At 74.0% G+C, this 55,176-nt stretch carries 57 protein-coding genes and 2 tRNA genes (1 of these 59 running past the window's edge); 31 read left to right on the top strand and 28 right to left on the bottom strand.

Features of this window, described 5'->3' with window-relative positions; genetic code table 11:
- The 3 genes in view from ACYVG5_RS16185 to ACYVG5_RS16175 are tightly spaced (at most 50 nt apart) and all read right to left on the bottom strand, a layout consistent with a single transcriptional unit that may run on beyond the window.
- Positions 1-1,551 carry the 5' portion of an ABC-F family ATP-binding cassette domain-containing protein gene (locus tag ACYVG5_RS16185; protein ID WP_222049124.1) on the bottom strand. 87 nt of this gene lie to the left of the window's left edge, so the window shows 1,551 of its 1,638 coding nt (coding positions 1-1,551); its start codon is at positions 1,549-1,551; its stop codon lies beyond the left edge, outside the window.
- A gap of 30 nt (positions 1,552-1,581) precedes the next feature.
- The gene (locus ACYVG5_RS16180) at positions 1,582-2,694 is read right to left on the bottom strand and encodes an adenylate/guanylate cyclase domain-containing protein (RefSeq protein ID WP_222049123.1); all 1,113 of its coding nucleotides are present in this window, start codon (positions 2,692-2,694) and stop codon (positions 1,582-1,584) included.
- A 50-nt stretch (positions 2,695-2,744) separates the two neighbouring features.
- Positions 2,745-3,200, bottom strand: a complete 456-nt coding sequence (locus ACYVG5_RS16175; protein WP_460683343.1) for a universal stress protein — start codon at positions 3,198-3,200, stop codon at positions 2,745-2,747.
- Positions 3,201-3,356: 156 nt separating this feature from the next.
- Here ACYVG5_RS16175 and ACYVG5_RS16170 point away from each other — a divergent pair, with 156 nt between their 5' ends.
- The 7 genes from ACYVG5_RS16170 to ACYVG5_RS16140 all read left to right on the top strand — a co-directional run bounded on the left by ACYVG5_RS16170 (position 3,357) and on the right by ACYVG5_RS16140 (position 11,958).
- Positions 3,357-4,307 carry an ABC transporter ATP-binding protein gene (locus ACYVG5_RS16170; RefSeq protein ID WP_460683342.1) on the top strand — a complete coding sequence of 317 codons (951 nt, stop codon included), beginning with the start codon at positions 3,357-3,359 and terminating at the stop codon, positions 4,305-4,307.
- Positions 4,307-5,062, top strand: a complete 756-nt coding sequence (locus ACYVG5_RS16165; RefSeq protein WP_222049121.1) for an ABC transporter permease — start codon at positions 4,307-4,309, stop codon at positions 5,060-5,062. The genes ACYVG5_RS16170 and ACYVG5_RS16165 overlap by 1 nt, the downstream gene beginning before the upstream one ends.
- 52 nt (positions 5,063-5,114) lie before the next feature.
- Positions 5,115-5,927, top strand: coding sequence for an ankyrin repeat domain-containing protein (locus ACYVG5_RS16160; protein ID WP_222049120.1), 813 nt, complete (start codon positions 5,115-5,117; stop codon positions 5,925-5,927).
- 152 nt (positions 5,928-6,079) lie between these two features.
- Positions 6,080-9,949: a multifunctional oxoglutarate decarboxylase/oxoglutarate dehydrogenase thiamine pyrophosphate-binding subunit/dihydrolipoyllysine-residue succinyltransferase subunit gene (locus tag ACYVG5_RS16155; protein WP_222049119.1), complete on the top strand. Its 3,870-nt coding sequence runs from the start codon at positions 6,080-6,082 to the stop codon at positions 9,947-9,949.
- Between the two features lie 20 nt (positions 9,950-9,969).
- The gene (locus tag ACYVG5_RS16150; RefSeq protein WP_222049118.1) at positions 9,970-10,149 is read left to right on the top strand and encodes a DUF6104 family protein; all 180 of its coding nucleotides are present in this window, start codon (positions 9,970-9,972) and stop codon (positions 10,147-10,149) included.
- An 89-nt stretch (positions 10,150-10,238) separates the two neighbouring features.
- A complete protein-coding gene (locus ACYVG5_RS16145; RefSeq protein WP_222049117.1) occupies positions 10,239-10,952 on the top strand; it encodes a metal-dependent hydrolase in 714 nt (237 codons plus the stop codon).
- A gap of 25 nt (positions 10,953-10,977) precedes the next feature.
- Positions 10,978-11,958: a 2-hydroxyacid dehydrogenase gene (locus tag ACYVG5_RS16140; RefSeq protein WP_460683341.1), complete on the top strand. Its 981-nt coding sequence runs from the start codon at positions 10,978-10,980 to the stop codon at positions 11,956-11,958.
- Between the two features lie 19 nt (positions 11,959-11,977).
- Here ACYVG5_RS16140 and ACYVG5_RS16135 read toward each other — a convergent pair whose 3' ends face one another.
- A complete protein-coding gene (locus ACYVG5_RS16135) occupies positions 11,978-13,162 on the bottom strand; it encodes an NAD(P)-dependent malic enzyme (protein ID WP_222049116.1) in 1,185 nt (394 codons plus the stop codon).
- Between the two features lie 54 nt (positions 13,163-13,216).
- A complete protein-coding gene (locus ACYVG5_RS16130; RefSeq protein WP_460683340.1) occupies positions 13,217-13,597 on the bottom strand; it encodes a S26 family signal peptidase in 381 nt (126 codons plus the stop codon).
- A 50-nt stretch (positions 13,598-13,647) separates the two neighbouring features.
- Between ACYVG5_RS16130 and sodN the strand changes: the two genes are divergently transcribed.
- The 6 genes from sodN to ACYVG5_RS16100 all read left to right on the top strand — a co-directional run bounded on the left by sodN (position 13,648) and on the right by ACYVG5_RS16100 (position 17,751).
- On the top strand, positions 13,648-14,052 hold the full coding sequence (sodN, locus tag ACYVG5_RS16125; protein ID WP_222049114.1) for a superoxide dismutase, Ni: 405 nt from the start codon (positions 13,648-13,650) through the stop codon (positions 14,050-14,052).
- A 110-nt stretch (positions 14,053-14,162) separates the two neighbouring features.
- Positions 14,163-14,351 (top strand): hypothetical protein, encoded by a 189-nt coding sequence (locus ACYVG5_RS16120; protein WP_246630452.1) that lies wholly within the window; start codon positions 14,163-14,165, stop codon positions 14,349-14,351.
- A complete protein-coding gene (locus ACYVG5_RS16115; protein WP_460683339.1) occupies positions 14,321-15,283 on the top strand; it encodes a PP2C family protein-serine/threonine phosphatase in 963 nt (320 codons plus the stop codon). Before ACYVG5_RS16120 ends, ACYVG5_RS16115 begins: the two co-directional genes overlap by 31 nt.
- Positions 15,284-15,333: 50 nt before the next feature.
- Positions 15,334-15,999, top strand: coding sequence for a phosphatidylserine decarboxylase (locus ACYVG5_RS16110; RefSeq protein WP_222049113.1), 666 nt, complete (start codon positions 15,334-15,336; stop codon positions 15,997-15,999).
- 16 nt (positions 16,000-16,015) lie between these two features.
- Positions 16,016-16,816 (top strand): CDP-diacylglycerol--serine O-phosphatidyltransferase, encoded by an 801-nt coding sequence (gene pssA, locus ACYVG5_RS16105; RefSeq protein ID WP_222049112.1) that lies wholly within the window; start codon positions 16,016-16,018, stop codon positions 16,814-16,816.
- Between the two features lie 152 nt (positions 16,817-16,968).
- The gene (locus ACYVG5_RS16100; protein WP_460683338.1) at positions 16,969-17,751 is read left to right on the top strand and encodes an HAD-IIA family hydrolase; all 783 of its coding nucleotides are present in this window, start codon (positions 16,969-16,971) and stop codon (positions 17,749-17,751) included.
- Between the two features lie 29 nt (positions 17,752-17,780).
- Here ACYVG5_RS16100 and ACYVG5_RS16095 read toward each other — a convergent pair whose 3' ends face one another.
- Positions 17,781-18,266: a hypothetical protein gene (locus ACYVG5_RS16095; protein WP_460683337.1), complete on the bottom strand. Its 486-nt coding sequence runs from the start codon at positions 18,264-18,266 to the stop codon at positions 17,781-17,783.
- Between the two features lie 77 nt (positions 18,267-18,343).
- On the opposite strand from ACYVG5_RS16095, the gene ACYVG5_RS16090 reads away from it, so the two are divergent.
- Complete coding sequence (locus tag ACYVG5_RS16090; RefSeq protein WP_222049110.1) at positions 18,344-19,294, top strand: diacylglycerol/lipid kinase family protein; 951 nt, start codon at positions 18,344-18,346, stop codon at positions 19,292-19,294.
- Between the two features lie 287 nt (positions 19,295-19,581).
- Positions 19,582-19,833 carry a WhiB family transcriptional regulator gene (locus ACYVG5_RS16085; protein ID WP_222049109.1) on the top strand — a complete coding sequence of 84 codons (252 nt, stop codon included), beginning with the start codon at positions 19,582-19,584 and terminating at the stop codon, positions 19,831-19,833.
- Between the two features lie 97 nt (positions 19,834-19,930).
- Here ACYVG5_RS16085 and ACYVG5_RS16080 read toward each other — a convergent pair whose 3' ends face one another.
- From ACYVG5_RS16080 to ACYVG5_RS16070, 3 genes are all read right to left on the bottom strand, one after another.
- Positions 19,931-21,412 carry a sensor histidine kinase gene (locus ACYVG5_RS16080; protein ID WP_222049108.1) on the bottom strand — a complete coding sequence of 494 codons (1,482 nt, stop codon included), beginning with the start codon at positions 21,410-21,412 and terminating at the stop codon, positions 19,931-19,933.
- A gap of 85 nt (positions 21,413-21,497) precedes the next feature.
- Entirely contained in the window at positions 21,498-21,722 is a 225-nt protein-coding gene (locus ACYVG5_RS16075) for a biotin/lipoyl-binding carrier protein (RefSeq protein WP_222049107.1), read from the bottom strand.
- Between the two features lie 94 nt (positions 21,723-21,816).
- On the bottom strand, positions 21,817-22,857 hold the full coding sequence (locus tag ACYVG5_RS16070; protein ID WP_222049186.1) for a biotin carboxylase N-terminal domain-containing protein: 1,041 nt from the start codon (positions 22,855-22,857) through the stop codon (positions 21,817-21,819).
- Positions 22,858-23,080: 223 nt separating this feature from the next.
- Between ACYVG5_RS16070 and ACYVG5_RS16065 the strand changes: the two genes are divergently transcribed.
- Positions 23,081-23,155, top strand: coding sequence for a 50S ribosomal protein bL37 (locus ACYVG5_RS16065; RefSeq protein ID WP_014742531.1), 75 nt, complete (start codon positions 23,081-23,083; stop codon positions 23,153-23,155).
- 69 nt (positions 23,156-23,224) lie between these two features.
- On the opposite strand, the gene rsrA is transcribed toward ACYVG5_RS16065, so the two are convergent.
- Positions 23,225-23,596 carry a mycothiol system anti-sigma-R factor gene (gene rsrA, locus ACYVG5_RS16060; RefSeq protein ID WP_222049106.1) on the bottom strand — a complete coding sequence of 124 codons (372 nt, stop codon included), beginning with the start codon at positions 23,594-23,596 and terminating at the stop codon, positions 23,225-23,227.
- Positions 23,593-24,297 carry a sigma-70 family RNA polymerase sigma factor gene (locus ACYVG5_RS16055; protein ID WP_460683336.1) on the bottom strand — a complete coding sequence of 235 codons (705 nt, stop codon included), beginning with the start codon at positions 24,295-24,297 and terminating at the stop codon, positions 23,593-23,595. The genes rsrA and ACYVG5_RS16055 overlap by 4 nt, the downstream gene beginning before the upstream one ends.
- A 227-nt stretch (positions 24,298-24,524) precedes the next feature.
- Between ACYVG5_RS16055 and ybaK the strand changes: the two genes are divergently transcribed.
- The gene (gene ybaK, locus ACYVG5_RS16050) at positions 24,525-25,004 is read left to right on the top strand and encodes a Cys-tRNA(Pro) deacylase (protein ID WP_222049105.1); all 480 of its coding nucleotides are present in this window, start codon (positions 24,525-24,527) and stop codon (positions 25,002-25,004) included.
- A gap of 16 nt (positions 25,005-25,020) precedes the next feature.
- Here the strand turns inward: ybaK and ACYVG5_RS16045 are convergent, their stop codons facing one another.
- Positions 25,021-26,586: a fused MFS/spermidine synthase gene (locus ACYVG5_RS16045; RefSeq protein WP_460683335.1), complete on the bottom strand. Its 1,566-nt coding sequence runs from the start codon at positions 26,584-26,586 to the stop codon at positions 25,021-25,023.
- 18 nt (positions 26,587-26,604) lie between these two features.
- Positions 26,605-27,351 carry an SOS response-associated peptidase gene (locus ACYVG5_RS16040; RefSeq protein WP_222049104.1) on the bottom strand — a complete coding sequence of 249 codons (747 nt, stop codon included), beginning with the start codon at positions 27,349-27,351 and terminating at the stop codon, positions 26,605-26,607.
- A 139-nt stretch (positions 27,352-27,490) separates the two neighbouring features.
- Between ACYVG5_RS16040 and ACYVG5_RS16035 the strand changes: the two genes are divergently transcribed.
- From ACYVG5_RS16035 to rsgA, 4 genes are read left to right on the top strand one after another with little or no spacing between them, the layout of a single operon-like run.
- Positions 27,491-28,957: an NAD-dependent succinate-semialdehyde dehydrogenase gene (locus ACYVG5_RS16035; RefSeq protein ID WP_222049103.1), complete on the top strand. Its 1,467-nt coding sequence runs from the start codon at positions 27,491-27,493 to the stop codon at positions 28,955-28,957.
- A gap of 54 nt (positions 28,958-29,011) precedes the next feature.
- On the top strand, positions 29,012-29,452 hold the full coding sequence (locus ACYVG5_RS16030; protein ID WP_222049102.1) for a YdeI/OmpD-associated family protein: 441 nt from the start codon (positions 29,012-29,014) through the stop codon (positions 29,450-29,452).
- Between the two features lie 38 nt (positions 29,453-29,490).
- A complete protein-coding gene (gene aroA, locus ACYVG5_RS16025) occupies positions 29,491-30,780 on the top strand; it encodes a 3-phosphoshikimate 1-carboxyvinyltransferase (protein WP_222049183.1) in 1,290 nt (429 codons plus the stop codon).
- Between the two features lie 8 nt (positions 30,781-30,788).
- Positions 30,789-31,778: a ribosome small subunit-dependent GTPase A gene (gene rsgA / locus ACYVG5_RS16020; RefSeq protein WP_222049182.1), complete on the top strand. Its 990-nt coding sequence runs from the start codon at positions 30,789-30,791 to the stop codon at positions 31,776-31,778.
- Positions 31,779-31,854: 76 nt separating this feature from the next.
- On the opposite strand, the gene ACYVG5_RS16015 is transcribed toward rsgA, so the two are convergent.
- On the bottom strand, positions 31,855-32,418 hold the full coding sequence (locus tag ACYVG5_RS16015; RefSeq protein WP_460683334.1) for a DUF2087 domain-containing protein: 564 nt from the start codon (positions 32,416-32,418) through the stop codon (positions 31,855-31,857).
- Positions 32,419-32,471: 53 nt separating this feature from the next.
- Between ACYVG5_RS16015 and ACYVG5_RS16010 the strand changes: the two genes are divergently transcribed.
- Both ACYVG5_RS16010 and hisN read left to right on the top strand, forming a co-directional pair.
- The gene (locus ACYVG5_RS16010) at positions 32,472-32,654 is read left to right on the top strand and encodes a DUF2795 domain-containing protein (protein WP_222049101.1); all 183 of its coding nucleotides are present in this window, start codon (positions 32,472-32,474) and stop codon (positions 32,652-32,654) included.
- 94 nt (positions 32,655-32,748) lie between these two features.
- On the top strand, positions 32,749-33,564 hold the full coding sequence (hisN, locus tag ACYVG5_RS16005; protein ID WP_222049100.1) for a histidinol-phosphatase: 816 nt from the start codon (positions 32,749-32,751) through the stop codon (positions 33,562-33,564).
- A gap of 19 nt (positions 33,565-33,583) precedes the next feature.
- Here the strand turns inward: hisN and ACYVG5_RS16000 are convergent, their stop codons facing one another.
- The 4 genes from ACYVG5_RS16000 to ACYVG5_RS15985 all read right to left on the bottom strand — a co-directional run bounded on the left by ACYVG5_RS16000 (position 33,584) and on the right by ACYVG5_RS15985 (position 36,264).
- The gene (locus ACYVG5_RS16000) at positions 33,584-33,772 is read right to left on the bottom strand and encodes a hypothetical protein (protein WP_222049099.1); all 189 of its coding nucleotides are present in this window, start codon (positions 33,770-33,772) and stop codon (positions 33,584-33,586) included.
- Positions 33,773-33,949: 177 nt separating this feature from the next.
- Positions 33,950-34,486 carry an XdhC family protein gene (locus tag ACYVG5_RS15995; protein WP_222049098.1) on the bottom strand — a complete coding sequence of 179 codons (537 nt, stop codon included), beginning with the start codon at positions 34,484-34,486 and terminating at the stop codon, positions 33,950-33,952.
- Positions 34,483-35,520 (bottom strand): aldo/keto reductase, encoded by a 1,038-nt coding sequence (locus ACYVG5_RS15990; protein WP_222049097.1) that lies wholly within the window; start codon positions 35,518-35,520, stop codon positions 34,483-34,485. Before ACYVG5_RS15990 ends, ACYVG5_RS15995 begins: the two co-directional genes overlap by 4 nt.
- Positions 35,521-35,562: 42 nt before the next feature.
- Positions 35,563-36,264, bottom strand: a complete 702-nt coding sequence (locus tag ACYVG5_RS15985; RefSeq protein ID WP_222049096.1) for a GAF and ANTAR domain-containing protein — start codon at positions 36,262-36,264, stop codon at positions 35,563-35,565.
- 174 nt (positions 36,265-36,438) lie between these two features.
- Between ACYVG5_RS15985 and ACYVG5_RS15980 the strand changes: the two genes are divergently transcribed.
- Both ACYVG5_RS15980 and ACYVG5_RS15975 read left to right on the top strand, forming a co-directional pair.
- Positions 36,439-37,836 (top strand): cystathionine beta-synthase, encoded by a 1,398-nt coding sequence (locus ACYVG5_RS15980; RefSeq protein ID WP_222049095.1) that lies wholly within the window; start codon positions 36,439-36,441, stop codon positions 37,834-37,836.
- Positions 37,833-38,975 carry a cystathionine gamma-synthase gene (locus ACYVG5_RS15975; protein ID WP_222049094.1) on the top strand — a complete coding sequence of 381 codons (1,143 nt, stop codon included), beginning with the start codon at positions 37,833-37,835 and terminating at the stop codon, positions 38,973-38,975. Before ACYVG5_RS15980 ends, ACYVG5_RS15975 begins: the two co-directional genes overlap by 4 nt.
- 121 nt (positions 38,976-39,096) lie before the next feature.
- On the opposite strand, the gene map is transcribed toward ACYVG5_RS15975, so the two are convergent.
- Entirely contained in the window at positions 39,097-39,867 is a 771-nt protein-coding gene (gene map / locus ACYVG5_RS15970) for a type I methionyl aminopeptidase (RefSeq protein ID WP_222049093.1), read from the bottom strand.
- A 53-nt stretch (positions 39,868-39,920) separates the two neighbouring features.
- Here map and ACYVG5_RS15965 point away from each other — a divergent pair, with 53 nt between their 5' ends.
- Positions 39,921-40,190: a helix-turn-helix domain-containing protein gene (locus tag ACYVG5_RS15965; RefSeq protein WP_222049092.1), complete on the top strand. Its 270-nt coding sequence runs from the start codon at positions 39,921-39,923 to the stop codon at positions 40,188-40,190.
- 21 nt (positions 40,191-40,211) lie between these two features.
- Complete coding sequence (locus tag ACYVG5_RS15960; protein ID WP_460683333.1) at positions 40,212-41,087, top strand: glycosyltransferase family 2 protein; 876 nt, start codon at positions 40,212-40,214, stop codon at positions 41,085-41,087.
- Here the strand turns inward: ACYVG5_RS15960 and ACYVG5_RS15955 are convergent.
- Positions 41,065-41,934, bottom strand: coding sequence for a polysaccharide pyruvyl transferase family protein (locus tag ACYVG5_RS15955; protein ID WP_222049090.1), 870 nt, complete (start codon positions 41,932-41,934; stop codon positions 41,065-41,067). The two genes, ACYVG5_RS15960 and ACYVG5_RS15955, sit on opposite strands and share 23 nt — an antisense overlap.
- A 124-nt stretch (positions 41,935-42,058) precedes the next feature.
- Between ACYVG5_RS15955 and ACYVG5_RS15950 the strand changes: the two genes are divergently transcribed.
- On the top strand, positions 42,059-42,562 hold the full coding sequence (locus tag ACYVG5_RS15950; RefSeq protein ID WP_222049089.1) for a VOC family protein: 504 nt from the start codon (positions 42,059-42,061) through the stop codon (positions 42,560-42,562).
- A gap of 61 nt (positions 42,563-42,623) precedes the next feature.
- On the opposite strand, the gene ACYVG5_RS15945 is transcribed toward ACYVG5_RS15950, so the two are convergent.
- From ACYVG5_RS15945 to ACYVG5_RS15915, 7 genes are all read right to left on the bottom strand, one after another.
- Positions 42,624-42,899, bottom strand: a complete 276-nt coding sequence (locus ACYVG5_RS15945; RefSeq protein WP_460683332.1) for a GNAT family N-acetyltransferase — start codon at positions 42,897-42,899, stop codon at positions 42,624-42,626.
- A 67-nt stretch (positions 42,900-42,966) separates the two neighbouring features.
- Positions 42,967-44,157 carry a galactokinase gene (gene galK, locus ACYVG5_RS15940; RefSeq protein WP_222049087.1) on the bottom strand — a complete coding sequence of 397 codons (1,191 nt, stop codon included), beginning with the start codon at positions 44,155-44,157 and terminating at the stop codon, positions 42,967-42,969.
- Entirely contained in the window at positions 44,154-45,290 is a 1,137-nt protein-coding gene (galT, locus tag ACYVG5_RS15935; RefSeq protein ID WP_222049086.1) for a galactose-1-phosphate uridylyltransferase, read from the bottom strand. Before galT ends, galK begins: the two co-directional genes overlap by 4 nt.
- A gap of 98 nt (positions 45,291-45,388) precedes the next feature.
- Positions 45,389-45,462: transfer RNA gene (locus tag ACYVG5_RS15930), tRNA-Met, on the bottom strand.
- Positions 45,463-45,610: 148 nt separating this feature from the next.
- Positions 45,611-45,684: transfer RNA gene (locus tag ACYVG5_RS15925), tRNA-Met, on the bottom strand.
- Between the two features lie 97 nt (positions 45,685-45,781).
- Positions 45,782-48,742: a UPF0182 family membrane protein gene (locus ACYVG5_RS15920; RefSeq protein WP_246630467.1), complete on the bottom strand. Its 2,961-nt coding sequence runs from the start codon at positions 48,740-48,742 to the stop codon at positions 45,782-45,784.
- Between the two features lie 201 nt (positions 48,743-48,943).
- The gene (locus ACYVG5_RS15915; RefSeq protein ID WP_222049084.1) at positions 48,944-49,966 is read right to left on the bottom strand and encodes a YlbL family protein; all 1,023 of its coding nucleotides are present in this window, start codon (positions 49,964-49,966) and stop codon (positions 48,944-48,946) included.
- Between the two features lie 101 nt (positions 49,967-50,067).
- On the opposite strand from ACYVG5_RS15915, the gene ACYVG5_RS15910 reads away from it, so the two are divergent.
- Positions 50,068-51,462 (top strand): zinc-dependent metalloprotease, encoded by a 1,395-nt coding sequence (locus ACYVG5_RS15910; protein ID WP_222049083.1) that lies wholly within the window; start codon positions 50,068-50,070, stop codon positions 51,460-51,462.
- Positions 51,463-51,489: 27 nt separating this feature from the next.
- Here the strand turns inward: ACYVG5_RS15910 and ACYVG5_RS15905 are convergent, their stop codons facing one another.
- A complete protein-coding gene (locus tag ACYVG5_RS15905; RefSeq protein ID WP_460683331.1) occupies positions 51,490-52,122 on the bottom strand; it encodes a M48 metallopeptidase family protein in 633 nt (210 codons plus the stop codon).
- A gap of 396 nt (positions 52,123-52,518) precedes the next feature.
- Here ACYVG5_RS15905 and ACYVG5_RS15900 point away from each other — a divergent pair, with 396 nt between their 5' ends.
- Together ACYVG5_RS15900 and ACYVG5_RS15895 are read left to right on the top strand one after the other, a co-directional pair.
- Positions 52,519-53,595, top strand: coding sequence for a ThiF family adenylyltransferase (locus ACYVG5_RS15900; protein ID WP_222049081.1), 1,077 nt, complete (start codon positions 52,519-52,521; stop codon positions 53,593-53,595).
- Positions 53,596-53,599: 4 nt separating this feature from the next.
- Positions 53,600-54,922, top strand: a complete 1,323-nt coding sequence (locus ACYVG5_RS15895; protein ID WP_222049080.1) for an ABC1 kinase family protein — start codon at positions 53,600-53,602, stop codon at positions 54,920-54,922.
- The last annotated feature ends 254 nt before the right edge of the window (positions 54,923-55,176 follow it).

Raw genomic sequence — 55,176 nt, 5'->3', positions numbered from 1 at the left:
CAGCAGCGTGCCGGCGTAGTCGGCCAGCGCCTGCTCCAGCTGCTCGATCGCCGGCAGGTCCAGGTGGTTGGTCGGCTCGTCCAGGACGAGCACGTTCACCCGGCGGGCCTGCAGGAGCGCCAGCGCCGCCCGGGTCCGTTCTCCCGGCGACAGCGTGCCGGCCGGCCGCACCACGTGGTCGGCCCGCAGCCCGAACTTGGCCAGCAGGGTGCGCACGTCGGGGTCGGGCAGATCGGGCACCACGGCGCCGAACGCCTCGGCCAGTGGCTCGTCCCCCAGGAACAGCCCCCGCACCTGGTCGACCTCCCCCAGCCGGACGCCGGAGCCCAGCGCCGCCGAGCCCTCGGCGAGGGTCTCCCGGCCGAGCAGGGCCGCCAGCAGGGTCGTCTTGCCCGCACCGTTCGCGCCGGTGATCGCCAGCCGGTCACCCCAGTCCACCTGGAGGTCGACCGGCCCGAGCCGGAAGTCCCCGTGCCGCACGACCGCGCCGCGCAGGGTGGCCACCACCGCACCGGCCCGTGGCGCCGCCGCGATCTCCATCTGCAGCTGCCACTCCTTGCGGGGCTCCTCGACCACCTCGAGCCGCTCGATGCGCCGCTCGGTCTGCCTGGCCTTCGCGGCCTGCTTCTCCGAGGACGCCCGGTCGCGGGCCTTGACGTGCTTGTCACCGTCCTTGGACTTCTTGATCGAGTCGCGCACGCCCTTGGCCATCCAATTGCGCTGCATCCGCGCCCGGCCCTCCAGTCCGGCCCGGGTGTCGGCGTACTCCTCGTAGTCCTCGCGGGCGTGCCGGCGGGTCACCTCGCGCTCGACGAGGTAGGCCTCGTAACCACCGTCGTGCACCCGGACCAACTGCTGGGCCAGGTCCAGCTCGACCACCCGGGTGACCGTGCGGGCCAGGAACTCGCGGTCGTGGCTGACCAGCACCACTCCGGTCCGCAGCCCGGTGACGAAGCGCTCCAGCTGCTCGAGACCCGCCAGGTCCAGGTCGTTGGTGGGTTCGTCGAGCAGCAGCACGTCGTAGCGGCTCAGCAGCAGCGAGGCCAGCCCGACCCGGGCCGCCTGCCCGCCGGACAGGCCGGTCATCGGCGCGGTCGGCGCCACGCCGGCAGCCACCGACGCCAGCACCTCCTCCGCGCGCTCGGCCAGGTCGGCGCCCCCCAGTGCCAGCCACCGTTCCAGCGCGTCGCCGTAGGCGTCGTCGGAGCCGGGCGCACCCGCGGTCAGCGCCTCGGTCGCGTCGTCGAGGGCCCGCTGGGCATCGGCGACGCCGGTGCGCCGGGCCAGCGCGTCGACCACCGTCTCGCCGGGCCGCCGTTCGGCCTCCTGGGGCAGGTAGCCGACGGTGGCCGTCGGCGGGCTCAGTGACACCGCACCGGACTCCGGCGGCAGCAGCCCGGCGAGGGTTCGCAGCAGGGTCGACTTCCCGGCGCCGTTGACCCCGACGAGGCCGACCACGTCACCGGGGGCGACGACGAGGTCGAGGTCGGAGAAGAGGGCTCGGACGCCGTGGCCGGCGGCCAGCCCACGGGCGAGGAGGGTCGCGGACACCCGCTCATCGTGCCGACCGCCACCGGCCGGTCAGGACGCGGGTGGCGGGCCCTCCGACGCCGGCGCCTCGGTGGGGTCGAGCACCTCGTCGGCGATCTCGTCGAGCAGGTCCTCCAGGGCGTGCATGCCCGCGCCCTCCTCGTCGGCCGGTGTGGCGCGGCGCACCAGCCAGGGTTGCAGCTGGTCGTAGCCGCGCACCGAGACCCGGCTCAGCGGCCGCACCCGGTAGGCGCGCACTCCCCGCAGGTGACGGGCCAGCGCCTCGTCGACCAGCACCGTCGAGGGCCGGGCGACCGCGGTCAGCCGGCTGGCCAGGTTCACCACGGGTGAGTAGACATCGCCCAGCCGGGTCAGCACCCGCCCGTACGCGGCGCCCACCCGCAGCGGCGGGCGGTCGGCGGCGGCCCAGCGCTCGGGCAGCTGCAGGGCGATCTCGACCGCGTCCACGGGGACGGCGCAGGTGAACAGCACACCGTCCCCGACGGTCTTGACCACCCGGCCGCGGTGCCGGGCGATCACGTCGGCGGCCAGGCCCTCGAAGTCCTCGACCATGGCACCGAGCTCGCGGCCCCCCATGCCTCGACTGCGGGTGGTGTAGCCCACCAGGTCGGCGAAGCCGACGGCGAGGTCGCGGCGGTCGACCTGCTGACGGTGGCTGGGCAGCAGCCGCCCGGCGTTGGCCGCCAGGTGCCGCCGCCAGACGTAGTGCTGCAGGTCACGCATCACCGGCAGCAGCCGTTCGGTGGCGTCGACCACGCGGCCCACGCCGGCGGCGTCCGTCTGCGGATCGCCCGCCGGGTCGGCCGACCCGGCCAGCGCGGCGGCGAGCATGTCGGTCTGCCAGTCGGCCAGCCGGGACAGCGACTGGCCGATCGCGCGGGCGATGGAGGCCTCGGTGGTGGCGTCGACGAAGCCGGAGTCGATCAGCTCCCGCAGCCGGCCCAGCGCGGCGACATCGGCGTCGGTGAAGACGACGGCCTCGTCGGGGACGTCGGCGAAGCCCAGGGCGCGCCACAGCCGCTGCGTGCGCTCGGCCGGCAGCCCGGCGAGCCGGGCCACGTCCAGCCGGGTGTAGCGGCGTCGGCCACCCAGGAGGAGCTCCTCCAGCAGCTCCTCCGGCTCCTCCGCATCTCCGCCGGTCATGTGCTCGTCTGCACGGCGCAGCCATTCGGCTCCCGCACCGGAGGGGTCGGTCAGCCCGTGGTGTGCACGACGAGGACGTCGATCTCCGACCGGCGGGTGACCTCGGAGGGCACCGAGCCCAGCAGCCGGCCCTTGAGGGTGTTGAGCCCGCGGTTCCCGACGACGATGAGGTCGGCCTGCTCCCGGTCGGCCAGGTCCATCAGCGCCTCCGCCGGTGGGCCGGCCACCGGGACGGGCTGGACGTCGACCGCACCGGCCTCCCGGGCATGGGCCAGGGCGCCGCGCAGGACGTCCTCGGCGTGCGAGGCGACGTCGAGCCGGGCCGCGTCCGGGCCGAGCGCCTCCTGGGCCCGCCGGACGTCGCGGGCCTCCTCGGCCGGCTCGTAGGCGCAGGCGAGGACCAGTCGGGCGCCGCATGCGCCGGCGAGCGCTCCGGCCCGGGCGACCGCGCGCAGGGACGAGGGCGAGCCGTCGGTACCGACGACGACCGTGCGATAGGCGCTCACGGTGCGGGAACCTACCAACCACCGGCCAGGGGTGTGCCCATGGTCACGCACCCCTCCCCGCCGAGCCCGCTGGTGCGCTTGGATGGTCCGACCGCCCGGGCGACCGGGTGAGGGAGGAGGCATCCGATCAACAGCGTCGGCACCACCCGCGATCCCGTGCAGGTCGAGGTCCGCGGGCTCAGCAAGACCTTCGGCCCGGTGCGGGCGGTCGACGACCTGAGCTTCACCGTCGCCCCCGGGCAGGTGACCGGCTTCCTCGGGCCCAACGGCGCGGGCAAGACCACCACCCTGCGGATGGCGCTGGGCCTGGTCACACCGGACGCCGGGACCACCACCTTCAACGGCATCCGGTACGCCGACCTGCCCGATCCGCTCCGCCGGGTCGGGGCGGTACTGGAGACGGCGTTCCACCCGGCCCGCAGCGGCCGCAACCACCTCCGCGTCTACTGCCGGGCCGCCGGGCTCCCCCTCCGCCGCGCCGACGAGGTCCTCGACCAGGTCGGCCTCGGCCCGGCCGGCGGCCGGAAGGCCGGCGGCTACTCCCTGGGCATGCGCCAGCGGCTGGGGCTGGCGACGGCGCTGCTGGGCGACCCGGCGGTGCTCGTTCTCGACGAGCCCGCCAACGGGCTGGACCCCGAGGGCATCCAGTGGCTGCGCGGGTTCCTCCGCCACCTCGCCCACGCCGAGGGGCGCACCGTCCTGGTCAGCAGCCACCTGCTCGCGGAGGTCGACCAGACCGCCGACCGGGTGGTCATCGTCGGGGCGGGCAAGCTGGTGCGCGAGGGCTCGCTCACCCAGCTGCGCGCCGGTGCGGACGCCGACGGGGCGGGCACGGTGCTGGTCCGCAGCCCGGAGGCCGGCCGGCTCGCGCAGGAGCTGACCGCCGCCGGCGTCCCGGTCGAGGCGACCGGGACCGAGGCCCTCACCGTCACCGGGCTGACCGCGGCCGAGGTGGGCTCCCGGGCGTTCGCCTCGGGGATCGAGCTGCACGAGCTGCGGGCGCACAGCACCGGCCTGGAGGAGCTGTACTTCCGGCTCACCGCCGGCCAGGAGCAGTTCGCGGCCGCCGGCAGCGCGGACGCCACCGACCGGCAGGCGGCCTCCTGATGGGCCGGCTGGTGCGGTCGGAGTGGACCAAGCTGCTCACCACCCGGGTCTGGCTGGGGCTCCTGCTGGCCTCCTGCCTGCTCTCGGTCGGGTTCGCGGTGCTGCTCACCGCCTTCGCCGGCAACCCGCAGAGCGGCATCCCGCCGGTCGGCAGCAGCCAGTACGAACAGCTGGCGTTCGCCGTCCCGGCCAACGTCACCGTGCTGACCCTGATCCTCGGGATCATCGGGACGACCCAGGAGTACCGGCACCGCACGGCGACCCCCACCTTCCTGGCCACCCCCCGGCGGGGCCACGTGGTGATCGCCAAGCTGCTCGCCTACGCCGTGGCCGCGGCCCCGTTCGCGCTCGCCGTCGTCGCGGTGACCACGCTCACCGTGGTGCTGCACGCCGGTGCCCGCGGCGCCGCCCCGGCATGGGATGCCGACGATCTCGGCGTGCTGGCCCGCTCGGGGCTGGCACTGGTCGTCTACGCGGTCATCGGCGTCGGCCTCGGCGCGCTGTTCCGCAACCAGGTCGGTGCGATCGTCGGCTCGCTGGTCTACCTCTTCGTCGTCGAGCCGATCATCCGGTCGATCCCGGCGACGGCCGGGGTCTACAAGTGGCTGCCCGGCGGGGCGCTGGAGGCGATGACCGCCACGTTCGCAGGCCCCGATCTGCTCACCGCCTGGCAGGGCGGGCTGCTACTGCTCGGCTACGGTCTGCTGGCCGCCGTGCTCGGCACCCTCCTGGCCGTCCGGCGCGACGTCGTCTGACCACGGCGACCGGCACCGACATCCACCCCACAGACCGATGAGGGACGTACCGATGACCACGCGCATGACCGCGCAGCGCCTGAGCCGGCTGATCGCGCAGGGCGATGTCCCGGCCGTCCGCGACGCGCTGGACGCCCAACCCCGGCTGGTGTCCACGCCGGTGGAACGGAACGGGCAGGGCGGCTGGACACCCCTGCACCTGGCGGTGGCCGCCGGTCACGCCCCGGTGGTGTCCCAGCTGGTCGCCGCCGGGGCGGACGTGAGCGCCCGCACCGAGGGTGGGCGCACGCCGCTGCACGTGGCCCTGCAGCACGCCCCCGATCTGGTGGACCTGCTGCGTTCCCTGGGCGCACCCGTCGACGCCGCGACCGCCGCGTTCCTCGGCGACACCGATCGGCTCGCCGGTGAGCTGGACGGCGGTGCCCGGCTGACGGACCTGACGGCCGACGTCGACCTGCTCACCTGGGCGGCGTACGGCGGTTCTCCGCCCGCCGTACGGCTGCTGCTCGACCGCGGCGCCGACCCGGACTCCGGTGCGCTGCACGCCGCGGCCTGGGCCTGCCGGCCGGAGGTCGTGACGATCCTGCTGGCCGCCGGTGCCCAGGTCGACCGGCGGGACACCGACACCGGACGGACCCCGCTGCACGCGGCGGTCGCGGCCGGACCCGAGCGTGGCGACGCCGTCGCCGTCGTCCGGCTGCTGCTGGCGGCCGGCGCGGACGTGAATGCGACCACCAGCGACGGGGCCAGCCCGCTCGACATCAGCCGGGTCTCCGCCGCCCGGCGGCGCGCCGAGGCGACCGGGCAGACGACCGGGCACGACGAGCTCACCGAACTGCTCGTCACCGCCGGCGCCACCAACTGACCGGTCGTCCGCACCACCGCACGCAGCACCGGCGACGCGGTGACCCCGCACACGCGCGGCACCCCACGCCGGACCGACCGACGGGAACGGCGAGTGTCTAGACTCGGTTCCTGGTCCAACGACGTCCACCGACGAAGAAGGCACTCGACCCCGTGTCAAGCGTGAGCCCGTCCCAGCAGTCCGCCTCCTCCTCCTCATCGGTGGCGGGTTTCGGTACCAACGAGTGGCTGGTCGAGGAGATGTACCAGCAGTTCCTCGCCGATCCGGAGAGCGTCGACCAGGCGTGGCACGAGTTCTTCGCCGACTACCGCCCCGGCAGTCCGATGACCGACAGCGCCGACCGCGCCGACGGCGGGGCCGGCGCGGAGAGCTCGCCGGAGCCCGCCGCCCCCGCGGCCACCACCGACGACTCCCCGACGCCTACGGACGAGGTGAGCTCCGACGTGACCGAGACCAGCTCCACCCCGCCGGCCCGCCCCGCCACCCCGCCGCCCGCCTCGCGGGCCACCGCGGTGGATGCCCGGTCCGAGGACACCGTCGCGGCCAGGCCCGCCGATCGCGCGGCGCAGGCCCGACCGGCCGCGAAGGCCGAGCCGGCCGCCAAGCCCGCCCCGAAGCCCGCCGCCAAGGCCGCCGCCACCGCCCCGGCCGACGACAGCGCGGGACCCAGACGGACGCCCCTGCGCGGTGCGGCGGCCAGCGTGGTGAAGAACATGAACGCCTCGCTGACGGTGCCGACCGCCACCAGCGTGCGCGCCGTCCCGGCGAAGCTGCTGGTCGACAACCGCGTGGTGATCAACAACCACCTCGCGCGCAGCCGCGGCGGGAAGGTCTCGTTCACCCACCTGATCGGCTACGCGCTGGTCCGGGCGCTGGACGACTTCCCGAACATGAACAGCGCCTTCGCCGAGGTCGACGGCAAGCCCACGCTGGTGCAGCCCGAGCACGTCAACTTCGGCCTGGCCATCGACCTACCCAAGTCCGACGGGTCCCGCTCGCTGGTCGTGGCGAACATCAAGAAGGCCGGCGCGATGGACTTCGCCGCCTTCTGGGGCGGCTACGAGGACGTCATCCGGCGGGCCCGCGCGGGCAAGCTCACGATGGACGACTTCTCCGGCACGACGATCAGCCTGACCAACCCGGGCACGATCGGCACCAACCACTCGGTGCCCCGGCTGACCACGGGGCAGGGCACGATCGTCGGCGTCGGGGCGATGGACTACCCGGCCGAGTTCTCGGGGATGAGCCCCGAGGCGCTCGCCGAGATGGCCGTCTCGAAGATCATCACGCTGACCTCCACCTACGACCACCGGGTCATCCAGGGTGCCGAGTCCGGCGACTTCCTGCGCCGCATGCACCAGTTGCTGCTGGGCCAGGACGGCTTCTACGACGACGTCTTCCGCTCGCTCCGGATCCCCTACGAGCCGGTCCGCTGGGTGGCCGACCGGCGGACCAGCCGCGAGGGGCAGATCGACAAGGAAGCCCGGGTCATCGAGGTCATCGAGGCCTACCGGCGCAACGGCCACCTGATGGCCGACACCGACCCGCTCGAGTTCAAGGTCCGCACCCACCCCGACCTCGACATCGTCGAGCACGGCCTGACGCTCTGGGACCTGGACCGGCCCTTCCCGGTCGGCGGCTTCGCCGGCGAGCGGACGATGGCCCTGCGCGACATCCTCGGCGTGCTGCGCAACTCCTACTGCCGCACCGTCGGCGTGGAGTACATGCACATCACCGACCCCGAAGAGCGCCAGTGGCTGCAGAAGCGCATCGAGGTCAAGCACGACGTCCCCGACCGCGCCAAGCAGAAGCGCGTCCTGGGCCGGCTCAACGCCGCCGAGGCGTTCGAGACCTTCCTGCAGACCAAGTACGTCGGCCAGAAGCGGTTCAGCCTCGAGGGTGGCGAGTCGGTCATCCCGCTGCTCGACGAGGTGCTGGTCTCCTCCGCCGAGTACGGCCTCGAGGAGGTCGCCATCGGCATGGCGCACCGTGGCCGGCTCAACGTGCTCGCCAACGTGCTCGGCAAGAGCTACGCCAAGATCTTCGGCGAGTTCGAGGGGAACATCGACCCGGGCACCGTGCAGGGCTCCGGTGACGTGAAGTACCACCTGGGCGCCGAGGGCACCTTCGAGCACCCCGAGGGCACGGGCACCATCGCGGTGTCGCTGGCCAGCAACCCCAGCCACCTGGAGACCGTCAACCCGGTGCTCGAGGGCATCGTGCGGGCCAAGCAGGACATGATCGACAAGGGCGAGGGCGGCTTCACCGTGCTGCCGGTCCTGCTGCACGGCGACTCCGCGTTCGCCGGTCAGGGCGTGGTCCAGGAGACCCTGAACCTCTCCCAGCTGCGCGGCTACCGCACCGGCGGCACCGTGCACGTCGTCATCAACAACCAGGTGGGCTTCACCACCAGCCCGGCCGCGGCCCGGTCGAGCCTGTACTCGACCGACGTCGCCCGGATGATCGGCGCCCCGGTCTTCCACGTGAACGGCGACGACCCCGAGGCGTGCGTGCGGGTGGCCCGGCTGGCCGTCGACTACCGCCAGGAGTTCAAGAAGGACGTCGTCATCGATCTCGTCTGCTACCGCCGGCGGGGGCACAACGAGGGCGACGACCCGTCGATGACCCAGCCGCTGATGTACGACATCATCGACCGCAAGCGCTCGGTCCGGAAGCTGTACACCGAGGCGCTGGTCGGTCGCGGCGACATCACGCTCGCCGAGGCCGAGGAGGCGCTCAAGGACTACCGCGGGCAGCTCGAGCGGGCGTTCGCCGAGACCCACGACGCCCGGGACTCCTCGACCCCCGAGCCGGTCATGGACCCCCGCTCGCCCCAGGAGGCGACGGTGGAGACGGCGATCACCCCCGAGGTCCTCAAGGCCATCGGCGACGCGCACGTCTCGCTGCCCACCGACTTCACCGTGCACCCCAAGCTGCAGCGGATGCTGGAGCGGCGGGCCGCGATGGCCAGCGAGGGCGGCGTCGACTGGGCCATGGGCGAGCTGCTGGCCTTCGGGTCGCTGCTCATGCAGGGCGTGACCGTCCGGCTGGCCGGACAGGACTCCCGGCGCGGCACCTTCGTGCAGCGCCATTCGGTGCTCATCGACCGGGAGACGGCCGAGGAGTACACGCCGCTAGCACACCTGACCGACGAGCAGGCGAAGTTCTTCGTCTACGACTCGCTGCTGTCGGAGTACGCCGCCGTCGGTTTCGAGTACGGCTACTCGGTGGCCAACGACAAGGCACTGGTCCTCTGGGAGGCCCAGTTCGGTGACTTCGTCGATGGCGCGCAGATGGTCATCGACGAGTTCATCAGCAGCGGCGAGGCCAAGTGGGGGCAGCGCTCCGGCGTCGTCCTGCTGCTGCCGCACGGCCTCGAGGGCCAGGGCCCCGACCACTCCAGCGGCCGGATCGAGCGCTTCCTGCAGCTGTCGGCCGAGAACAACATGACGGTCGCCAACTGCTCCACCCCGGCGAACTACTTCCACCTGCTCCGCCGCCAGGCGCTCTCCGACGTGCACCGGCCGTTGGTCGTCTTCACGCCCAAGTCCCTGCTGCGGGCCAAGGCTGCGGTCAGCCCGGTCGCGGACTTCACCGAGGAGCGGTTCCGCCCGGTACTCCCCGACCCGGGGGTCGGCGGCGAGCCGCTCGACGACGCCGCCGTCCACCGGGTGCTGCTGTGCAGCGGGAAGATCAGCTACGAGCTGCTCGCCCAGCGGGAGGCATCGGGCACCGCCGACACCGCGGTGCTGCGGGTCGAGCAGCTCTACCCGCTGCCCGCCGAGGAGATCGTCGCGGCGCTCGAGCGCTACCCGAACGCGACGGACGTCGTGTGGGTGCAGGAGGAGCCGGCCAACATGGGGGCCTGGCAGTTCATGGCCTGCAACCTGCCCGAGCACCTCACCGGCGACCGGACGCTGCGGCGGGTCTCCCGCAAGGCATCGGCCAGCCCGGCGGTCGGCTCGGCGAAGGTGCACGAGGTCGAACAGCGTCAGCTCGTCGCCCAGGCCTTCGCCGACTGACCCACCTGGACGAGGCCACCGTGTACTTCACCGATCGCGGCATCGAGGAGCTGGCCGGCCGGCGGGGCGAGGAGGAGGTCTCCCTCGCCTGGCTGGCCGACCAGCTCCAGGCCTTCGTCGACGAGCACCCCGACTTCGAGGTGCCGGTCGAGCGGCTGGCCACTTGGCTGGCGCGAGGAGGCACGGACGATGAGGATTGAGGCTGTGCTGTGACATCGCGATCCGCCAGGATCGCCATGTCACCGCGCGCCTACCTGCTCAGGGCCTGACGTCCCAGCACCCTGGGTGGGTGCTCGGTCACTCTCACGCACTGTCCGGTCTGGCCGCCGGTGCGGCGACCCTCCCCTGGGCTCCGGTGGACGGCGCCGTCGCCCAGGCAGCGTGGGTGGCCGCCGCCGGCGGGTTCGCGATGCTGCCCGATCTCGACCAGCAGGGATCGACCATCTCCCGGATGTGGGGGCCCCTCACCGACGTGCCGTCCGGGGTCGTCGGCACCATCGCCCGCGGCCACCGCTGGGGCACCCACGATGCCGTGCTCGGGCCGGTCGTCTTCGCGTTCCTCGCCTGGGCCGCATCCGGCGCGTACTGGTCCAGCCTGCTGGTGCTCGCCCTGGCCATCGGGCTGGCGCTGCGGGCGCTGCACTTCGTCATCCCCGGCCGGGCGGAGAACACCGTCATCGGCAACCTGGCCCTCTCCTGGGGCGGCGCCTGGCTGGTCCTGGGCCACAGCCCCGGCCCGGTCTGGCTGCCCGGCGCGGTCGCCGTCGGCGTGCTGGCGCACATCGCCGGGGACTTCCTGACCAAGGAGGGCGTGCCGGTCCCGCTGTTCTGGCTGATCCGGCGCAGCCGGCTGGCGCCGGTCCACCTGCGCACCGGCGCAACTGTGGAGAAGGTGGTGCTCGTCCCGCTGTTCGGCGTGCTGACGCTGGCCTTCCTCTACCTCAACACCGGCGCCCGTGGCGCCCTGGACCCGATCGTGGGGCTGCTCGCCCAACGCGGCTGAGCCGGTCCCGCTACCGTCCTGCGGTGTGACCGCCGCCGCTGCTCCTGCCGGGCACGTCTACGTCGCCCGGCTGCTGACCGACGACGCGATGGCAGCGGTCGAGGCCCTCGGCCGACCGCTCGTCGTCGGCCGGGAGGAGCCACCGACCCGCGAGGAGATGCTCCGGGACGTCGCCGGGGCGGTCGCGGTGGTGAGCACGCTCACCGAGCGGATCGACGACGCCGTGCTCGACGCCGCGGGCCCCGACCTGCAGGTGGTGGCCAACGTCGCCGTCGGTTACGACAACGTCGACGTGGCCGCCGCCCGGGAGCGCGGCGTCCTGGTCACCAACACCCCGGGGGTGCTCGATGGCGCCACCGCCGATCTCACGATGGGCCTGGTTCTCGCCGCGACCCGCCGGATCGCCGAGGGTGACCGGTTCCTGCGGCGCGGCACACCCTGGATCTGGGGGCCCCGGATGATGACCGGTCTCGATCTCTCGGCCGGCGCGACGCTGGGCATCGTGGGCTACGGCCGGATCGGCCGGGCGGTGGCCCGGCGGGCCCGGGCGTTCGACCTGCGCGTGCTGGCCACACCCACCCGGAGCGAGCTGACCGATGCCGAGCGGGCCGCCGTCGAGTTCCGGGAGCTGCCCGACCTGCTCGCCGAGAGCGACGTCGTCACGCTGCACTGCCCGCTCACGCCGGAGACCCACCACCTCGTCGACGACGCGGCGCTGGCCCGGATGCGCCCGGCGGCGCTGCTGGTGAACACCGCCCGGGGCGGCGTCGTGGACACCGACGCACTGATCCGGGCGCTGACCGAGGGGCGGCTGGGTGGCGCCGCCCTCGACGTGTTCGAGGACGAGCCGCACGTCGACCCGCGGCTGCTGGCCCTGGAGCAGGTGGTGCTGACCCCGCACCTGGCCAGCGCCGGCGCCGCGACCCGCAGCGTGATGTGCCGGCTGGCCGTGCGCAACGTGGCCGCCGCCCTGGCCGGCCGCCCGCCCGTCACCCCCGTCGGGTGAACGACCACCGGCCCCCGCCTCAGTCGGTCACGCCCTCCTGGCGGGCGCAGGCCGCCACGGCCTCGGCGACCGCAGTGGCCACCCGGCGGTCCAGCGGGCTGGGCACCACGTAGTCGGGGCGGATGTCGTCGCCGACCACGTCGGCGATCGCGGTGGCCGCGGCCAGCTTCATCGCCTCGGTGATCGCGGTGGCACCGGCGTCGATCGCCCCGCGGAACACCCCCGGGAAGGCCAGCACGTTGTTGATCTGGTTCGGCAGATCGCTGCGGCCGGTGGCGACGACGGCGGCGTACCGCGACGCCATCTGGGGGTCGACCTCGGGCGTGGGGTTGGCCAGCGAGAAGACGATGCACCGCTCCGCCATCGAGGCGATCGCCGACTCGGGGACGCTGCCGCCGGACAGCCCGATGTAGACGTCGGCGCCGTCCAGCGCCCCGACCATGCTGCCGGCCAGCCCGGCCCGGTTGGTGTGCTCGGCGATCCATCGCTTGACCTCGGTGAGGTCGTCCCGACCGGTGTGCAGGACGCCGCGGGAGTCGGCCACGGCCAGGTCGCCGACTCCGGCCTCCAGCAGCATCTTCGCGGCGGCGACCCCGGCCGCTCCGGCCCCGGCGATGACAACCCGCAGGTCACCCAGCGTCCGGCCGGTGACCCGGGCGGCGTTGCGGAGCGCCGCGAGCACGACGATCGCCGTCCCGTGCTGGTCGTCGTGCATGACCGGGATGTCCAGCCGCTCGCGCAGCCGGGCCTCGATGTCGAAGCAGCGCGGGGCGCTGATGTCCTCGAGGTTGATGCCCCCGAAGGACGGCGCCAGGGCGGCCACGATCTCGACGATCAGGTCGGGGTCCTTCGTGTCCAGCACGATCGGGACGGCGTCGAGGCCGGCGAACTCGCTGAACAGGCAGGCCTTGCCCTCCATGACCGGGAGGGAGGCGGCCGGCCCGATGTCGCCGAGGCCGAGCACCGCCGTCCCGTCGGACACGACGGCGATCACGCGCGGCGCCCAGGTGAAGCGCTTGGCCAGCGCCGGCTCGGCGGCGATGGCGCTGGACACCCGGGCGACGCCGGGGGTGTAGGTCAGCGAGAGGTCCTCGATCGAGGCGATCGGCCTCGTGCCGCGCACGCTGAGCTTGCCCCCCTCGTGCACCGCGAAGGCGGGGTCGTCGGCGAAACGATCGGGGGTGTCACTCGGCCCGGATTCCATGGGTGCGCAGGATAGAGCAGCCGCTGACCGGCTGCGGGGCTGGGACCGTTCGGATCAGTCGAGCCGCGGGCCCGCCGGCAGTCGGCCGGGCCGTGGCCACAGCCGCCCGACCACGCGCCCCACGACGATCGCCGCACCGAAGGCCCGGCTGTCGTCGGCGACCAGCGCGTTGTCACCCTGCACCCAGTGCCCGCCGGACGTGGCGCGCTGCACCCGCTTGACCACCAGCAGGTCGGGCCGGCCCGGGAAGCGGGCGAGCACCACGTCGCCGGAGATCACCGGGTCGGCGGGCCCCAGGCGCCGCACCAGCAGCCGGTCGCCGTGCCGCACGGTGGGTGACATCGACGGACCGGAGACCCGGGCCAGCACCCAGCGGGTCGGCAGCCCGGGCAGGTCGCCCGGGCCGCGGCTGCTCGACGTGTTCTCGCTGATCACCGCGGGTAGGGTCCCAGAAGATCCATCCCCACGAACCCGGAGGCACACCCATGCGTCTGTTCCGCATGTTCTCCGCCGTGGAGGCCACCGCACACTGCGACCTCCCCTGCGGCGTCTACGACCCGGCTCAGGCCCGCATCGAGGCCGAGAGCGTCAAGGGCATCCAGGAGAAGTACCAGGCCAACGACGACCCGGTCTTCCGGACCCGCGCCATCCTGATCAAGGAGCAGCGGGCCGACCTGGTCAAGCACCACCTGTGGGTGCTGTGGACCGACTACTTCAAGCCCCCGCACTTCGAGAAGTACCCGCAGCTGCACGAGTTGTTCAACAAGGCGACCAAGCAGGCCGGCGCCGCCGGCGGCAAGGGCAGCATGGACCCGGCCGAGGGTCAGAAGCTGCTCGACTACATCGCCGAGATCGACAAGATCTTCTGGGAGACGAAGGCCGCCGCCTGAGCTCCCGCGTTCCACCGGCGCTGCCGGGCCGTCCCTCGGGGCGGCCCGGCAGCGCCGTCGTTTGTCGTCCCGGTCCTCGGCGCGATCGCGTGGCGCCTAGGGTCCGTCCCATGCGCGGCTCGGAGGATCACGTGATCGACGTCGGCGCACTGCTGGAGAAGGTGGAGACGGCGGCACCGATCGACGCCGTGGAGGCCGTGGCGGCCGCACTGGGCGAGATGGTGGACGCGCGGGCGGTGACCCTGCTCGTCGCACCCAGCAGCCGGACGTGCAGGCCCTCGACGACGGAGCCCGGATGATCGTCCCGGTCACCGACCGGGGCGACGCCATCGGGGTGATCGAGCTCCTGCTCCCCCGCTTCCCCTCCGACAAGGAGGTCGCCGACGTCCGTAGCGCCGCGCACGCGCTGGCGTACGTCGTCATCGCCGCCCGCCGGCACACCGACGTGTTCGAGTGGGGCCAGCGCTCCACGCCCTTCGCGCTGGCGGCGGAGATCCAACGCCGGCTGCTGCCCGCGTCCTACACGTGCGAGGCGGGCCAGTTCACCCTCGCCGGCTGGCTGGAACCGGCCAGCTCCGTCGGCGGGGACACCTTCGACTACACCCTCGACCGGGATTCGCTCCAGCTGTCGATCACCGACGCCGTCGGCCACCAGGTGCCGGCGGCCCTCCTCGCCACCCTGCTCGTGGGCAGCCTGCGCAACGGTCGCCGGAAAGGCCTGGACCTCGCCGAGCAGGCCCGGTACGCCAACGACTCCCTGGCCGAGAACTCCGCTCCGGGCCAGTTCGTCACCGGTCAGCTCATGCGGGTCGACCTGCACACCGGCATCGCGCAGATCGTCAACGCCGGGCACGTCCTGCCGCTCCGGCTGCGCGCCGGCCGGGTGGAGGAGATCGACCTCCGTGTCGAGGCGCCGTTCGGTGTCCTTCCCGGCAAGTCCTTCGACGTACAGCCCTTCCCACTGGAACCGGGCGACCGGATCGTCTTCCTCACCGACGGCATGCAGGAGCGCAACGCGGTCGACCTCGACGTCGCCACGGCGCTGGCTGACTCCGCGGACCTGCACCCGCGAGAGGTCGTCCACGCCCTCGGCGCCGCCGTGCTGCACGAGACGGGAGGCGACCTCCGCGACGATGCCACGATGATCTGCCTCGACTGGTACGGCGGGCCGCCGCGCGGGCGCACCACCGAGCAGGGGGCCGATCCGGACCTCGCCTCGGCGCCCGCCTGAGCCGGACGACCGGACGGCATCGGGACAGCGGCCGGTACCCTCGGCACGCGATGCACATCGACCGGGCCGGGTGGCCCTTCCTCGTCGTCCCCTTGGGCTCGGCCGCCGCGTTCGCCGGCCTCGGCCGGGCAACCGGCCGGCGCTGGATACGCGCGATCGCCTGGCCGTGGCTGGCGCTGTCGGCCTACATGGCCGTCTTCTTCCGCGACCCCGACCGTCGTTGCGACCGGGAGCCACCCCCGGCCCAGGACGTCGTGGCGCCCGCCGACGGGGTGGTGATGGTGGCCGGGGAGCCCCAGCCCGGCGTCGCGCCCGAGGGCGACTGGCAGCAGGTGAGCATCTTCCTGTCGGTGGTCGACGTGCACGTCAACCGTTCCCCGTACCGGGGGCGCGTCACCGCGACCAGCTACCGGCCGGGCAGCTTCCTGGCCGCGTACCGCAAGGAGAGCGCGCACCGCAACGAGCGCAGCGAGATCTGGTTGCAGGACGGCGACCGCACCGTGGTGTTCCGGCAGATCGTCGGAGTGCTGGCACGACGGATCGTGACCCGGGTGCACCCCGGTGACCAGCTGGCGACAGGACAGCGGATGGGCCTGATGAAGTTCGGCTCGCGGATGGACGTCTTCGTCCCGCGTAGTTGTACCGTTCCGGTCGCCGTGGGGCAGCGGGTGCGGGGCGGCGAGACCGTGATCGCCCGCTGGTCCGGTCCCAGCTGAGGAGGGCAGCCCGCTGATGCGGCCGACGCGGCGCACGACCACCGTGGAGTTCGTCCGGGGATCGGTGCGGGGTGGCCGGCGGCGCGCGCGCTCGTGGCTGCCCAGCCTGTTCACGCTGGCGAACATGATGTGCGGTTTCGGCGCGATCCTGGTCGCCTTCCGTGGCTCGTACGGCCTGGCGTGTGTCCTGATCGGCCTGTCGGTCATCTTCGACATCGCCGACGGCGCGGTGGCCCGGCTGGTGGGCGCGGTGTCGCCCTTCGGGCTGCAGTTCGACTCCCTCGCCGACCTGGTGTCCTTCGGGCTGGCCCCGGCGTTGCTGGCCTTCGCCCTGTTCTCCGACGGCCGCGACGAGCTGGACGCGCTGGGGTGGATCACCTGCTTCGTGTGGGTGGCGTGCGCGGCGATCCGGCTGGCCCGGTTCAACACAACCATCGACCCGACGGCGGACAAGCGGTACTTCACCGGGCTGCCCAGTCCCGGCGCGGCGGGCGTGGTGCTGGCCAGCGTGTTCGCCTTCGCCGACCAGATGGAGGGCCGCGACCGGCTCTGGGTGCTGCTGGTGGTCGTCGTCCCCGGGGTGCTGATGGTCACCAACGTGCGCTACCGGTCGTTCCGGTCGCTGGTGAGTCCGAAGAGCGGCAAGCCCTACGGCCTCGTCGCCGCCGCGGTGCTGGTCGCCGTCGGGCTGGCAACCGTGCCGGTCGTGACCGCGTGCGTGCTGGCCTACGGCTACCTGCTGTCGCCGGTGCTGGTGCCCGTGCTGTCGCCGCTGGCGCGCCTGGTGCCGCCCCGGGTCCGGGAGGTCCTCTCGTGACCGTCCGGCCCGTCCGCCCCGACGACGTCCCGGCGGTGGTGGACATGGTCCGGGAGCTGGCCGTCCACGAGCTCACCGACGACGCCCTCCCCCGCTTCGCTGCCGACCGGCGATGATCCCGACCGGCGATGATCCCGACCGACAGGAGACGCGTGACCACCGAGCGCGGCGAGTCCGAGTGCTGGCTGACCGACATGGACGGCGTCCTGGTGCACGAGGGGCTGGCCCTGCCGGGGGCCGCGGAGTTCCTGCAGCGACTGGTCGACCGGCAGCGCCGGTTCCTGGTGCTGACCAACAACTCGATCTTCACCCCGCGGGACCTGTCCGCCCGGCTGTCGCGCAGCGGCCTGCAGGTGCCGGAGGAGTTCATCTGGACCTCGGCGATGGCGACGGCCGACTTCCTGGCCTCCCAGCTGCCGGGGGGCTCGGCGCACGTCGTCGGGGAGGCCGGGCTCACCACCGCCCTGCACGAGGTCGGGTACACCCTCACCGACACCGATCCGGACTACGTGGTGCTGGGTGAGACCCGGACGTACAGCTTCGAGAGCATCACCCGGGCGATCCGGCTGGTGGACCGCGGCGCCCGGTTCATCGCGACGAACCCCGACGTCACCGGCCCCTCTCCCGAAGGACCGTTGCCGGCGACCGGCGCGGTGGCGGCGATGATCACCAAGGCGACCGGAGCCGAGCCGTACTTCGTGGGCAAGCCCAACCCGATGATGTTCCGCAGCGCCCTCAACCGGATCGACGGCCACTCCGAGTCCACGACCATGGTGGGCGATCGGATGGACACCGACATCGTCGCCGGCATCGAGGCCGGCCTGGACACGGTGCTGGTGCTCACCGGCTCCACGAAGGCCTCCGACGTGACGCGTTTCCCCTTCCGCCCGGGCCGCATCTGCGACTCGATCGCGGACGTCATCGACTCCGTCTGAACGGCCCCGTCGCGGGGAGGACGGGGCCGTCAGCGGTTGAAGAACGCCAGCCGCGCCTCGGGCGTGAGCAGCAGGTAGATCTCGGCGGCCACCAGGGCCAGCACCGGGACGCCGATCAGCGGCAGGCCGGCCTGGAAGGCCAGCGTGTACCCGAGCAGGCCCAGCAGGATCTGCAGCGCCACCACCGGGGCCCGCGCCCAGGCCGACAGCCGCCACAGGCCCACGGCAGCGGCGCCGAGCAGCCCGGCGCCGAGGCTGACGTAGACGACCTCGGCCAGCGCGCGCCCGACGCTGTCCGGATCGCTGGTCACGGTGAGCCAGAGCAGCAGCAGGGCGACGCCGGCGAGCGCGGCGGCCTCCACGGCGACGACCAGCGCGGCCCGGCGCACCGCGCCCGGCACCTCGGCCCGCGGCCGCTGCGGGCGCGGGCCGGCGACCGCGGCACCGCCGAGCAGGCCCTCGGCCCGCAGACGTGTCCGGCGCTCCCGGGGTGCCCCGTCCTCCTGCCCTGTCACGGCGCCGAGGTTACGCCGCGCCCGTGCGGCCGGGCCGTCGCGCGAGGCGCCCGACGGCGCTGGCTATGTTGGGCGCCATGCGTGCGCTGCTGGTGGCGAACCCCGCGGCGACCACCACCACCCGCAAGGTCCGCGACGTCCTCGTCCGCGCGCTGGCCAGCGAGCTCGAGGTCGACGTCGCGGAGACCCAGCACCGGGGGCACGCGCGTGAACTCGCCGCGCAGGCAACCGTCGAGGGCATCGACGTCGTCGTCACCCTGGGTGGCGACGGCACCGTGAACGAGGCCGCCAACGGGCTGCTCAGCGGCGGCCCCGGCGCACAGGTACCGACGCTCGCCGTCGTCCCCGGCGGCTCCACCAACGTCTTCGCCCGCGCCCTGGGCCGCTCCCGCGACCCGGTCGAGGCCACCGGCGAGATCCTCGACTCGCTGCGCGCCGGTCGCACGCGTCTGGTCTCGCTGGGCACGGCGTCCGCCGAGACCGACGGGAGCTGGACCGAGCCCCGGTGGTTCGTCTTCGCCGCCGGCTTCGGCTTCGACGCCGACGTCATCTCCCGGGTGGAGACGCAACGCGCCCGCGGACGGCGGTCGACCGGTGCGCTGTACGTCCGGGCGGGGGTGGACGCCTTCGTCCTCGGCCGCGACCGTCGCCGTCCGCCGCTGACGCTGACCGTGCCCGGGGAGCCCCCCGTCGACGGGCTCTTCCTCGCGCTCGTCTCCAACGTCAGCCCGTGGAGCTACCTGGGCGCGCGGCCGATCAACCCGAACCCCGATGCGTCGTTCGACGGCGGGCTGGACCTGTTCGCGATGGGCCGGGTCGGGGTGGTGCGGATGCTCCACCACGTGCGCCAGACGATGGCGGCCCGGCCCGACGCGCGTGGGCGTGGGGTGCACCGCTGGCACGACCTGCCGGAGCTGGAACTGACCGCGTCCCGGGCCCAGGGATGGCAACTGGACGGCGACCACCTGGGCACCGCGGCCGGGCTGCGGGTGCGGTCCGTGCCAGACGCGCTGCGCGTCGTGGTGTGAGTTCTCACAGGACGCGATCCCGCTGGGTGATGGCCGGACGGCGCGCCCGCGGGTAGACGACGAGTGGCGGCCCCCCTGCACCCGTGGTGAGCTTGCTCTCACGAGGGCTGACGAAGCTGCTGATCTGCTTGACAGTGCGTCGTCTCGTGAAAGCATCACAAGCAAGCAACCTGCCGGTAACAAGGCGGGCGGTCGCCGTTCACGGCGCTGGACTTCCAGTGGCTGGCCTGCGCGAACGGTCTCGACCGGCGACCGACCATGTAGACGACACCAAGGAGCACACGGCCATGGACTGGCGCCACCGCGCCCTCTGCCGCGACGAGGACCCCGAGCTCTTCTTCCCGATCGGGACGACGGGCCCCGCGGTCGTGCAGATCGAGCAGGCCAAGGCCGTGTGCCGGCGCTGCCCGGTCATGCAGTCGTGCCTCGAGTGGGCCCTGACCTCCGGCCAGGACTCCGGCGTCTGGGGTGGGCTCTCCGAGGACGAGCGCCGCGCCCTCAAGCGCCGGACCGCACGCACCCGCGTCCGCACCGCGTAAGCCACCACAGCCCGAGGTAGGGACCTCCGCCCCCCGGCCCCCTCCGCAGGGGCCCGCCGCGAGCTCGCGAGCGGTGGGGGGCGGAGGGGTCCTTCCCTCACCGACGCGGGCGGCCGGCGCCGGGCAGCACGAGCACCGCCTCGGTTCCCGGCCCCCCGCCCTGCGGTGGGCCCATGACCAGGGACCCGTGCAGTTCACTGGTGACCAGGGTCCGCACGATCTGCAGGCCCAGCCCGGTGCTCGCCGCCGGATCGAAGTCCGCCGGCAGTCCCCTCCCGTCGTCCCGCACCCGGACGACGAGGTCGTCGCCGTTCCGTTCGGCGGCCAGCTCGATCGTGCCCGGTTCACCGCCCTCGAAGGCGTGGCCGGCGGCGTTCTGCAGCAGCTCGGTCACCGCCATCACCAGCGGCGTCGCCGCGGCGGCCGGCAGTTCCCCGAACCTGCCGAGCCGGCGGATCCGTGCCGCGGGCCCCACCGAGGCGACGTCGCCCAGCATCGGCACCACCTGGTCCAGCACGTCGTCGACGGCGACCACGTCCTCCCGGCTGCCGGCCAGCGTCTCGTGCACCACCGCGATCGATGCCACCCGGCGCACCGATTCCTCCAGCGCGGCCCGTGCGGCCGGCTCGGTCATCCGGCGGGCCTGCAGGCGCAGGAGGGCCGCGACCGTCTGCAGGTTGTTCTTCACCCGGTGGTGGATCTCCCGGATGGTGGCGTCCTTGGTCATCAGCGCCCGGTCCCGGCGGCGGACGTCGGTCACGTCGCGCACCAGCACCAGCGCGCCCGCCTCCCCGCCCGGCGCCTGCAGCGGCAGGGCCCGCACCAGCATGGTCGCGGCATCGTTCTCGACGTCCATCGGCTCGGGGAACCGGCCGGACACCGCCGCGCCGATGCTGGCCGCCACGGCCTCACCGGCCACCCGGTCCGCCGATGCCCGACGGGTCACCGCGGCGAGGTCGGCCCCCACCACGTCGCCGGTGAGTCCCATCCGGCGGTAGGCCGACAGCGCGTTGGGGCTGGCGTAGGTGGCCTGGCCGCGGGCGTCCAGCCGGACCAGGCCGTCACCCACCCGGGGGCTCATCTCGGCGTCCTCCAGCATGCGGGGCGGGAAGGTACCGGCGGCGACCATCAGCGAGAGGTCCGCAGCGATGTCGAGGTAGGTCAGCTCCAGCGTGGACGGGGAGCGGGTGGCAGCCAGGTTGGTGTCCTTGGCCAGCACGGCGACCACCACCCCGTCGTGCCGCACCGGGAGGACCTCGCGACGGCGTGGGCTGGGGCCCGCCCCGCCCGGGTCGCCGTCGACAACCGGCCGCTCCTCGCTGTGCGCCCGCACCAGCGGTTCGGCCGCCGCACCGGTGGCCTCCGAGCCGACCAAGTCCTCCGGCTGGCTGGTCGGCGCGGTCAGCGGCCGCACCTGCGCCACGCACCACCAGGCGCCCGACTGCAGCGGCACCCACAGCGTCAGGTCGGCGAAGGACAGGTCGGCGAGCAGCTGCCAGTCGGCGACCAGCCGGCGGGCGTGGTCGACCTGCGAGGGGCTCGCCGACCCGCGGGTGAGACGTTCGGAGAGGCTGCTCATCGTGCGGCCGAGCCTAGTTGAAGGACCTCGCTGCCCCCGCCCCTCGCACGCTCGGGGCGGGACCCTGCAGCGAGGCCGAAGGACGCTAGGACGGGACGACGGTGGCGATGAGGTCGCCTTCCTGGAGAACCTCGCCCTCCACCACGTGCAGCTCGCCGATGGTGCCGGCACGCTCGGTCAGCACCGGGATCTCCATCTTCATCGACTCGAGGATGACCAGCGTGTCCCCGGCCGCCACCTCGGTCCCCGGCGTCACCAGGACCTTCCACACGCTGGAGACCATCTCGGCGTGGATCTCCTCGACCGCCACCGGCGCGCCTCCCTGACCCGTTCCCCGACGACCGCCGGGTGCGACGGTCCGGGCACATGTAAGCACGCGCGGCGGGGCGGCGGGACGCGACGGCTCAGGTGTGGTCGGGACCGCCGGGGACCAGCGCGCCGGCGATCCGGTGCAGGGTCGCGCAGATCTCGGGGCCGTCGTGCGGCACGCCCGTCTCGGGCAGGCCGGTCAGCACGTCGGCCGCCGCCCGCGCTGCCGTGGCGGCATCCGGCCCGGCGGCGCTGACGGTGGCCAGCAGCGCGTCGTACCAGCCGTCCAGCCGGTCACCCGGGTCGTACCCGCGCACCGCGACGAGCGGGGCCGTCGGGCGGCCCGGAACGTCGGGCAGCTCGCCGGTCACCCGGCCGGCGGTGCCGGCCGGCAACGTGGACCGCAGCTGGACGGCGACCGCGGACCAGGGCCCGGCGGCCGGGGTGCTGCGCGGATGGCGCCCGGTGGCGCTGGCCAGCGCCAGCTCCACGGCGTCCACGCCGTGGGCCCGCTCGAGCACCGCCATGTCCAGCGAGAAGCCGGCCGCCACCTCGGCCAGTTCGCCGTCCGGGTCGATGCCCACGGTCACCAGGCCCCGCCAGCCGAGGTCGGGCAGTCGCTGGGCGGCCGGCGGCAGCGGGCCCAGCCCGGTCGTCGGCGTCCAGGAGACCTGCGTCGTGCCGCCGGCGCGGTCGCGCAGCACGGGGGTGACATGGTGCAGCCCGTCGTCGTCGACCCAGGCGAGGAAGCCGCGCTCGCTGGCGGGCTCGACGCCATCACCGCCGAGCCGTTCGAGCACCTCGGCGTCCGGGCCGATCCAGGTGAGGCCGGCAGCCATGACGGCATCGGCCAGGGCGGCGTAGCCGGCCAGGGCCGGGGGCACGGGCAGGACCGCGTCGACCCGGGAGCGGCGCGCCGCCTCGACCAGCCGGTTGACGGCGAGGTACGACTCGGCCGCCGGGGCGGGCCCCAGCAGCACGGACTCGTCGGCCAGCCGCATGTGCCGGGCACCGCGCTCGACCTCGGAGAAGACCGCGACGGTCTTGACACCCAGCCGGCGGCAGGCCTGGACGACCGCACAGGCCATCGGGCCCCGCCCGGCCACCAGCACGCTCTCGACCGTCGCCTGCACCACCGCGTCTCCCCCAGTGTCCCGCCGGCGCCCCGCTGCGCCGCCCGCCAGCGTCCCCAGGCCCCGGCGGGCCGCACCGACGCGGTTCACCGTCCCGGGCCGTGAGACCCTGTCGAGGTCAGCTTGACCGGTCCGCGGGCGTCCTGCACCACCGGGTCACCCGACCGGGTCGGCGACGGTCAGCCGGCCCCGCGGCCGGGAGGAACACGACGAGAGGAGGGCAGCGATGTCCAAGCGTGGACGCAAGCGGCGCGCCCGCAAGAAGAGCGGCGCGAACCACGGCAAGCGCCCGAACGCTTAGCCAGGTGCCCCCGGCCCCCCGCAGGGCCCCGCCGCGAGCTTGCGAGCGGGTGGGGGGCAGGGGGTCCTGCTAGGGGCGCTCGCCCTGATCGGTCGTGATCGTCTCGACGGTGGTCCGCTCGACCCACACCTGGGTGCCGTCCTCCTCGAAGGAGACGCTGGTCAGCTGCAGCTTGATCCGGTCGCGCAGCCCCACCGGGGTGGGGTCGCCGCCGCACCGCCGGCGCACCAGCGCCTTGAACTCCTGCTCGATCCCGAACTGCCGCAGGCACGGCGAGCAGTCCTCGAGGTGCTCGGCGATCACCGCGCGGCGGGCGTCGTCGGTCTCCCGGTCGAGGAACTCGAACACGTGCGAGAGGACGTCGTCGCACGAGGCGATCTCGACGCCGTGGTCGCCGGACGCCTCGCTGCTGCCGGAACCGGCGTGCTGGTCGGTGCTCACGACCGGGTCGCCTCCTCCGCAGCTCCGGCGCGGACGAAACCGCGCTCGCGGGCATAGTCGGCCAGCAGCTTCTGCAGGCCCCGTCGGCCGCGGTGCAGCCGGGACATCACCGTGCCGATGGGCGTGCCCATGATCTCGGCGATCTCCTTGTAGGCGAAGCCCTCGACGTCGGCGAGGTAGACCGCCAGCCGGAAGTCCTCCGGCAGCTGCTGCAGGGCGTCCTTGATGTCGGAGTCCGGCAGGTGGTCCAGCGCCTCGATCTCCGCCGAGCGCAGCCCGCTGGAGGTGTGCTGCTCGGCGGCGAACAACTGCCAGTCCTGCACCTGGTCGGTGGGGTACTGCTGCGGCTGCCGCTGCTTCTTGCGGTAGCTGTTGATGTAGGTGTTCGTCAGGATCCGGTACAGCCAGGCCTTGAGGTTGGTGCCCTCGGCGAACTGGTGGAACGCGGAGTAGGCCTTGACGAAGGTCTCCTGGACCAGGTCCTCGGCGTCGGCGGGGTTGCGGGTCATCCGCAGCGCCGCCGGGTACAGCTGGTCGAGGTAGGGCAGCGCGTCGCGTTCGAAGCGGGCATCCCGCTCGGCCCGGGTCTCGGCCACCTCCGAGCGGCTGCCGTCCGCGCGGGCTTCGGGGGTCTCCTCGGGCGACGGCGTCGCTGCAGCGGCCGTCTCCTCGGCGGGATCGACCGCAGGCTGCTCGGGCACCGACCGTCCTCTCTGCGGCACCCGGGACCGGGCGACCACGTCGGTCGATCCTAGCGGGGTGCGGTCAGGTCGGCCGGGGGGACGGCGGGACGGGGCGGAGCCGCGCGCGGTACGCGTCGGTGCACCCTGGGCTGTGCTGCTCACGGACGGTCCAACCAGGGCGGGGCGGAGTGGATTCCCCGGTTCGTCCCACTGTCGTGCGGAACGCCTGGTTAGGCTGCGGCGTCGTGGCGGCGACCCCGGCGGTGCGGACCCTGGAGCGGGCCGGAGTCGCCTTCTCGCTGCACCAGTACGACCCGGCCGCGGTCGGGTCCGGCGCGCACGGTCACGGCGAGGTGGCGGTCCTCGCGCTCGGTGCAGACGCCGCGCGGGTGTTCAAGACGCTGGTCGCCCGGGTCGACGGGACGCTGACCGTCGCGATCGTGCCGGTGAGCGGCCGGCTCGACCTCAAGGCACTCGCCGCCGCGGCCGGCGGGCGGAAGGCGGCCATGGCCGAGCCCGAGGACGCGGAACGGGCCACCGGTTACGTGCGCGGGGGGATCAGCCCGCTGGGGCAGCGCACGGCACTGCCGACCGTCGTCGACGACAGCGCGCTGGGGTTCGGCACGGTCCTGGTCAGCGCCGGACGGCGGGGGCTGCAGGTGGAGCTGGACCCGGCCGACCTGGTCCGGCTGACCCGCGCCCGCACCGCGGCGATCACCCGTTGAGACCCGCGCCGGATTCTCAGCCCGCCGTGCCGGCGTAGGGCGTGAGCAACTGGTCGACCGGAGCGAAGTCGTCGGTGAGCACCGCGGCGTCGCCGACGAACGCATCGAGCTCGGCGCCTCCGGCCACCTGCCAGGCCAACCCCCGGTCGGCCATCGCCGCGGCGATCCCCTCGACGGGGAGCGGCTGCTGGGAGGCGACGGCGACGACGTTCCCGCCGTCCTCCCCTGCCAGCACCGGCGCCCGGGCGAGCAGCAGCACGTGGTCGAAGACCTCCCGCATCGTGGCGAGCTCCGCCCGGACGAAGCCCAGCGGCGGGTGGTCGATCAGGTTCACGGCGTAGATCCCGTCGGCGGCCAGGGCGTCGTCGACCAGGGTGAGCGCCTCCACGGTGGTCAGCTGCCACGGCACCGAGAGCCCGCCGAATGCATCGCCCACCACCAGGTCCCGTTCCCCCGCCGGCTCGTCGGACAACCCGACCCGCGCGTCGCCCACCTGGACGGTCAGGTCGGGGGACGTCTCCAGGCCCAGCTGTTCCTCGTCGATCGCGACCACGCCCGGGTCGACCTCGAGGACGCGGCTGGTGGTGCCGGGCCTGACCTCGGCCAGGTAGCGCGGCAGGGTGAGGCCACCGCCGCCGATGTGCAGGGCGGACAGCGACTCCCCCGCCGGGGCCATCGCGTCGGCGACCGAGGCGATCGCCTGGACGTAGGAGAACTCGAGGTGCCGGGGGTCGGCGAGGTCGACGTAGGAGTGCCGCAGCGTGTCGAGCACCAGCACCCGGCCCGTGGCCCGGTCCGGGTCGACCTCCACCCGGGCGCAGTGGTAGGCGGTCTCCTGCTCGCAGGGGGTAGGGGCGACCGCAGCGCCCACCGGGGCGATCAGGGCCAGCAGCAGCAGCCCGGCCGGCACCCGGCCGGCCGCACCCGGCGCCCGACGGCGCAGCAGCACGGCCAGGACCAGCCCGGCCAGCACGACGAGCAGCCCGGTGCCGACCAGGATCACGCTGCTGGGCAGGATGGCGACCAGCAGGAAGCCCGTGGCGAACGTCGCCACGATGCCTCCGATCGTGCCGATGCCCGACAGTCGGCCGACGACCGAACCGGTCCGGGCCAGGCTGCCCAGCTGCAGCGCCACGACCATCGGCGGGACGGCGGAGAGCAACGCGGCCGGGACGACGACGGCGACCGCGGCCAGCAGCAGCACGTTCCCGGCGGCGGCGCCGGTGAGCAGCTCCCCGGCGAACCGGACCAGCGGCAGCACCGCCACCACCAGGGCCCCGCCGGCGACCAGCAGCGGTGCGATCAGCCGCCGCGGGTCGGTGCGGTCGGCGGCGGCGCCCCCGGCCCAGGCGCCGATCGCGATCGCGGCCAGCGCGAACCCGATGATCGCGGTGCTGGTCTGCAGCGTGACGCCGACGTAGGGGGCGATCAGCCGCAGGCCGACGACCTCCATCACGAGCACCGCCCCGGACGACAGGAAGGTCACGCCCGCGGCGATCCAGTCGGGCAGCGCCCGGGCAGAGACCTGGATGTGCTCCGGGTCGGTCGACGCGGTGGTCGGGTGCGGGTCCAGCGGGCTCACCTCGGGGATCGGGGGCGGTCAGAACAGGGCGGGCTGGTCGGCGGGCGCGCTGACCGACTCGGCGCGCGCGGTGAGCTGCGGCCCGTTGTTCGCCACGTTGCCCACCGCCGACCCGACGGGCCGGATCTCCAGCCGCTCCACGTACTCCGGCGGGGTCGGCCCGGCCACCGCGGCGACGTCGTCCAGGGCCGGGTCCAGCCAGTCGGCCCACCGGTCCGGCGGCAGCACCAGCGGCATCCGCGGGTGCACCTCGGCCAGCGCCCCCACGGCGGGTGCGGTGACCACGGTGCAGGTGTAGAGCCGCTCCTCGCCCCGCCCCCACACCTCCCACAGGCCGGCGAGCGCCAGGCCGGCGCCGTCCTCCGGGGTGACGAAGTACGGCTGCTTCCCCGGGCCGTCGTGCCGCGGCGCCCACTCGTACCAGCCATCGGCCGGGACCAGGCAGCGCCGGCCGGCCGCCGCCGTCCGGAACGCCGGTTTCTCGGCCAGGGACTCGACCCTGGCGTTGAGCATCCGGTTGCCGACCGAGGGGTCCTTGGCCCAGGAGGGCACCAGACCCCACCGGACGACCCGTAGCTCCCGGTGCCCGCCGCCGGTCGGTCGGCCCTCCGCGTCGCGTTCCCGGGCGTGCCGGACGACGTAGACGTCCTTCGTCGGGGCGACGTTGTGGTCGGCGGGCAGCGGCGGCTGCCCTTCGGCGGGCACCGCCTCGAACTCGACCGCCAGGTCCTCCGGCCGGCGGCTGGCCGCGTAGCGCCCGCACATGGTGTCTCCTCCCGGGTGGGCTCTGCGGCGAGCGTAGGTGCGACCACCGACAGCCGTCCGCCCCCCGTGGGGCGTGCTGTCAGCGGCAGGGGGTAGGACCGGACGACAGACTGTTCCGCGCGACGGAGGACACGACGACGTGACGACCACCCAGGCCCCCGCACCCGACCACCCCAAGACCGCCAGCGACGCCGGAGACCGGCCGTACGCGACGGTCAACCCCTACACCGGGAAGACCGAGCAGGAGTTCCCGTTCCTGGCCGGCGACGAGATCGACGGCGTCATCGAAACGGCGCACGCGGCATTCCTCGACTGGCGGCGACGCACCCCGACCGAACGCGCGGCCGTGGTGAAGAAGGCAGCAGCGCTCATGCGCGAGCGGCAGGGCGACCTGGCCGCGCTGATCACCCGCGAGATGGGCAAGCGGATCCAGGAGGCCGCCGGCGAGGTCCAGCTGGCGGCCAGCATCCTCGACTACTACGCCGACAACGGCCCGCGGTTCCTCGAGACCAGGCCGATCGACGTGCTGAAGGGCGAGGCCGTCGTCGTGAACGAGCCGACCGGCGTGCTGCTGGCCATCGAGCCGTGGAACTACCCGCTCTACCAGGTGGTCCGGGTGGCCGGCCCGAACCTGGTGCTGGGCAACACCATCCTGCTCAAGCACGCCGAGCTGAACCCGCAGTGCGCCCTGGCGCTGGAGCAGCTGTTCCGGGACGCCGGCGCCCCCGAGGGCGTCTACACCAACGTGTTCCTGCGGATCGCCGACGTCGAGCAGGTGATCGCGCACCGGCACGTCGAGGGCGTGACCCTGACCGGCAGCGAGCGGGCCGGCCGCAGCGTGGCCCAGCTGGCGGGCAAGCACCTGAAGAAGTCGGTGCTGGAGCTCGGCGGCAGCGACCCGTTCATCGTGCTGGACGCCCCCGACCTGGGCCGGACGGTCAAGGCCGCGACCATGGCGCGGATGGCCAACACCGGCCAGGCCTGCATCGCCGCCAAGCGGATCATCGTGCTGGACGAGGTCTACGACGAGGTCGTCGCCGGGCTGCAGCAGGCGTTCTCCTCGTTCACCCCCGGTGACCCGGCCGACCCCGCGACCACGCTCGGTCCGGTCTCCTCCGAGCGCGCCGCGCAGGACCTCGCCGACCAGGTCCAGGACGCCGTCGACAAGGGCGCCACCGTGCTCGCCGGCGGCGGTCGCCCTGACCACGAGGGCGCCTTCGTCCACGCCACGCTGCTCGCCGACGTCACCCCGGAGATGCGCGCCTACCGCGAGGAGCTGTTCGGCCCCGCGGCGGTCGTCTACCGGGTCGCGGACGCCGACGAGGCGGTGGCGCTCGCCAACGACAGCGATTTCGGCCTGTCCGCCGCGGTCTACGGCAGCGACCCCGGGCGCACCCGGGCGGTGGCCGACCGGCTGGAGTCCGGGATGGTCTGGATCAACCAGCCCTCGGGCTCCTCGGCCGAGCTGCCCTTCGGCGGTGTGAAGCGGTCCGGCTACGGCCGCGAGCTCTCGGAGCTGGGCATGTTCGAGTTCGCGAACCGGCGGCTGGTGCGCACGATGCCGGCCACGAGACAGGCTGCGCCCGCCCAGCACGTCGGCGGCTGACCCGGTGCTCCGGTCGCTGCCCCGCGGCGCTCCGAGCTGCCATCCTCTGCGGCCATGAGGTTCTCCACGACGGTCGAACTGGGCGGGAAGACCGCCACCGGCATGGCGGTGCCCGCCGACGTCGTCACCTCGCTGGGCGCCGGCAGGAAGCCCGCCGTGCGGGTCACCGTGAACGGGCACACCTACCGCAGCTCCATCGCGACCATGGGCGGCCGCTTCCTGATCCCGCTGAGCGCCGAGCACCGGACCGCCGCCGGGGTCGCCGCGGGTGACACCGTCGAGGTCGACGTGGAGCTGGACACCGAGCCGCGCTCGGTGGAGGTGCCCGCCGACCTGGCCGAGGCCCTGCGCGCCGACCCGGAGGCACGGCGCCGCTTCGACGCCCTGTCCTACAGCCTGCAGCGGCGGCACGTGCTCGCCGTCGAGGGCGCCAGGACGGACGCGACCCGGCAGCGCCGGGTCGCCGGCGTCGTCGCCGCGCTGACCGACAGGTGAGCGAGCTCGTGGATGAGCACCGCAGCCGCTCGGGCAGGATGTCGGCTGTGACCGAGGTGTGGACGACGCCGTACGCCACCGCGCCGGTGGACGCGGTCGTCCCCCTGCCCGGGTCCAAGTCGATCACCGCCCGGGCGCTGGTGCTCGCCGCGCTGGCCGCCGGGCCGAGCCGGCTGGTCCGGCCGCTGCGGGCCCGGGACACCGAGCTGATGGCCGCCGGGCTGCGGGCGCTCGGCGTCGGGATCGCCGAGGACGGCGACGACTGGCTGGTCACCCCCGGGGAGCTGCGCGGACCGGCCGTCATCGACGCCGGCCTGGCCGGCACGGTGCTGCGTTTCCTGCCACCGGTCGCCGCGCTGGCCACCGGGGAGGTACGCCTCGACGGCGACGCGCGCCTGTACGAGCGCCCCAACGCCGGGCTGATCGACGGCCTGCGCGGGCTCGGCGCGACGATCGAGGACGGTGGCCGCGGCCGGGCGCCGTTCACCGTGCACGGCACCGGGGCGGTCCGCGGCGGCCCGGTGACCGTGGACGCCAGCGAGTCCAGCCAGGTGGTGTCGGGGCTGCTGCTGGCCGCGGCCCGCTTCGATGCCGGCATCGACCTGGCGGTGGTCGGCAGCGTGCCGTCGCTGCCGCACGTGGAGATGACGGTCCGGGCGCTCGCCGAGCACGGCGTCCTGGTCGTCCGGACCGACCGCGGGTGGCGGGTCTCCCCCGGCACGATCGACGCGCTGGACCGGGTCGTGGAGCCCGACCTCTCCAACGCCGCCCCCTTCCTCGCCGCCGCCCTGGTCACCGGCGGCCGGGTCACGGTGCCCGACTGGCCGGCCGACACGACCCAGCCCGGCGCCCGGCTCGACCGGTTCCTGGGTGCCATGGGCGCCGACGTCGTCCACACCTCCGACGGGCTGCAGGTGACCGGCTCCGGAACGATCGCGCCGCTGGTAGCCGATCTCGGCGACGTTGGCGAGCTCACCCCGGTGCTGGCCGCGCTGTGCGCATTCGCCGACGGGGAGTCCCGGCTGACCGGCATCGCGCACCTGCGCGGGCACGAGACCGACCGGCTGCAGGCCCTCGACGAGGTGCTCGGCGCCGTCGGCGCCGGCGTGCAGCAGCTGCCCGACGGCCTGGTCATCACCCCCGGGCCGCGCCGGGCTGCCCGGCTGGGCTCCTACGCCGACCACCGGATGGTGATGGCCGGCGCGGTGCTGGGCCTGGGCTGCCCCGGCGTGGAGATCACCGACCACAGCACCGTCGCCAAGACGCTGCCGGACTTCACCGCGCGGTGGGCCGGGATGCTGGGCACCGCGGCGGGAGGGCGCCGGTGAGCCGCCGCATGGACAGCAGGTCGGACGAGGACGACGTCCGCGTCCGGGCCACCCGGCACGGCTCCCGGCCGCGCACCCGGCAGCGCCCCGCGCACGAGGAGGCCGTGCCGGGGGTCGTCATGGCGGTCGACCGCGGGCGGATGACCGTGCGGGTCGAGGGGCCCGACGGGGCGCCGGTCGCGGTCACCGCGATGCGCGCCCGGGAACTGGGCAAGCACGGCGTGGTGGTCGGCGACGACGTGCGGCTGGTCGGCGACGTGACCGGCCAGGTCGACGCGCTGGCCCGGATCGTCACCATCGCCGATCGGCGGACGACGCTGCGCCGCTCGGCCGACGACACCGACCCCACCGAGCGGGTGGTGGTGGCCAACGCCGAGCAGTTGGTGGTGGTCAGCGCGGTGCGCGACCCCGAACCGAGCGAGGGCTTCCTGGACCGCTGCCTGGTCGCCGCCTACGCCGGGGGGCTGAGCCCGGTCCTGTTGTTCACCAAGGGCGACCTGGGCAGCCCCGACCACCTGCTGCGCCGCTACGCCGGGCTGGACGTCGACGCCGTCGTCGTCTCCCGGGACACCCCGGTCGACGACGTCGCCGCCCGGCTGGCCGGGCGCACCAGCGTGCTGATCGGGCACTCCGGGGTCGGCAAGTCGACACTGGTCAACCGTCTGGTGCCCGACGCCTTCCGGGCGACCGGCGACGTCAGCAAGATCGGCAAGGGCCGGCACACGTCGTCCTCGGCGGTGATGCTCGACCTCCCCGGCGGCGGGCAGATCATCGACACCCCGGGCATCCGCTCCTTCGGCCTCGCGCACGTCACCGCCGACGACGTGCTGGCCGCCTCCCCGGACATGGCCGAGGCGGCGCTGGACTGCCCGCCGGGCTGCGGACACCGCGCGGCCGACCCGGAGTGCGCGCTCGATGCCTGGGCCGCTGCGGGCCCATCCGAGCGCGTCCAGCGGCTCACCGGCTTCCGGGTGCTGCTGGACGCCGTCGGCCAGTGAACGGACCCCGCTGCCCCCCACGGCTCGCAGGCTCGCCGCGGGCCCCGGCCGAGGGGCCGGAGCCCGGAGGGGTCCGCTACACCTCGACCGGGCCACCGCTGCGCCAGTAGACGCCGGCCTCCCGGGTGAGGAGCTCCTCGTCGACCAGGTACCGGCGCAGGGCGGCGACGTCGGGGTACCAGGCCCGCAGCAGTGCGTTGACCTCACGCTCCGGGTACCGCACGCCGGGCTCGAAGACGCGCACGAGGTGGTCGAGCACCACCCGCCGCTTGGTCTGCTGCACCGGAACCGACACCAGCCGGCCGTTGCGCAGGAACGCCTGCAGCACGGCGTCCTCGGCCGGGTCCTCGGAGAGCGGTGCAGGCGGCGGGGCGAACTCGGCGGCGGCCCGCGCGGCCTGCCCGAAGCGCTCGGTGAGCAGCGCCAGCGCGTGCCCGTCCCGGCGCACCAGCCCGGCCCGGGACAACCGGCGCGCGGAGAGGGCGACGTCCTTCAGCGGGAGACCGGCGGCCGCGGCGACCTCCTCGATCGTGCCGGCGCCCAGCGCCAACGCGGCGACCACCTTCAACCGCACCGGATCGGCCAGCAGGCCGACGATCGTCGCCGCTGCCCGGTCCGCCCCCGGTTCTGCTCCCACCACCCCCCGACGGTATCCGCGCTTCGCTGCCTAGGGAGCGGGGTACCCGGGGGCCCATGGTGAGCCCGATCGACATCCAGAAGGCCCTCGGCGGCATCGACTACCCGGCTGCCAAGGAGGACATCGTCAAGCACGCCGAGTCCCATGGCGGTGACGCCGAGGTCATCAAGGCGTTGAAGGGCATCGATGACCGCGAGTACGAGGGGCCCAGCGGGGTGAGCGCCGCGGTGTTCGACTGAAGAAGGACCCCTCTGCAGGGCCCCGCGCCTCGCAAGCTCGGCGCGGGGCCCTGCAGAGGGGCCGATGCGTCAGGGACCAGTAGGTTCGGCACCCATGACGGCCGGGCAGCGGGGATACAACGAGGACATGCACCTGGCGCACGTGCTGGCCGACCAGGCTGACTCGATCAGCCTCGACCGGTTCCGGGCGCAGGATCTCCAGGTGGACACCAAGCCCGACCTGACGCCGGTCACCGACGCCGACCGGGCGGTGGAGGAGCAGGTACGCCGGACGCTGTCCCGCGCACGCACCCGCGATGCGGTGCTCGGCGAGGAGTTCGGCACCTCCGGCCGGGGCGACCGCCGCTGGGTCATCGACCCGATCGACGGCACGAAGAACTTCGTCCGCGGGGTGCCGGTCTGGGCGACGCTGATCGCCCTGATGGACGGCGACGTGCCGGTGGTCGGCCTGGTCTCGGCCCCGGCGCTCAACCGGCGCTGGTGGGCGGCGTCCGGGGTGGGGGCGTGGACCGGCCGCCGGCTGGAGAACGCCACCCGGTGCACCGTCTCGCAGGTCGGCCGGCTGGGTGATGCCAGCCTGTCGTACTCCAGCCTGTCCGGCTGGGAGGAACGGGGCCTGCTCGACGGGTTCCTGGACCTGGCCCGGTCGGTGTGGCGCACCCGCGCCTACGGCGACTTCTGGAGCTACATGATGGTCGCCGAGGGAGCCGTGGACATCGCCTGCGAGCCCGAGGTCTCGCTGTGGGACCTCGCCGCGCTCGACGTGATCGTCCGGGAGGCCGGTGGGGTGTTCAGCGACCTGTCCGGGGCGCCGGGACCGGCCGGTGGCAGCGCGGTGGCGTCCAACGGCGTGCTGCACTCCGACGTGCTGACGGCGCTCGCCCCGCAGGGACGAGCGCCGTCAGCATGAGCGGGCGGGCCGATCGGGGTCAGCGCACCGGCCCGGTGCCCCCCGTGCCGCCGCGGCCGCCCTGCACCCGGCGCCGCACCTCGTCGATCTTGGCCCTCGTCTTGGGGTCGTTGGCCACCTGCTGGGCCTTGTCCGTCGCCTGACGGATCATCTGCTTGCCCTTGGGGCTGTTGGCGAACTGAGCCACCTTGCTGAACAGCGATGCCATGACGAGCCCGCCTCCTTCCGACGTGCAGGGCCCGAGCGGGCCCCGTCCGAGTGGTCAACGCCGGCAGGCCCGCGGCCGTTCCGCGCACCGATCACGACCGGGACACCGGCGTCCAGCAGCCGCCGTCCCGACCGTCCCGAGCCGGGGAACCGTGGGCAGCCCGGCCCGGCCGGGCCCTCACCCGCCGGGGAAGAACCCGCCCGGCCGGCCGTTGCGGTCGGCGAGCAGCCCGGCCAGCGTGGACACCGCGATCTCCGCGGGCGTGCGGGAGCCGACGTCCAGCCCGATCGGGCGGTGCACCCGGGCGACTTCCGCGGCCGGGACGCCCAGTGCGGCGAGCGCCGCGACGTGGGGCCCCTCGTGCCGCGGGTTGCCCATGACCCCGAGCCATCGCACCGGGCGGGTGAGCGCGTCGCGCAGCAGCGCGCCGAGCTCGTCGCGGTGGTGGTCGGTGACGACGACGTCGGCGGCCGGCCCGGCCAGCTCCTCGGCCAGGTCCGCGATCGCGGCCACCCGGACGACGCCGCCGGGCAGCCCGGGGGGCGCCGGCCGGCCGGTGTCCGGCTCCACCAGCACCGGGTGCCAGCCCAGGTCGGCTCCGGTCCGCAGCAGCGCGCCGGCCACCGGAGAGGCGAAGACGGCGACCAGCACCCGGTCCGGAACCGCCCCCGCCGGTACGTGCCCGTGCGCGACGCCGCAGGCGGGGTCGGTCATAACGGGGCCGGGCTGTCGCCGTAGCCGTACGAGGCGTCGGCGTACCGGCCGCCCCGGGCCACGCCGGGCGGGGCGATCCCGCTGAGCCGCTCGAGGTCCTCGGCGGACAGCTGCACGGCGCCGGCGGCGACGTTCTCCGCCAGGTAGCTGCGCCGCTTGGTGCCCGGGATCGGGACGACGTCGTCCCCCTGCGCCAGCACCCAGGCCAGCGCGAGCTGCCCCGGGGTGACGCCCCGCTCGGTGGCCATCGCCCGGACGGCCTCGACCAGCCGCAGGTTCGCCGTGAACGCCTCCCCGGTGAAGCGCGGCTGGGTGCGGCGCCAGTCGTCCTCGGCGAAGTCGTCGGGGCTGGTGATCGCGCCGGTCAGGAACCCGCGGCCCAGCGGGCTGAACGGCACGATGCCGATCCCGTGCTCGCGGGCCACCGCCAGGACGCTGCCCGCCCCCGCCCCGCCGTCCCCGGCCGACTCCAGGTCACGGGTCCACAGCGACCACTCGCTCTGCAGCGCGGCGATCGGGTGCACGGCGACGGCCCGGCGGACCGAGTCGGCACTGGCCTCCGACAGCCCCAGGTACCGGACCGTGCCGGCCCGGACCAGCTCCGCCATGGCACCGACGGTGTCCTCGATCGGCACCGTGGGGTCGACCCGGTGCTGGTAGTAGAGGTCGATGACGTCGACGCCCAGCCGGCGCAGGCTGGCCTCGGCACACCTCCGCACGTTCTCCGGCCGGCCGTCGACGCTCATCCCGCCGCGGTCGTCGTGCCGCAGGGAGAACTTGGTGGCCAGCTGGACCTCCCCGCGCCGGCCGGCGATCGCCTCCCCGACCAGCTCCTCGTTGTGCCCGTCGCCGTACACGTCGGAGGTGTCGAGGAAGGTGACCCCCAGGTCGAGCGCACGGCGCACCGTGGCCAGCGACTCGGCCCGGTCGGCGCTGCCGTACATCTGGCTCATCCCCATGCAGCCCAGGCCCAGGGCGGAGACCTCCAGGCCGCCGATGGTGCGCCGGGACACGGGCGGGGGCGGCTGCGTCATGCCCGCATCCTGTCCCCGGACGCGGGCGCGACGCCAGCCCGGTCAGTTGCCGCGCAGCACCCCGGTCGTGGTGAGCTCCTCGGCGACGTCCCGCAGCTTGACGTTGCTGCGTTGCGAGGAGTGGGTGAGCAGCGTGAACGCCTGCTCGGCGGTGACCCGGTACCGCTCCATCAGGATGCCCTTGGCCTGCTCGATGACCGCGCGGGAGGCCATCGCCTGGCGCATGTTGGCCGCGTCCGTGCTGGCGCGGGCCGCGGCCTCCGCGTTGCCGACCGCGATCGCCATGAAGGCGGCGACCTCCTCGCCCAGCGCGACGTCCGCCTGGCCGAAGGCGTCCCTCCGTCGCGAGTAGTTGTTCAGCGCGCCGATCGTCGCGCCCTGGAAGGGCAGCGGGACCGACAGCGAACTGCCCACCCCGTGTTCGGCGGCGTGCCGGGCGTAGTCGGGCCAGCGCTCCTCGGTGCGCATGTCGGTGATGACGAACAGCTCCCCGGCGCGCCCGGCGTCCAGGCAGGGCCCGTAGCCGCGCCGGTACTGCAGTTCGTCGGCGTCCATGGCCAGCTGCCCGTCGTAGGCCGCGGTGAAGGCCTGCTCGCCGCGGATCAGCGTGATCGACGTGCCCTCGGAGCCGGGCAGCGCGCGCCGCGCGATGCCGACCACCTCGCCGAGCACGTCCGGCAGCTCCCGGCCGACCTGGACCACGCCGGCCAGTTCCCGGTGCAGCGCTGCCAGGTTCTCGGTCATGGGTGGCACGTCCTCTCGGGGGCTGGGCGGACGGCCGCCGGCTCGACGGCCGTCCGGTGCGCGGTTGCCCGCCGTCGCCCGAGGGTAGAGCGCCCGGATTCTCCGGGGATCCGCGCCGTCTGGTGGGATGGACCGGTCACCGGCGCCGCCCACGGCGCCGACGAGGAGGCAGCCGTGCAGTACGCCGAGTCCGTCGTCGAGCTCATCGGCGACACCCCGCTGGTACGCCTGCGGCGGGTGACCGAGCACCTGGGCCCGGACGCCCCGCTGGTGCTGGCCAAGGTCGAGTACGTCAACCCCGGCGGATCGGTGAAGGACCGGATCGCGCTGCGGATGGTCGAGGCGGCCGAGGCCTCCGGCGACCTCCGGCCGGGCGGCACCATCGTGGAGCCGACCAGCGGAAACACCGGGATCGGGCTGGCGATCGTGGCTCAGACCCGCGGCTACCGGTGCATCTTCGTGTGCCCGGACAAGGTGGGCCAGGAGAAGATCAACGTGCTCAAGGCCTACGGCGCCGAGGTGCACGTCTGCCCCACCGCCGTCGACCCGGCCGACCCCCGCTCCTACTACTCGGTGTCCGACCGGCTGGCGCGGGAGACCCCCGGCGGCTGGAAGGCCGACCAGTACGCCAACCCGGCCAACCCGCGCTCGCACTACGAGACCACCGGCCCGGAGATCTGGGCGCAGACCGACGGCCGGGTGACGCACTTCGTCACCGGCGTGGGCACCGGCGGCACCATCTCCGGCATCGGCCGCTACCTCAAGGAGGCCAGCGACGGCCGGGTGCGGGTGATCGGCGCCGACCCGGAGGGCTCGGTCTACTCCGGCGGCACCGGCCGGCCCTACCTGGTGGAGGGCGTCGGCGAGGACTTCTGGCCCGAGGCCTACGACCGCACGATCGCCGACGAGATCGTCGCCGTCACCGACGGCGACTCCTTCGCGATGACCCGGCGGCTGGCCCGGGAGGAGGGCCTGCTGGTCGGCGGCTCGTGCGGGATGGCCGTCGTCGCCGCCCTGCGGGTGGCCGAGCGCCTGACCAAGGACGACGTCCTGGTCGTGCTGCTCCCCGACGGCGGCCGCGGCTACCTCAACAAGATTTTCAGCGACGCCTGGATGGCGGACTACGGCTTCCTGGATGCCGGCGGCGGCGAGACCGTCGGCGAGCTGCTGGACGCGAAGTCCGGGTCGACGCCGACCCTGGTGCACACCCACCCGACCGAGACCGTCCGCGACGCGATCGACATCCTCCGCGAGTACGGCGTCAGCCAACTGCCGGTGGTCCGCGCCGAGCCGCCGGTCACCGCGGGTGAGGTGGTCGGCTCCGTCGCGGAGAAGGCGCTGCTGGACGCGCTGTTCACCGGCCGGGCGACGCTCTCGGACCCGGTGGAGCGGCACATGTCCGCGCCGCTGCCGATCATCGGCTCCGGTGAGCCCGTCTCGGCCGCGGTCGGAGCGCTGGGCGACGCTGATGCGCTGCTGGTGCACGTGGACGGCAAGCCGGCCGGCGTCGTCACCCGGCAGGACGTGCTGGGCCACCTCGTGGGCATCCCGGCTCTTACGGTGGGGTCATGACCGGGTTCAACACGCGCGCCATCCACGCCGGGCAGGACCCCGACCCCGCCACCGGCGCGGTCATCCCGCCCCTGCACCTGACCACCACCTACAAGCAGGACGGCGTCGGCGGGCTGCGCGGCGGCTACGAGTACAGCCGCAGCGCCAACCCCACCCGGGACACGCTGCAGACCGCGCTGGCCTCCCTCGAGCAGGGCACCCGCGGGATGACCTTCGCTTCCGGGCTGGCCGCGGAGGACACCCTGCTGCGCACCGTGTGCCGGCCGGGCGACTCGGTGGTGCTCGGCGGTGACGCCTACGGCGGCACGTACCGGCTCATCTCCCGGGTGCTCGAGCCTTGGGGCGTCACGCACTCCCCGGTCGACCTCAACGACCTCGATGCCGTCCGGGCCGCCGTCGCGCCGGAGACGGCCCGGGTGATCTGGTGCGAGACGCCGAGCAACCCGCTGCTCAACATCGCCGACATCGCCGCGTTGGCCGAGGTCGCGCACGCCTCGGGGACGCTGCTGGTCGTCGACAACACCTTCGCCAGCCCCTACCTGCAGCAGCCGCTGACGCTGGGCGCCGACGTCGTGGTGCACTCCACGACGAAGTACCTCGGCGGGCATTCCGACGTCGTGGGCGGGGCACTCGTGGTCGCCGATGCCGACCTCGGCGACCGGCTGGCCTACCACCAGAACGCGATGGGTGCGGTCAACGGCCCCTTCGACGCCTGGCTGGTGCTGCGCAGCCTGAAGACCCTCGGCGTCCGGATGGACCGGCACAGCACCAACGCCGGCCGGATCGCCGAGTGGCTGCTGGCGCACCCGGCCGTGGGTGACGTGCTCTACCCGGGGCTGCCGCAGCACCGCAACCACGAGATCGCGGCGAAGCAGATGTCCGGGTTCGGCGGCATGGTCTCCTTCCGGCTGAAGGGTGGCGAGGAGGCTGCGCTGCGGGTCTGCGAGCGGACCACGTTGTTCACCCTGGCCGAGTCGCTGGGCGGTGTGGAGTCGCTGATCGAGCACCCGCACCGGATGACCCACGCCAGCGCCGCCGGCTCACCGCTGGAAGTGCCGGCGGACCTGGTGCGGCTGTCGGTGGGCATCGAGGACGTCGAGGACCTGCTCGCCGACCTCGACCAGGCGCTGACATCGTGATGCGCTGACACTGTGATCCTGACGGATCACACCGCGGCCAGCAGAAGGACCCCCTTGCCCCCCACCGCTCGCACGCTCGCGGCGGGCCCCTGCAAGGGGGCCGTAGGCAAGGACTCCTCCTTCAGCGCGGGGCGGTGAGGATGCGGGGGCCGGTTTCGGTGACCGCGATGGTGTGCTCGACGTGCGCGGCCCGGCTGCCGTCGGCGGTGCGCAGCGTCCAGCCGTCGGCGTCGACCCGGTAGTCGTCGCTGCCGCCGGCCATGAACCACGGCTCGATCGCGATGACCAGCCCCGGCCGCAACGGCAGCCCGCGCCCGGCGCGGCCCTCGTTGGGCACGTGCGGGGCCTCGTGCATGGTGCGCCCCACACCGTGACCTCCCTGGTCGGTGTTGATGCCGCACCCACCGGCCCGCCCGACCGCGCCGATCGCGGCGGAGATGTCGCCGACCTTGTGGCCGACCACCGCTGCTGCGATGCCGGCCTCCAGCGCCCGCGTCGTGACGTCGACCAGCTGGACGTCCTCGGGGCGGGCGGTGCCGATCGGATAGGTCCGCGCCGCGTCGCCGACCCAGCCGTCGAGGGTGGCGCCGGCGTCGACGCTGAGCAGGTCGCCCTCCTCGAGCTCCCGGGTGGTGGGGATGCCGTGCAGCGCGACGTCGTTGACCGACAGGCACACGACCCCGGGGAACGGCGGGGTCGTCGGCAGCGGCGCGTAGCCGAGGAACGGCGACGTCGCGCCGGCGTCGGCCAGGACGTCGCGGGCGATGGCGTCCAGTTCGGTGAGCCGCACCCCCGGCGCGGCCGCCGCCCGCACCGCCGCGTGCATGTCGGCGACCACCGCGCCGGCGGCGCGCATGGCGTCGATCTCCCCCGGCGTCCGGAGCTCGATCACGGGCCCTCCTCGCACACTTCCGGTATTGCTATCCCGGTATTACTATCACGCCCATGGTGCGACCGCCGCTCAGCCCCCAGGAACGCGAGCGCGGTCGCCGACTGGGCGCCCTGCTGCGCGAGGCCCGCGGCAACCGCCCCCCGGCGGAGGTCGCGGCCGCCTCCGGGGTGAGCCTGGAGTCGCTGCGCAAGATCGAGTCCGGCCGGGTGCCGACCCCGGCGTTCTTCACCGTGGCCGCGCTCGCCGGTGCGCTGGGCCTTCCGCTGGACGGTCTCGCCGCCGCGCTGCACACCCCGACGGAGGGCGCCGCGCTCTCCGCCTGACTCCTCGGGTAGACCTACGGAGTGCCCCGCATCAGCACCGTCATCGCCACTCGCGACCGGCGCGCGTCACTGCTCCGCTCGCTGGCCCGGCTCGACGACGGCAGCCACCCGGTGGTCGTGGTCGACAACGGCTCCACCGACGGCACGGCGGCCGCGGTGCGCGAACGGCACCCGCGGGTCGACGTCCTCGAGCTGTCGGCCAACGTCGGCGCGGTCGCCCGCACCGACGGCGTCCGGCACGCGGGCACGCCCTACGTGGCGTTCGCCGACGACGACTCCTGGTGGGACCCTGGCGCGCTGGACCGGGCCGCCGACCTGCTCGACGACCATCCGGCGGTCGCCGTGGTGGTCGGGCAGGTGCGGCTGGCCGCCGACGGCGCGCTCGACGCCGTCTCGGTCAAGCACCGGGCGGCCGTGCTCGGCCGCTCCCCCGGCGCCCCGGGCCCCGACGTGCTGAGCTTTCCGGCGTTCGCCGCGGTGGTCCGCCGCGACGGCTACCTCGCCGTCGGCGGATTCTCGCCACTGCTCTTCTTCGGCGGCGAGGAGCACCTGCTCGCCCTGGACCTGGCCGCCGCCGGCTGGCAGCTGGTGCACGCCGACGACATCCTGGCCTGGCACGACCCGGCCGGCCCGGACCGGCCCACCCCGGCGCGCTGGGCCCTGCAGACCCGCAACGACCTGCTCGTCGACTGGCTGCGCCGCCCGCTGCCGGTGGCGCTGGCCGGCACCGCGCAGCTGGCCCGGCGGGCGGCGCGCGACCCGGTGTGCCGGGCGGCGCTGGCCGGGCTGCTGCGCCGGCTGCCTTCGGCGCTGCGCGCCCGACGCCCGGTGCCCGCCGCGCTGGAGCAGCGGTTCGCCACCGCGCAGCGGCCGCTCAGCGACCCAGCTGCCGGGTGAACCAGTCGCGGGCCTCGGCGTTGCCGGCCCGCATCCGCCGTTGCGCCTCGGCGATCTCCCCGCCCAGCGTCCCGGACAGCGCGTGCTCGAGCGCCGCGTCCAACGACGCCGGGTCGATCTCGCCGGCCGTGAGCCGCAACGGCCAGCCCAGCGCCGTCGCCTGGGCGGTCACCTTCGCCCCGCCGGCCACCGCGTCGCAGGCGACGACCGGAACGCCGTGCGCCAGGCCCAGCACGAGCGCGTGCAGCCGCATGCTCACCACCACGTCGGCCCGCCGGACCAGCGCCTCCACCTGCGCCGGGAAGCGGTCGTAGGGCTTGTCGTAGAGGTCCATGTCGAGCTCGAACCAGGGCAGCGCCCGGACCCGCAACCAGCCCTCGACCGCCTCGCGCACCCGGCCCGCCTGGCTGCGCGCGCCGTACTCCTCCTGCGCCGGGGCGAAGGCGACGGCCACCACCGGGACGTCGGGGGTCGTCGTCCCGCCGGCCAGGTCGGGCCGCGCGATCCCGCGGGCGTCCCGCTCCCACACCTGGTGGAACATCCCGCGCCCGACCTCGTCGACGACCGAGACGTTGACCGCCCAGCGTTGCGCGCCGGCGAACGTCTCGGTCAGCTCCTGGATCAGGGCGTAGTCGAACAGCGGGCCGCTGACGAAGACCAGATGGGTGTAGCGGCCCGGGTCGACGTCGCGCCAGTTCGCCCCGCGCTGCAGGTACGGCGCCCAGGCGACGTCGAAGTCGACCCCGAGCTCGGTCAGCCAGCCGCTGACGACGTCGGCGCCCAACTCGTCACCGATGGTCGCGATGACCTCGTCGAAGGAAAACCAGCCGGCGACCAGGAAGCGCATGCGCCCACTGTGTCAGCCGCGCCCGGGGAGACCCCCGGGTGTCAGCGGGCCGGCTCGTCGAGGCCGGCGAGCAGCGCGCCGGTCACCTCGGGCACCCTGAGCGCAGCACCCCGAGGAGGACGGCATGAGCAACGCGACCACCCCGCCCGACCCCACAGCGGCCGCACGCTCCCGGATCCGGGAGCGCCACCTGCGCCCGGCCGGCGAGCGCCCGGCCTCGAGCGCCCGCGGGCTGCACCACACGGCGTTGATCAGCAGCGACGTCGAGGCCACGATCGCCTTCTACCAGGACGTTCTCGGCTTCCCGCTCACCGAGCTGATCGAGAACCGCGACTATCCGGGCTCCTCGCACTTCTTCTTCGACATCGGGAACGGCAACCTGCTGGCGTTCTTCGACTTCCCGGGGCTGGACGTCGGCCCGTACGCCGAGGTGCTCGGCGGCCTGCACCACGTCGCGATCAGCGTCGAGCCCGAACGCTGGGGCCGGCTGGTCGAGTCACTCACCGCCGCCGGCGTCGAGCACGTCGTGCACAGCGGCGTCTCGGTGTACTTCCGCGACCCGGACGGCGCGCGCATCGAGCTGATCGCCGACCCGCTGGGTGAGATGTACGGGGAACAGGTGCTCTGAAAGAGGACCCCCCTGCCCCCCGCCACTCGCACGCTCGCGGCGGGACCCTGCAGGGGGGCCGTCAGGCCGGGGTGGCGACCAGGTCCTCGTACTCGGGGTGCCGCTCGATCCAGCCGGCCACGAACGAGCACTCCGGGACGACGGTCCGGCCATGGCCACGCACGTCGTCCAGCGCCGCCCGCACCAGCCGGCTGCCCAGCCCGGAGCGCTCGTCGGTGCCGTCGACCTCGGTGTGGGTGAACACCACCTGATCGCCGCGACGCCGGTAGGCGGCCACGCCGAGCAGGCGGTCACCGTCCCGGATCTCGTAGCGGCTGCTGTCCGGGGCATCGGTCACGGTCGGCTCCATGCACCGGACGAACCGCCCGGCCGTAAGGGGTGTTCCCACCCGGCCGGGAGCCGGCTCAGGAGAGCCGGCGGGCCGCCCCGCCCGAGGTGACCACCAGCGTGGCCGGGGTGGTCAGCCCCCGCCGGGCACAGGCGTCGACGACGGCGCGCTCGACGTCGGCCACGACCGCTTCGGGCACCAGGGCGATCGCCGAGCCGCCGAACCCGCCGCCGGTCATCCGCGCGCCGAGGGCGCCGGCGCCGGTGGCCGCCGCCACGACGGTGTCCAACTCCACGGCGGAGACCTCGTAGTCGTCGCGCAGCGAGGCGTGCGAGGCGTCGAGCAGCGGCCCGATCTCGGCCATCCGCCCGGCGGCCACCAGCTCGACCACCCGGTCGACGCGGCCGATCTCGCCGACCACGTGCCGGGCGCGGGCTCGCAGCCGCGGGTCGGTCAGCCGCTCGAGGTCGTCCGCCGTCGCCTCGCCCAGCTGCGCCAATCCCAGCTCGCGGGCGGCCTGCTCGCAGTCGCGGCGACGCTGCGCGTACTGCCCGTCGGCGAGCGTGTGCGTGACCCGGGTGTCGATCACGACCAGCACCAGCCCGGCGTCCGCCAGCCGGAGCCGAACCGGCGCGGTGCTGAAGTCGCGGGTGTCGATGAGCAGGGCTGCCCCCTCCTCGGCCAGCATGGCGACCGTCTGGTCCATCCCGCCGGTGCCGGCTCCGACCACCTCGTTCTCCGCCCTGATCGCGGCCTGGACCACCTGGTGGCGCAGCTGCGGGTCGTCGGTGCGGCCGGCGAGCCCGGCGGCCGCCAGCGCGACCGCGCACTCCAGGGCGGCCGAACTCGACAGCCCGGCACCCACCGGCACGTCACTGGCGACGGCGACGTCCATCCCGGGCACGTCGACGCCCGCCTCGCGCAGCGCCCACAGGGTGCCGGCGACGTAGGCCGCCCAGCCGTCGACCGCCCCTGGGCCCAGCTCGGTCAGCCGGCCCTCGAACGGCGCGGCCTCCGGGGCGTCGCTGCTCAACCGCACCCGGTCGTCGTTCCGGCGCCGGACCGCTGCGGCGGTCACCCGGGTCAGCGCCATCGGCAGGCAGCGGCCGCCGTTGTAGTCGACGTGCTCGCCGATCAGGTTGACCCGGCCGGGGGCGGCCCAGACGCCGTCCGGCCCGACCGACCAGGTGGCCGCGAGCTCGGCGGCCGCCCGTTCCGCCGGACTCACGACGCCCTCTGGTTCGCGCTCGCGGAACGCTCCGCTCACGACGCCACCTCGCGCAGCCGGTCGGCGATCCGCTCCGGCGTGGTGTCGTTGATCCAGGCGCCCATGCCCGACTCGGAGCCGGCCAGGTACTTCAGCTTGCCCGGTGCGCGCAGGAGCGAGAACAGCTGCAGGTGCAGCCGGCCGAGCTCGCGGTCCGGGCCGGTGGGGGCCTGGTGCCAGCCGGCGATGTAGGGCGCCTGCTCGACCCCGGGGTGGAAGCGGTCCACCCGGCGCAGCAGCTCCTGGTAGACGACCGCCAGCTCCGCCCGCTCCGCGTCGCCCAGCGCGGCGAGGTCGGGCACGTCCCGATGCGGGGCGAGGTGCACCTCGACCGGCCAGCGGGCCGCGCGCGGCACGTAGGCGGTGAAGTGCTCACCGCGCAGCACCACCCGCCGGCCCTCGGCCCGCTCAGCGGCGAGCACGTCCCGCAGCAGATCTCCGCCGGTGGCCCGCCGGTGCTTGCGGGCCTGCTCGACCAGCTGCGCGGACCGCGGCGGCACGAACGGATAGGCGTAGACCTGCCCGTGCGGGTGGGTCAGGGTCACGCCGATCTCCTGGCCGCGGTTCTCGAAGACGAAGACCTGCGCCACCCGGGGGTCGGCCGAGTGCGTCGCTGTCCGCTGCGCCCAGGCCTCGACGACGGTGCGCATCCGCTCGGCCGGTAGCTCGACGACCGAGGCCGCGTGGTCACTGGAGAAGACCACGACGTCGCAGTGCCCGTGAGCGGGGCGGTCCGGCGGTCCCAGCGTCGCGGGCCGTCCCTCGGCGGCGGGGCCCACGGTCAGCGGCGCCAGGCTCGGGAAGCGGTTGGCGAAGACGGCGACGTCGTAGTCGCTGTCGGGGACCTCGCTCGGGTGCGCCGGGTCCCGGGTGGGACACAGGGGGCAGTCGGCCTGGCTGGGCAGGAAGGTGCGGTTCATCCGGTGCCCGGCGATGGTCACCCACTCGCCGGTGAGCACGTCGAAGCGGACCTCCCCCGCGTGCGGCGCCTCGGGCAACGCCCGGGTGTCGGGCGCGGCGTGCACCTCACCCGGCGTCGCCCGGTCGTCGAAGTAGAGAACGGGGCGACCGTCGGCCAGCGTCCGCTCGGTCACCCGGCCCGGCCAGCCCTGCCCGGCACCTTCCGACTGCACGTGGTGTCTCCTGTCGCCGCACGCACCTGCCCGCCGGCGCTACCGGCAGGCAACAGACGAAGGGCCCGGTCACCACTGGTGACCGGGCCCTCCCTGAGTAGCGGGGACAGGATTTGAACCTGTGACCTCTGGGTTATGAGCCCAGCGAGCTACCGAGCTGCTCCACCCCGCGTCGGTAAGACCAACCATACACGGGTCCGCGCGGGCCGCGCGGGAGGGTCTGCCGGGGTGCACGCGCCTGCTCCAGGGCGCCCGACGACTTCGGGCCGAACACGACAGCGGCCCGGTCACCTGTCGGTGACCGGGCCGCTGTCGATCTGTAGCGGGGGCAGGATTTGAACCTGCGACCTCTGGGTTATGAGCCCAGCGAGCTACCGAGCTGCTCCACCCCGCGTCGGTAAGACCAACCATACACGGGTCCGCGCGGGGCGCGCGTGGGGGCCTGCGGGAGTCCGGCACCGGCGCCCCGCAGGGCGCCGGTGCCGGCCGGCTCAGCCCGGGGGCTGGGCCGCACCGCCCCCCGCCGCCTGCCAGGCCGCGATGGCCGCTGCGAGATCCTCCTGGGCCTGGCCGATGCCGGCGAAGTCTCCGCCCGCCTGCGCGTCCGCGAGCGCCTGCAGCGCCGCCTTGATGTCCGCCGCCGCATCAGCCAGTTCCGGCGTCGTCCCGTTGTCGCCGCCCCCGGCTGCCGGTGGCGCCGGCGTATCGATCGGCTCCTCCGGATCCGGCGCGGGGACCGGCTCGTCCACGCCGTCCCCGGCATCGGTGTCCTCGTTGTCGATCGCCACATCCCCGGCCCCGGCCCCGAATACCTGGTCCAGCGCCTCGGACAGCGTATCGGCGTAGCCGACCCGGTCGCCGAAGTTGACCAGCACCTTCTGCAGCAGGGGGAACGAGTTCTCCCCCGTGCCCTGGACGTAGAGCGGCTCGACGTAGAGCAGGCCGTCCCCCCCGATCGGCAGGGTGAGCAGGTTCCCGAACACGGCCTCGGATTCCTGGCTGTTGAACAGCGTCAGATCCGGGCGCACCAGGTCGTTGGTGATGAACGACTGCTGCACCTGCTGGGGGCCGCGGTACGGCGTGTTGCCCGGCAGTACCAACACCTGGATCTCGCCGTAACTCTGCGGTGCACTGGAGGCGGAGATGAACGCCGACAGGTTCTCCCGGTCGAAGGCGTTCAGGGCGCTGGTCAGCTGGAAGGTGGCTTCCTCATCACCCGGACGCTGCGCCAAGATGTAGTAGGGCGGCTGGTCCTCGTCGGTGTCCCGGGTCGGGTCCTCGGGGATCTCCCACCGGTCGTTCTGGGCGTAGAAGTTGGCCGGGTCGGTCACGTGGTACCGGGTGAGGATGTCCCGCTGCACCTTGAACAGGTCCTCGGGATACCGCACGTGGCTGATGAGTTCCTCGGTCATCGCACTGCGGGGCTCGACCGTTCCGGGGAACGCCTTCATGAAGGTTCGGAGCACCGGATCGCTCTCATCCCAGGCATAGAGCGTGACCGTGCCGTCGTAGGCGTCGACCGTGGCCTTCACCGAGTTGCGGATGTAGTTGAACGTCTCGTTGGGCAACGCCGTCGTACCGGCTCCGGTGAGGGAGTCCTGCGCCACCTCGCCGAGCTGCATCTGCTCGGCGTAGGGGTAGGAGTCCGACGTCGTGTAACCATCGAGGATCCAGGTCACGCGGCCGTCGAGCACTGCCGGGTACGGGTCGCCGTCCACCTCCAGGAAGGGCGCGACCTTCTCCACCCGATCCAGCGGATCACGCACGTAGAGCACCTTGGAGGCATCGTTGACCGCGCTGGAGAGCAAGAAGTTGCGCTCCCGGAAGTGGATGGCGTAGGTCAGCTGCCGGAAGAAGCTGCCGACCCCGACACCGCCCTCGCCGTCGTAGGTGTTGTTGATCTGCCCTTCCTCCGAGCCGCCCTCCGGCTGGTCGAACTCCCGTGGCTGGCTGCCCGCCGGCGCCCCCACCACGGAGTAGTTGTCGATCAGCTCGCCGTAGTAGATGCGCGCCTGGTCGACCGGGATGTTGCCCCGGGTCGGCAGGTCGCCGGTGGTGAAGTTCGGCTCGCCGCCCTCCTGCCCGGCGACCACCTCGTTGGCGGGCGCAGCGACGAATCCGTTGCCGTGGGTGTAGACGGTGTGCCGGTTGATCCAGGTGTCCTGGTTCTCCGACAGCCCGGCGCTGTCCAGCTCCCGCACCGCCACGACGTAGTCACGGACATCCTCGTCGCCGATCGAATAGCGGTCGATGTCCAGCTTCTCCGGAAAGCCGTACACGTTGCGGATCTGCTGCCGGGCGGTGAAGGTCGCGGACAACACGTTGGGATCCAGCAACCGCGCGTTGGGGATCGTCTCGGTGTCCGCGCGGAGGGCAGTCAGCGCCTCCTCCGGGTCGACCTGGTCGCCCGTGGTGTCCGCGGCGTAGTCCACGTACTCGACATCGGACAGACGGTAGGCGTCCAGCGTCGAACCGATGGCCCGCTCGATGTAGTCGGCCTCCTTGACGTTCGCGCTCGGCTTCACCACGAACTGCTGCACGATCGCGGGATAGGCCACCCCGATCACCAGGCTGGCCAGCAGCAGCAGCACCAGCGCGGCGGCCGGCAGCAGGGTGTTGCGGACCAGGATGTTGGCGAAGAAGGCGATCGCACAGATCGCCGCCACGAACACCAGGATGTTCTTCGCCGGGAGGAGGGCGTTGACGTCGGTGTACGAGGCGCCGGTGAACACAGCACCCCGGTCGGAGTAGACCAGGCCGTACCGGTCCAGCCAGTAGCCAACCGCCTTGAGCGCCACGAACAGGCCCACGAGCACCGACAGCTGCACCCGGGCCGCCGAGGTCAGCTTCTGCCCGGGGGTCTGCAGGCGCAGCCCACCGAACACGTAGTGGGTCAGCAGCGAACCGATCAGTGCCAACAGCACGATCGCGAACGCGAAGCCCAGCGCCAGCCGGTAGAAGGGGTAGTCGAAGACGAAGAACGAGATGTCCTTGCCGAACTCGGGGTCGACCCGGCCGAAGTCGGTGGAGTTGCGGAAGGTCAGCCAGGTCTGCCAGCTGGCCTGGGCGGTGAACCCGGCGAACAGCCCGAGCACCACGCCGATCGCGGTGATCACCGCCTTGCGGCGGGGCTCCAGCGACTGCCGGTAGCGCTCCAGGTTCTGCTGCTCCAGCGACATCGGCCGGAACGTCGGGCGGAACCGGTAGGCCAGGTACACCGCCAGTGCGGTGAGCCCTCCGGTCGCGACGCCGGCAACGGCGAACAGCAGCGCACGGGTCTGCACCTCGGTCCAGAAGACCTCGGTGAAGCCGGTCTCGTCGAACCACAGGTAGTCGACGTAGACGTTGGTCAAGGTGCCGATGACGGTGAACAGCACGAGCAGCACGGCAGCGATGCCGATGACCGTCCTCGCGCGCCGGGACAGCGTCGGCACCGGCACAGGGGGCCGCATGGCCACGAGCGGTCTCCTCACAGATCTGGAGTGGCCGGAAGGCCACGAGTTCGGCATCCTCGGGAATCCCGGGGTGCGCCTGTCCAACTGATGCGGGTGGTGGTGGGTTCCCCGGGCCACTCCAGCACACCATGGTGACGGGCGGTGGCGGCCCCGGCACCCCGGTCGCCGCCGGACCGTGACCCGCGGTCGGTCGCGGTGTCAGCAGGGGGCCGGGGTGCGACCCTCCCGAAGGTCGTCGAGGGCGGCGAGTGCGTCGTCGAGCGTGGCCACCCGGGCCATCGGCAGATCGGGCTGGGCGTTCCGCAACGCCTCTGCGCAGTTGTCCGCCGGCACCAGGAACAAGTCGGCCCCGATCTCGCGGGCCGAGACCAGCTTCAGCGGGATGCCGCCGATCGCCCCCACCGCACCCTCGCCGGTGATCGTGCCCGTCCCGGCGACCACTGCGCCTCCGGTCAGGTCGGTGTCCCCGACCAGGTCGAGGATGCCGAGGGTCAGCATCAGCCCGGCTGACGGCCCGCCGACGTCGTCGACCCGGATGTCCACGGTGAACGGCGCGTACGGGGCCTCCAGCACCAGCACGCCCAGCGCCGACCCGTCCCCCTCGGCCGCGGCCGTCGTCGTCACCGTGGTGCTGCCCGGCTCGCCCAGCCGCGTGTACGTGACCGGCACCGACGAGCCCGGCGGGATGGCCGCCAGCGCCGCCGTCAGCGCCGCGGTGTCCGGCGTCGGGGTGCCGCCGACGGACTCGAGCGCGTCACCGGCCCGGAGCCGGCCCTCGGACGGCGAGTCCTCGACGAGGTCCTGGACGACGACCTTCTCCGGGTAGCCCAGCTCGGCCAGCGCGGCCATCCGGGCGGACTGCTCGGAGGTCAGGAAGGCCTGCCGGTTCTGCTGCTGGGTCTCCTCCTGCGTCTGCCCCGAGGGGTAGACCGACTCCCGCGGCACGACGGTGACCTCGCTGTCGAACCAGCCCTGGACGGCGCCGACCAGGCTCAGCGCGTTCTGCGGCACCCCCACCGTGGTCAGGTTCAGGTTGCCGGAGGTGTCGTTCCGTTCGGTGCCCTCGAGGGAGATGATCGGCTCGCCGTCGATCTCCCCCAGGGTGTTGAAGGTGGGCCCGGGCACCTGCGCGACGTAGGGCACGGGCAGCAGCACCCCGACCACGCCGAAGAGGAGCAGCAGCACCGCACCGGTGACCAGGACGGCGATCCGACGACTCACGACCGGCGAGCGTAGGTGACCCGGCTGTCGATCTGCTGTGGGCGTACCCGTGGGCGGCTCGGGCCGACTCGCCGATGATCCGCCGCGACTACGGTGGAGGCATGAGTGACGTCCCCTTCGGCTTCGGGCCGCCCGATCGCGATCCCGAGCGCCGCGGCGAGCCCGGCGGCACCCCCGGCGACCCGTTCGGCCTCGGCGCCCTCTTCGGCGGTGCCGGGGCGGGCAGTGGCTCACCGGAGGAACTGCTCGGCAAGATGCCGCTGTTCGCCGAGCTGCAGAAGCTGATGAACTGGTCGGGCGGCCCGGTCAACTGGGACCTCGCCCGCCAGGGCGCCATCAGCCAGCTCGCACCGGGCCACCAGCCGACCTCCGAGGCCGAGCGGACGGCGGTGGCCGAGGCGCTGCGGCTGGCCGACCTGTGGCTGGACGAGGCGACCGAACTGCCCTCGGGCATCGACCGCGGGCTGGCCTGGTCCCGGGTGGAATGGGTGGAGCAGACGCTGCCCGCGTGGGGTCAGCTGATCGACCCGCTCGCCGAGCGGGTGGTCGCCGCGATGACCGGCGCCCTACCCGCGGAGGCGACCGCGATGATGGGCCCGCTGGCCGGGGTGATGGGCCAGATGGGCGGCGTCATGTTCGGCGCCCAGGTGGGTCAGGCGCTGGGCAAGCTCGCCGACGAGGTGCTCACCAGCACCGACGTCGGGTTGCCGCTGGGTCCGCGGGGCGCGGGCGTGCTGGTCCCGCAGAACGTGGCCGCCTTCGGCGAGGGGCTGGACCGCCCCGAGGACGAGGTGCGGCTGTTCCTCGCCCTCCGCGAGGCAGCCCACCAGCGGCTGTTCGCCCACGTCCCGTGGCTTCGTCAGCAGCTGACCGACGCGGTGCACGCCTACGCCCGCGGCATCCACGTCGACCGGGAGGCGATCGAGCGCGGGCTGACCGAGGCGATGGGCAGCATGGAGGGCGGGATCGACCCGAGCGACCCGGAGAGCATCCAGCGACTGCTCGGCAGCGGCCTGCTGGAACCGGAGGAGACGCCCCAGCAGCAGATGGCGCTGCGCCGGCTGGAGACCCTGCTGGCACTGGTCGAGGGCTGGGTGGACAGCGTCGTGAGCGCCGCAGCCACCGACCGGCTGCCCGGGCACTCGGCCCTGGCCGAGACGATGCGCCGCCGGCGGGCCTCCGGGGGCCCGGCCGAGCAGACGTTCGCCACGCTGGTCGGGCTGGAGCTCCGGCCCCGGCGGCTCCGGGACGCCAGCACCGTGTGGGGCGCGATGGTCCAGCAGCACGGCACCGCGGCTCGCGACCGGCTGTGGTCGCACCCGGACCTGCTGCCGACGTCGGACGACCTGGACGAGCCGCTGGACTTCGTCGGCCGCCAGGGCGTGCGGGATGCCTTCGCCGAGCTGACCGGCGACCTCGCCGACGAGGACCGGACGAGCGACGGGAACGGGGACACCGGCCCGGACGACACCGACGGGGACGCCCGGGGCAACTGACCACCCGAGGCCGGCCGGCCGAGGCAGTCAGACGAGGCCGGCCGGCTCCTCGACGTCACCCTCCGGCGCGTCGCCGGCCGGCGACGCGCTGCCGAACTCGACGCCCTCGAGGAAGCCCAGGGCACGCTCGGTGCGCGGATAGGCCCGCACGAGCGCCCAGAAGCGTTCGTCGTGGCTGGGCTCGAGGAGGTGCGCCAGTTCGTGCACCAGCACGTAGTCGACGACGAACTCGGGCATCCCCTGCAGCCGGCTGGACAACCGGATGGTGCCCTCGCTCGGCGTGCACGAGCCCCATCGACGGTTCTGGTTGTCGACCCAGCGGACGCTCGAGGGAGCCGCACGCCCGGCGAAGAACGCCTCCGACAATGACGTCGCCCGGGTCATCAACTGACTGTCGGAGGCCAGGCTGCGCCGCCGGCGCTCCTCCCGGGTCTCGAGCTTGGCGACCATCTGGTCGACCCAGCGCTCCTCCTCGGCGGCGCTGAAGGCCGCCGGGATGAGCACCACCGTGCGCCCGTTCTCCCGGTAGGCGGTGACGGTGCGGCGACGCCGGGGGCTGCGGCGCACCTCCACGGCGTCCCGGCCTCCCGTCGCCGTCATGGTGCCGGCCGCGGAGACGGTGGAGGCACCGGGCTGACGGCGGTCGGGGCGGGAATCCACGCACGCACGGTAACCGGCAGCGCTCCTCCCGCCCATGGCAGGACACCCGGTGGTGGACACGTGCACACGGACAGTGGAACCGGCGCCCGCCGGCGTCACCCGTACGGGTGCGCCCGGGCCCGGTCCACAGGCCGAATTCGGCTGTCGTCGCTGGTGGAGAGCCTGGTCGCCGCCCCTCGCGCGGGCCCACCCCACCCCTCTCCCGGGTCGGTGCACAGCGACACACCGGCCGGTCCCCACGGTGTCCACAGGCCCGTCCACAGGCTGTGGGAAGCGGGCCTGGACGGTCCGCCTCGCAACCGTCCACCGCGGCCCGCAGGCCGGCCGCCCACCCGCCCGGCGGCGACCTGTGGACGACGCCCGCGCTGGAGGCGTCCGCCCTGGCACCCTGCGCCGGTGACCGAGAGCCCGCATCCACTGCTGCCCGCCGGCACCCCCGTCCTGCACCTCGGCGGCGAGACGGTCCAGGTGGGCGGGGTGGACGGCGGGGACGGTCTGCGCGTGCAGCCGGCCGGTGCCGCGGTCCGCAGCCTGCTGCGTGGCCTGGACGGCCGGCGCAGCGAGCGCACCGTGCGCGCGGAGGCGCAGGCCGACGGGCTACCGGCCGCCGCGGTCGACCACCTGCTCGCCGGGCTCCGGGCCACCGGGCTGGTGCACGACCTGGCGCCCGTCGACCTGCTCGCCGGCGACCCGGGGCCGGCCGCCGTCGCCCGGGCCGCCGCTGAGCTGCCCGCCGCCGTGCCCGGCACCGCCGGCGGAGGTCGCTGGCGGATCCGCCGGCAGAGCTCGGTCGTGGTCGACGGGGCGACTCGGGTCGGTATCCCGCTGGCCGCGGTGCTGGCCGGGAGCGGCGTGGGCACGGTGCACGTGCGCGACCGCGGGCTCACCACGGCCGCCGATGCCGTGGTCGGCGGGGCCGGCGCCGACGACGAGGGCCGCCCCCGGTCGCTGGTCGCCGCCGACGCCATCCGCCGGGTGAACCCGCTGACCGACCTGCGGCCGCTGCCACCGACCCAGCACCCGGACCTGGTGGTGCTCTGCCGACCGTGGTCGGCGTCCGACCCGCTGCAGGTGGGGCTGCAACGCGACGGGGTGCCACACCTCGTGGCCACCGTCCGCGGCGAGACCGGCGTCGTCGGGCCGCTCGTGCTGCCCGGTGCGACCAGCTGCCTGCGGTGCGCCGACGCCTGGCGACGCGAGGCCGACCCGGAGTGGCCGCGACTGGCCGCCCAGCTGGCGGCCGCCGACCCTCCGCCCAGCGGTGCGACGGTCACCTGCCTGCTGACCGCGGTCACCGCGGCGGTGCAGGTGCTCGCCTACCTCGACGGCGCCGCCATCCCCGCCTCGTGCGGGGCCACCCTGGAGTTGCGCCCGCCGGCGCTGTCGCCGGTGCTGCGGCGGTGGCCACCGCACCCGGAGTGCCCGTGCGGCGCGACCGCCCGGGGCGGTGGGGCGGCGGAGAGTGGACACTGAGGGGGTGAGTGACTCCGGACGGGACATCCCACGGGGGACGGTGTCCCGGACGGCACGGCTGGCGTCCCTGCCCCTGGGCGCCGCGGGACGCGCCACCCTGGGCATCGGGAAGCGGTTGTCGGGGCGGCCGGCCGAGGAGGTCAACGCCGAGCTCCAGCAGCGCACCGCCGAGCAACTGTTCGCCGTCCTCGGTCAGCTCAAGGGCGGGGCGATGAAGCTCGGCCAGACGCTGTCGGTCTTCGAGGCCGCGGTGCCCGACGAGGTCGCCGGCCCCTACCGTGAGGCGCTGACCAAGCTGCAGGAAGCCGCTCCGCCGATGCCGGTGCGCACGGTGCACTCGGTGCTCGCCCAGCAGCTCGGCGGCCGCTGGCGGGAGCGGTTCCGCGACTTCGACGACAGCCCCGCGGCCGCGGCGAGCATCGGCCAGGTGCACCGTGCGACGTGGCATGACGGGCGGGACGTCGCGGTGAAGATCCAGTACCCGGGCGCCGGCACCGCGCTGATGGCCGACCTGAACCAGTTGGCCCGCTTCGCCCGGCTGTTCGCCGTCCTCTTCCCGGGCATGGAGGTCAAGCCGCTCATCGCCGAGCTCAAGGCCCGGGTGGTCGAGGAGCTCGACTACGGCATGGAGGCCGACGCGCAGCGGGCGTTCGCCGCCGCCTACGCCGATGACGAGCAGATCGTCGTCCCCCGCGTGGTGGCCAGCGCCCCCAAGGTGATCGTCTCCGAGTGGCTGGAGGGCATCCCGCTCTCCCGGATCATTGCCGACGGGAGCCGCGAACAGCGCGACCGGGCCGGCCTGCTGATGGCGGTGCTGCACTTCTCCGGCCCCCAGCGGGCCGGCCTGCTGCACGCCGACCCGCACCCCGGCAACTTCCGGCTGGTGCCCGACGGCCGGCTGGGCGTCATCGACTTCGGCGCGACGGCCCGGCTCCCCGACGGCCACCCCGAGCCGATCGGCCGGCTGGTGCGGTGGGCGCTGGAAGGCCGGGCCGACGACGTGCTCGCCGACCTGCGCGCCGAGGGGTTCGTACGGCCCAGCGTGGAGGTCGACGCCCAGGGCGTCCTGGACTACCTCCTGCCACTGCTGGCACCGGTGGCGGCCGACTCGTTCACGTTCACCCGCGCCTGGATGCAGGAGCAGGCGGTCCGGATCGGTGACCCGCGCAGCGAGGCCAGCCAGCTGGGCCGGCAGCTCAACCTGCCGCCGGCCTACCTGCTCATCCACCGCGTGACCATCGGGTCGATCGGGGTGCTCTGCCAGTTGGACGCGACGGCGCCCTACCGGCGTGTCTGCGAGGAGTGGCTGCCCGGCTTCCGGGGTTAGGAGATCCGGCGGCGCGAGCCGCTGTGCGTCCCGGTTGTGGGGCCGGAGGCTCCCGACCGGGACGGACGTAACGGCTCACCGGCGGCCGGGGACGGCCGTTGGCCGCGGCGGCGTCAGCCGCTGTGCGTCCCGGTTGTGGGGCCGGAGGCTCCCGGCCGGGACGGACGTAACGGCTCACCGGCGGCCGGGGACGGCCGTTGGCCGCGGCGGCGTCAGCCGCTGTGCGTCCCGGTTGTGGGGCCGGAGGCTCCCGG

Source organism: Modestobacter lapidis (assembly GCF_054780755.1).
The sequence above is the reverse complement of the archived record's forward strand: the minus strand, read 5'-3'. Positions and strand labels throughout refer to the sequence as shown.

Coding starts and splice junctions, on each gene's coding strand:
- ACYVG5_RS16090 (WP_222049110.1), top strand. CDS start 18,344: ATGCGTGCGCTGCTGGTGGCGAACCCCGCGGCGACCACCACCACCCGC.
- ACYVG5_RS16135 (WP_222049116.1), bottom strand. CDS start 13,162: ATGGAATCCGGGCCGAGTGACACCCCCGATCGTTTCGCCGACGACCCC.
- aroA (WP_222049183.1), top strand. CDS start 29,491: ATGTCGGCTGTGACCGAGGTGTGGACGACGCCGTACGCCACCGCGCCG.
- ACYVG5_RS15995 (WP_222049098.1), bottom strand. CDS start 34,486: ATGACCGACCCCGCCTGCGGCGTCGCGCACGGGCACGTACCGGCGGGG.
- sodN (WP_222049114.1), top strand. CDS start 13,648: ATGCGTCTGTTCCGCATGTTCTCCGCCGTGGAGGCCACCGCACACTGC.
- ACYVG5_RS15910 (WP_222049083.1), top strand. CDS start 50,068: ATGAGTGACGTCCCCTTCGGCTTCGGGCCGCCCGATCGCGATCCCGAG.
- ACYVG5_RS15920 (WP_246630467.1), bottom strand. CDS start 48,742: ATGCGGCCCCCTGTGCCGGTGCCGACGCTGTCCCGGCGCGCGAGGACG.
- ACYVG5_RS16040 (WP_222049104.1), bottom strand. CDS start 27,351: ATGTGCGGGCGCTACGCGGCCAGCCGCCGGCCGGAGGACCTGGCGGTC.
- ACYVG5_RS16000 (WP_222049099.1), bottom strand. CDS start 33,772: ATGGCATCGCTGTTCAGCAAGGTGGCTCAGTTCGCCAACAGCCCCAAG.
- ACYVG5_RS16180 (WP_222049123.1), bottom strand. CDS start 2,694: ATGACCGGCGGAGATGCGGAGGAGCCGGAGGAGCTGCTGGAGGAGCTC.
- hisN (WP_222049100.1), top strand. CDS start 32,749: ATGACGGCCGGGCAGCGGGGATACAACGAGGACATGCACCTGGCGCAC.
- ACYVG5_RS15985 (WP_222049096.1), bottom strand. CDS start 36,264: ATGACCGAGAACCTGGCAGCGCTGCACCGGGAACTGGCCGGCGTGGTC.
- ACYVG5_RS15990 (WP_222049097.1), bottom strand. CDS start 35,520: ATGACGCAGCCGCCCCCGCCCGTGTCCCGGCGCACCATCGGCGGCCTG.
- ACYVG5_RS16085 (WP_222049109.1), top strand. CDS start 19,582: ATGGACTGGCGCCACCGCGCCCTCTGCCGCGACGAGGACCCCGAGCTC.
- ACYVG5_RS15975 (WP_222049094.1), top strand. CDS start 37,833: ATGACCGGGTTCAACACGCGCGCCATCCACGCCGGGCAGGACCCCGAC.
- ACYVG5_RS15955 (WP_222049090.1), bottom strand. CDS start 41,934: ATGCGCTTCCTGGTCGCCGGCTGGTTTTCCTTCGACGAGGTCATCGCG.
- ACYVG5_RS16165 (WP_222049121.1), top strand. CDS start 4,307: ATGGGCCGGCTGGTGCGGTCGGAGTGGACCAAGCTGCTCACCACCCGG.
- ACYVG5_RS16160 (WP_222049120.1), top strand. CDS start 5,115: ATGACCACGCGCATGACCGCGCAGCGCCTGAGCCGGCTGATCGCGCAG.
- ACYVG5_RS16010 (WP_222049101.1), top strand. CDS start 32,472: ATGGTGAGCCCGATCGACATCCAGAAGGCCCTCGGCGGCATCGACTAC.
- ACYVG5_RS16120 (WP_246630452.1), top strand. CDS start 14,163: ATGCGCGGCTCGGAGGATCACGTGATCGACGTCGGCGCACTGCTGGAG.
- ACYVG5_RS16080 (WP_222049108.1), bottom strand. CDS start 21,412: ATGAGCAGCCTCTCCGAACGTCTCACCCGCGGGTCGGCGAGCCCCTCG.
- pssA (WP_222049112.1), top strand. CDS start 16,016: ATGCGGCCGACGCGGCGCACGACCACCGTGGAGTTCGTCCGGGGATCG.
- ACYVG5_RS16110 (WP_222049113.1), top strand. CDS start 15,334: ATGCACATCGACCGGGCCGGGTGGCCCTTCCTCGTCGTCCCCTTGGGC.
- ACYVG5_RS15965 (WP_222049092.1), top strand. CDS start 39,921: ATGGTGCGACCGCCGCTCAGCCCCCAGGAACGCGAGCGCGGTCGCCGA.
- ACYVG5_RS15950 (WP_222049089.1), top strand. CDS start 42,059: ATGAGCAACGCGACCACCCCGCCCGACCCCACAGCGGCCGCACGCTCC.
- rsgA (WP_222049182.1), top strand. CDS start 30,789: ATGGACAGCAGGTCGGACGAGGACGACGTCCGCGTCCGGGCCACCCGG.
- ACYVG5_RS16030 (WP_222049102.1), top strand. CDS start 29,012: ATGAGGTTCTCCACGACGGTCGAACTGGGCGGGAAGACCGCCACCGGC.